Below are 57671 nucleotides of genomic sequence, written 5' to 3' on the forward strand. Positions count from 1 at the left end.
ACACCGGTGAGCTTCGTCTCGTACGCCTCCGACACCCGCGCCCGCCCGTCGGCGCCGGGGGCGAGCAGGCCCGCGTGGCCGGCGGCCGTGCTGAACGGAAAGCGCCACAGCCGGGCGACCCGGTCGCCGCCGTCGAGGGTCCACTCGCCGGCGACCAGCGTGTCCGGGGCGGTGCTGCGGTCGAGGGAGATGGTCGTGGGCCGCGGGGTGCCCGTGCCGTCGAGCCGGTAGGAGCCGACGGCCGGCAGGACGAACCGGGAGCCGTGCGCCGACCAGCCGCCGTCCGTGCGGCCGACCGCCTCGCCGATGACGTCGGCGCGCTGGACGCGGTTCATGTCGTACACGTACAGCGCGGCCGCGTCCCCGTCGTCGGCGGTGACCAGCAGCTTGTCCTGGTACCAGACCATCCCGGAGACATGGGAGACCAGCCCCCGGTAGTCCCGGCCGCCGTCCACCGGTACGGCCAGCAGCACCCAGGTGTACGAGAGGCGGCCGAGGTCGTTGGCGTCGACGAACGCGACCCGGGCCAGGCCCTGGTCGGCCGAGGTGCCGCCGGTGGCCGACCAGGCGGAGAGCACGACCCGGTTGCTGCCCCAGACGCCGTCGTCGTCGGCGTCACCCGATGTGGTGACCGCGCCCGGCTGCCAGCCCTCGGTGTCGCCGCTGTTCCAGCAGTACGCCCGGGTGGCCGCGGGGGAGACCGGAAGGTCCGCGCGTTCGGCCGTGGAGCAGTCGTCCGCGTCACGCAGCGCACCGTCGGCGTGGGCGAGCACGGTGCCCACCCCGACCGGCGTGCCCATCGCGCCCGCCAGCCGGTTCAGATCGGCCTGCGGCACCATGTCCTGCGTCAGCCCCGGCCGCCCGGTCCCGGTGGCCGCGGCCAGCGGCTTCAGGGCCCCGGGGCCCTCGTCGGTGACCGTGGCCTGGGAGGCGCTGATCATAGTGGCGGCGGCGGTGAGGGCGAGAGCGGTCCCGGCCAGGAAGGCCCGTACCGCTCTGCCCCGCCTACGTCGGCGATGTCGGCCGCGCTGTCTCATTCGTCCTCCCGAGGCGGGCCAACTGCGCCTGATGATCCGTACGTTGACCGAGGAGCAGGTGGGGTGACCCGTAGAGGGATGCTACGGCAGAGGGGGGCCGTCCCGGACGAAGACCGCGCAAATATGCGGAAGATGCCACCGGGTGCAGCATTCCGGCTACAGTGCGGAACCCGTTTGCCACAGCGTGTGTGCCGGCCGGCCGCAAACGGCGCACTCCTGGCATCCGGTGCCACCCGGCGACCGGTCACGGTGTGCCGGTCCGGTCCCGCAGGACCGCGGGCGCCGTCGAGTGCGGCAACAGCCCCGCCCGGTCGGCCGGCCGGAGCACCTGGACCTCCGCCTCCTCGCAGAAACGATACGGCCGGTGTTCCAGGAAACCCCCCAGATACCGCCGTACCCGCGACATCTCGGCCCGCACCGTCACCGTGCGCGCCGGATCGCCGAACATGTCCTCCGCCAGCCCCGACGCACTGCGCCCACCCCGGTGCACCGCCAGCAGATACAGCAACTCCGCGTGCCGCGGGCTGAGTTCGTGCGACCAGGTGCCCGCCCCGCCCGACACCGTCACCGACCAGCGCCGCGACCGGCTCACATCCAGCACGATCCGGGTGGCGTCCCCCGGCGCCCGCCCGCCCGCCTCGTCCACCGACCGCACCAACCAGCCGCCGGCCAGCGGCTCCAGCGTGCACAGCCCGAGCGCCGGCAGCCACCGCCGCCCCGCCGAGGGCGACTTCGGCAGCGCGATCCGGCTGACGTACGGCATCCCGCTCACCGCCGCCGTCCAGCCGTCCCCGTCCACCACCGCCGCCCGGCCGCCCAACCGGGCCAGCACCGGCGCCGCCACCGCCCGCAGCCGCTCCAGCGACCCCATGTGCAGCTCCCGCAGCCGCGCCTCGGCCAGCTTGGCCACCGTCTCCACCCAGGCCAGCGTCGCCGGATGCATCGTCTCCAGCGGCCCGCTGACATCGACCACCCCGAGCAGCCGCCCGTTGCGCGGATCGCAGATCGGCGCCCCCGCACACGTCCAGCTCCCGTGCGACCGAACGAAATGCTCACCGGCGAACACCTGCACCGGCCGCCGCACCACCGCCGGAGTGCCCACCCCGTTGGTGCCGACCACCCCCTCGCCCCAGTCCGCGCCCGGCTCCAGCCCCAGCCCGTCCGCCCTGCGCAGCACCGGCGGACAGCCCTCCCGCCACAGCACCCGGCCCGCCTCGTCGGCGACCACCATGATGTGCTGCGCCACGTCCGCCACCGACAACAGCCCCTCGCGCAGCACCGGAAGCACCTCCCTGAGCGGCGACTCCTCCCGCAGCCGCCGCACTTCGTCCGCGCCCAGCGTCCCCGGCGGGAAACCGTGCTCCGGATCCACCCCGCCGCGCAGCATCCGCTCCCAGGACTGCTCGATCACCGGACGCGGCGCCACCCGCGCCCGCCGGCCGGCCAGCCGCGCGTCACGCACCTCGTTGAGCACCCGCGCCGCCCGCGCGGCGTCGACGGCCGCGAGCCGGGACACGTTCATCGGCGAGTGGGCCACAGGAGCCTCCCGAAAGGGCACGGACAGGACGACCGATTGTCTGGTTTCCGCACCGACTGTTTCCAGTCGTGCCGAAGGCCCCCATCTTGCCGCCCGCCCCGGCCGGAGGGGTGCACTCCGGTCACAACCGCCCACAAGTTGCAACCCCTTGCAACCCTGGTGAACATCCACACCGTGTCCGAAACTTGAGCCACGCCGTCCCGAGCGGCGATTCTGGCCTCGCAGGGCCAAAGCCGCGGGGGTGGTGCCGTGTCGGCGCAGCACCACCCCCGCACCTGTCCTCCCAGCTCAGACCCCGGGCGCGGCCCGCTCCACCAGAGCCGCCAGCGGGAGGGTGTGCGGCAGCGTCCCGAACGCCGCGCCCCCGTCCCCGCCGAGCCGCGACGCACAGAACGCGTCCGCCACCTCCGGCGGCGCGAACCGCACGAGCAGCGCCCCCTGGAGCACCAGCGCGAACCGCTCCGCCAGCCGCCGCGCCCGCGCCTCCACCCCGCGCAGATCGGCCAACTCGGTCAGCAGCCCCCTGATCGCCCCGTCCAGCCGGTGATCCGCCCCGCGCGCCCGCCCCACCTCCCGCAGATACGCGTCCAGCGCCCCCGGCTCCCGCTGCAACGCCCGCAGCACATCGAGCGCCTGCACATTGCCCGCGCCCTCCCACACCGAGTTCAGCGGCGACTCCCGCACCAGCCGCGGCATCCCCGACTCCTCCACGTACCCGTTGCCGCCCAGGCACTCCGCCGCCTCCACCACCAGCGGCGCACAGCGCTTGGTCACCCAGTACTTCGCCGCCGGCACCGCGATCCGCAGGAACGCCCGCTCCTGCTCGCCCCCGTCGTCACAGGCCGCCGCCAGCCGCAGCCCCAGCGTCGTCGCCGCCTCCGACTCCACCGCCAGATCCGCCAGCACATTGCGCATCAGCGGCTTGTCGACGAGCCTGCCCCCGAACGCCTCACGGTAGGTGCAGTGATGGACCGCCTGCGCCACCGCCTGCCGCATCAGCCCCGCCGAGCCCAGCACACAGTCCACCCGGGTCGCCGCCACCATGTCGATGATCGTGCGCACCCCCCGCCCCTCCTCCCCGACCCGGCGCGCCCACGTCCCGTCGAACTCCACCTCCGCCGACGCGTTCGACCGGTTGCCCAGCTTGTCCTTCAGCCGCTGGAGCCGGAACACATTGCGGCTGTCGTCCTGGAGCACCCGCGGCACCAGGAAACACGTCAGACCCTCCGGAGCCTGCGCCAGCACCAGGAAGCCGTCCGACATCGGCGCCGAACAGAACCACTTGTGTCCCGTCAGCGCATACGTGCCCGCCTCCGCCAGCGGCACCGCCCGCGTCGTGTTCGCCCGGACGTCGCTGCCGCCCTGCTTCTCCGTCATCGCCATCCCGAACAGCGCCCCCGCCTTCAGCCGGGCGGGCCGCAGGCCGCGGTCGTAGACCACGGACGTGAGCCGGGGCTCCCACTCGGCGGCCAGCTCCGGATCCGTCCGCAGCGCCGGCACCGCCGCGTGCGTCATCGACAGCGGACAGCAGGTGCCCGCCTCCACCTGCGTCCACACCACGAACGCCGCCGCCCGCCGCACCTGCCCGCCCGGCCGCGTCCACGCCGCCGTCAACCCGGCGCCCACCCCCTTGCCCAGCAGCCGGTGCCACGCCGGATGGAAGTCGACCTCGTCCACCCGGTGCCCGAACCGGTCGTGGGTGCGCAGCCGCGGCGGATGCCCGTCCGCCTGCACCGCCCACTCCCGCAGCTGCTCCGACCCGGCGGCCCGCCCCAGCCCGGACAGCTCGCTGTGCGCCTCCTCCACCAGCGCGGGATCCAGATGCCGCTCGACGGCGCAGACCAGGGCCCGGTCGGCGCCGTAGACGTCGTACCCGCTCAGCTCGGGGGGCTGATTGGTCACGGTGTGGGTGCTGCCTGCCATACCGCGAACCTACCTCCGGGTACGCCCCCGGGGGCGACCCGAGGCCCGCGCGCCGCGCCCCGACCAGGCGATGTGGCCTTGCCGGAGGTGAGTGCGGACCCGAACGGCGGATACCTTTAGGGCGTGCAGCCAGCAAGTCAGTCACCCGAGCAACCCGGAGGCCCCACGGGACGCCTCCACCGGGCGCGTGCCCTCTACCGGAACGTCTCCAAGCGCCGGACCGCCTGGCTGCTGTTGAAGGACACCGTCAACTCCTGCATCGAGTACCGCATCCTCGGCCTCGCCGCCGAGGCCGCGTTCTTCACCCTGCTGTCGGTGCCGCCCCTGCTGCTCAGCCTCATCGGCCTGCTCGGCTACGTCGACGACTGGACCGGCACCGACTCCATCAGCAGCCTGGAGAGCAACCTCCTCGAGGCGTCCCGCACGGTCCTGTCCGACAAGGGCGTCGCACAGATCGCCCAGCCCATCCTCGACGACGTCATGAAGGGCGGCCGCCCCGACGTCATCTCCATCGGCTTCCTGTTCGCCCTGTGGTCCGGCTCCCGCGCCGTCAACGTCTTCATCGACACCATCACCGTCATGTACGGCCTCGACGGCGTCCGCGGCATCGTCAAGACCCGGCTGGTGGCGTTCCTGCTGTTCCTCGCCGCCCTGCTGATCGGCTCCGTCGCCCTGCCCCTCATGGTCGCCGGACCCGACGCCGTCGTCCGGATCGTGCCCTGGTCGACCACCCTCGTCCAGATCCTGTACTGGCCCGTGGTCATCGTCCTGTCCGTGGCCTTCCTGACCACCCTGTACCACGTGTCCGTACCCGTGCGCTCCCCGTGGATCGAGGACGTCCCCGGCGCGCTCGTCGCCCTCGCCATGTGGGTCCTCGGCAGCTTCCTGCTGCGCATCTACCTCACCCACACCATCGAGGGCGCCTCCATCTACGGCTCGCTCGCCGCCGCCGTCGCCGTCATGCTGTGGATCGGCGTGTCCGCCTTCGCCGTCCTGGTCGGCGCCGCCGTCAACGCCGCCATCGACCGGGTCTGGCCCGCCGCCGCCACCGCCGCCGCCCGCGCCGCCAACGAACGCGTCCGCGAGGAGGAGGCCGCCGAGTACGTCGCCCGCATGACCGCCGCCCGCACCCACGACGACGACCCCGACGACCCCGACATGCCCTCCGAGTTCCCCGAGCGCTGGTCCCGCTTCCTGCCCCCCGACGACGTCACCGCCCGGCTGCGCACCCACGCCAAGACCTCCCCCAAGCCCCACGGCACCACGGGCACGCACGGCGAGGAACCGCGCGACGGCGAGAAGTGAGCGGGCCACCGGTGACGCCCTGCGAAGGGGCGTGACCTCGGGTGACCCTCGACCGCGGCGGCGTAGCCTGGCGTACGTGTACCAGGAACGGCCGTCCCGGCTGGCCGGCGCGGTGGTCTGGACGCACGCACCCGTGCCCGCCACCGACGCGCTCCCCGTCCTGCCCGACGGCTGCATGGACCTGCTGTGGAACGACGGCCGCCTGCTGGTCGCCGGCCCCGACACCCGCGCCCACGTCCCCGGCGGGCCGCCCACCTCCTGGGCCGGCGTCCGCTTCTACCCCGGCACCGCGCCCGGCCTGCTCGGCGTACCGGCCCATGCGCTGCGCGACCGCCGCGTGGACCTCGCCGACCTCTGGCCGGCGGCCCGCGTACGGCGTCTGACCGCCCGCGTCGCCGCCGCCCCCGACCCCGCCACGGCCCTGGAGGACCTGGCCCTGGAGCGGGCCGCGCCGCCCGACCCCGAACTGCGCCGACTGGTCACCGCGCTCGCCGAGGGCCGCTCCGTCGCCGCCACGGCCGACGAACTCGGCCTCGGCGCCCGGCGGCTGCACCGACGCTCCCTCGCCGCCTTCGGCTACGGCCCGAAGACCCTCGCCCGGATCCTGCGGCTGCGGCGCGCCCTCGACCTCGCCCGCGCCGGAGTGCCGTACGCGGACACCGCGTCCCGCGCCGGCTACGCCGACCAGGCCCATCTCGCCCGTGACGTACGGGAGTTCACCGGCACCACACTGAGCGGCCTACTGCTGCGGCCCTAGCGGCGCGAACAGGTCGACGCCATTGCCGTCCGGGTCGTGCACGACGGCGTACCGCTGGCCCCAGAACGCGTCCCAGGGCTTCAGCTCGCCGTGATGGCCGGCGCCCACCAGTTCCTCGTACACCGCGTCGACCCCGGCCGGCCCGTCGCAGCGCAGCGCGAGCGAGGCCCGGCCGCCCCCGGACGGCGCACGCCAGCCCGGATGGAAGGACCGCACGGTCTCCTCGGTGTCCAGCAGCAGCCGCAGCCCGCCCGGCAGCTCCGCCTCGGTGTGCGGCTCCCGCTCGGCGCCGTCGGGGAACGCGAACCCCAGCCGGCGGTAGAAGGTGACGGAGGCGGCCATGTCGGAGACCACCAGCCCGATGGCATCGAATCGTGTACGCATACGGCCACCGTAGGCGCGGCGGGGCCGGCCGGTCTTGAAGGAAACGGACAGCCCGGACGGGCCGGTGCCCCTCGTCAGCCGAAGCACACCGGCCCGTTCGGGCTGTCCACCGTGAAGGAGAAGGCCGCCGGGCCCTCGGTGAGGCACAGGTCCGTGCCGAGGACCGCCAGCAGCGGACGGAGCTCGTCGGGGTCGGGGGCCGTGGCGGTCAGCTCCCGCAGCGGGGTCACCGGCAGCCCGGACGCCGACGGATGGGGCGCCGCGCCCCAGTCGATGAGGAACGGCACCAGACCGGACGGGTGCGGGGAACCGCCGTCGGTCAGCCGCCAGCGCAGCAGCGTGCCGTCGGACCGCCGCCGGCTCATCTCCCGTACGTCACCCGGGTCGTAGCCCCGGGCCCGGGCCGCCGCGACCGTCGCGTCCAGGTCCGCGGGGCCGATCGCCCAGGTCAGGACCCGCGCCCGGTCGAGACCGTCCACGCCGAACGGGCGCGGACCCGCCGGTGCGGGCTGCTCCGGATCGGGGCCGAGGATCTCCAGATACGCGCCACCGCCCAGCCCCACCAGATGATTGCGGGTGCCGTGCCCCGGATGCACCCCGCCCGGCGCGGGCGCCACTCCCGTGCGCCGGGTGAACTCCGCGACCGTCGCCGCCAGTTCGGGGGTCGCCAGGACGATGTGGTCGAGACGTGCAGGAATGGTGTTCATCCCGGCCGAGCCTACGCGTCCCGCCGCCGAAAACGCCCGCGCCGGTGGAACACCCGCGCGGCGGGACGACGCCGTGACCCGCCCCCCACCCGGCCGCGGACCCCGCCGAACCGACCGTCCGGGCACGGGCGTTGGGGATCGCCCCCGGATTCGTCCACCCCACCGACGCCGAGGGCTGAGCGGGCACGGGCCGCGCGCGGCGGCGGGTGACGGAAAGTTTCGCTCGACGATCTCTCTGGGACCCGGCCGCCCACGGTCATAGGCTCGGCTCCATGACCGCCCGCCTGCTCGTGTACACCCGTACCACCGCCTACCGCCACGACTCCATCCCGGACGCCGTCACCGCCGTACGGGCCCTGGACGGCTTCACGGTCGACCACAGCGAGGACCCGGCGGCCCTGGAGGCCCCCCTGGACGGGTACGCGGCCGTGGTCTTCCTCTCCACCAGCGGCGAGGTCCTCACCCCCGCCGGGCGCGAACGCCTCACCGGGTACGTCGGCGCGGGCGGCGGCTTCGTCGGCGTGCACGCGGCGGCCTGCACCGAGTACGACTGGCCGTACTACGGCGAACTCCTCGGCGCCCGCTTCGACCGCCACCCCGCCTACCAGCCCGGCAAGGCGGTGATCGAGGACCACGACCACTCCGCCACCCGGCACCTGCCCACCGTCTGGGACTTCACCGACGAGTGGTACGACTTCCGCACCAACCCCCGCGGCCGGGTCCGGGTCCTCGCCGGCGCCGACGAGTCCTCCTACGAGGGCGGCGGGATGGGCGCCGACCACCCCCTGGTCTGGTGCCGCGAGGAAGGCGCGGGCCGTGTCTTCTACACCGCCCTCGGCCATGCCTCCGAGGCCTACCGCGACCCCGGGTTCCTGGCCCATCTGCGGGGCGGGATCACCTGGGCGGCCCGGCTCGGCCGCGACGCCCAGTGACGTTTCTGCGGTGAACCGCTTCCGCCAACGGGGTGAGTGACCCCCGCGCCGGGGGCGGTCCGCCCCGACCCGCCGGAGATCCTCCTGTCCGGTGGAAGGAACGGTCAGGAGGAGCGGGACGTTGACGTACGGCACCAAGCTGCGGGAGCGGATCGCCGCTCCGGGGACCACCCCGCTGATCGGCGTGTACGACATGTACTCGGCGTCGATCGCCGCGCAGCACTACGACGGGATGTTCGTCTCCGGGTTCGGCTTCGCGGCCTCCTACTACGGACTGCCCGACATCGGCTTCATCGCCTGGCCCGACATGATGGCGTTCGTCCAGCGGCTGCGCGGCGCGTTCCCCGGCCACCATCTGCTGGTCGACATCGACGACGGCTACGTCGACCCAGAGGTCGCCTGCCATGTGGTGGAGGGCCTCGAACGGACCGGCGCCTCCGGTGTCGTGCTGGAGGACCAGAAACGGCCCCGCCGCTGCGGCCACGCCGACGGCAAACAGGTGCTGCCGCTGGAGGAGTACCTCGCCAAGCTGGAGATGGTCCTCGCCACCCGCCGGGACCTGCTCGTCGTGGCCCGCACGGACGCCACCGACGAGGACGACATCCTGCACCGTGCCGAGACCCTCGCCGCCACCGACGCGGACGTGGTCCTCGTCGACGGCGTCCGCAGCGTCGACCGGATCCGCCGCATCCGTGCCGTCGTCGGCGACAAGCCGCTGCTGTTCAACCAGATCGCCGGCGGCAAGTCCCCGCGGCTCTCCCTCGGTGAACTCGCCGACCTCGGCGTGGACGTCGCCATCTACAGCACCCCCTGCCTGTTCGCCGCCCACGAGGCCATGCACTCCGCGCTCGCCGAACTCCGCCGCACGGACGGCCGGCTGCCCGAGCCGAGGAGCGACGCCGACGGGGTGGGCGTCCGCACGGCGACCCGGCTGCTGGAACGCAACATCGCCCGGAGCCGCGGCGGGCGGGCGGACACGGCCACTCCCGGGCCGCGCGACGGAACGCGGCGGTCGGCCGAGCTGGAGGTGTGACCGGCCGCCGCGGAACAGCCCGGTGTCAGCCCAGGCCGACGGCGTGGCTGAACAGTACCGCTCGGCATCTCGTACGCGACGGCGGCCGGTGAGCCTGCCCGGCGCCGGGCACCGGTGTCAGCGCCGCGGCGGAGCCGTGCTCGCCCGTTCCACCAGGCGGGTCGACAACTCCGTCCGGGTGCCCTCCGGGCGCTCGCCGTCCATCATCCGCACCAGCAGCCGCAGCGCCGTCGCCGCCATCTCGGCCAGCGGCTGACGGACGGTGGTCAGGGCGGGGGTCGTCCAGCGGGACTCCGGCAGATCGTCGAACCCGACCACGCTGATGTCGTACGGGATCCTCAACCCCCGTTCCACCGCCGCCCGGTAGGCCCCGAGGGCCATCGCGTCCGAGCACACGAAGACCGCCGTCGGCGGCTCGGGCAGATCGAGGAGCTCCCGCATCCGGCGGTGCGCGGTGGACTCGTCGAAGCCACCGTTGCGCAGATACTCGGCGCGCTGCGGCAGCCCCGCCGCCGCGAGCGCCGAACGGTACCCCGCCACCCGCGCGCTGCTGCACATCTTCCGGCGCGGCCCGGCGATCACGGCGATCCGCTCATGACCGAGCGCCAGCAGATGCTCGGTCGCGGTCACCCCGCCCTGCCAGTTCGCCGCCCCCACCGACACCACGTCCGACGGCGGCTCCACCGCCGGATCGATCAGTACGAACGGCGTACGGTGCTGCGCCAGCCACGCGTACTGGGAGTCCGTCAACTCGGCCAGATTGAACAGCACTCCGGCCGAACCGCGCACGGTCAGCTTGTCCAGCCAGCCCCGCTGCGGCCGGCCCGCCCGGGTCCGCGACAGCGCAGCCGAGACCACCACGTCCAGCCCCGCGTCGTGCGCCGCCTCCTCCACCCCGTGCAGCACCGCCCCCGACCAGGAACTCTCCAGCGAGTGCACGACCAGATCGACCAGCCGGGGCGGCTTCGAGGCGTCGAAGCGCGGCCTGCGCACATAACCGAGCCGGTCCAGCGCCTCCGTGACCCGGCGTCTGGTCTCGGGCGCGACGTCCTCCCGCCCGTTGACCACCTTGGACGCGGTGGGTACGGACACCCCCGCCTCGCGGGCCACGACCGCCAGCGTCGGCCCGGCCGCCGCGCTCGCACTCGCCGTGCGCACCATGGGGAACCACCTCTCCGGCCCGCCCGAGGGCCAGCGAAAGCTCGACCAGCGCCCTTTCGGAGCCGATCCGAGCAGGCGGCTCGCAGAAAGCGCTTGCTATCCTAGGGGTGGTGCGGCGAGAGGTGAAGACGCCCGGGGGCGCGGGGTCCTGGGGCGCGGAACTTCCGAAACCCGGAGTCGGTCGGCCGCCGTGCACGTCCACCGGACGTTCCGGAAGTCCGCCGTGAACGCCGCGTCCACCGGATCCCGTACGCGCACACCGGCCGGTGTGCCCGTGCAGCGCAACCGGCCGCCGTGGTCGTCGGACAGCCGGGCGCGGTCCAGCGGCGGGCCGACCGGTGTGCGCCCCGCCTCCTGCCCCTTCCGCCCCTCCCGCGCATACCGGAAACGCGCCGTCGCCCCCTCGACGGTCACCCCCGGCGGGACCGGCCCGCTCGCGTCGATCTCCACGACCGCGGCCTGCCGCGACCCCGTCCCGTCCCGCTCCACCAGGCTCGGCACGGTCCGGCCCCCGCCCTCCCACTGCCGGCCGCACCGCGGCTCACCCGGGGGCTCCGCCCAGGTCGGGTCCAGCGCGAGATACACCTCGGCGTCGTCGCGCCCGGCCCGCGGCACCTGGCCCGGATGCAGATCGCCGTGGATGCGCCGGGCGGGCGGGGGCCGAGGCAAGGCAGTTCACCTTCCCCCAGGCCGCGGGTCCGAGCCTGCGCCCCGATGCCGGGCCGGTGCAGGGCGGCCACCAGGTAGTTGAGCGCGGCGGCCCTGCCGGCCGGTCCGGACACCGAGGACGGGCGTACGGCGGCCGCGATCGCGGGCCGGCCTCAGGCCACCCGGGCCAGGTCGGCGTGGCGCACCTCGTGGGCCAGCGGCAGGTCGTCGGCCAGGCGCTCCAGTTCCTCCACCACGATGAGCCCGAGCCGCTCCAGCTCATTGCCGAGGGAGCCGGCGATGTGAGGGGTCAGGAAGACGTTGGGGAGGCGGTACAGGGGCGAGTCGGCGGGCAGCGGCTCGGGGTCGGTGACGTCCAGGACCGCGTGCAGCCGACCCGAGACCAGCTCCTCGGTGAGCGCCACATGGTCGACGAGGGCGCCGCGGGAGGTGTTGATCAGCACGCCGCCGTCGCGGATCAGGGCGAGACGGGAGCGGTCCAGCATGTGCTGCGTCTCGGGGATGTCGGGGGCGTGCAGGCTGACGATGTCGCTGTGCCGCAGCAGGTCCTCCAGCGGGACGAGCCGGGCGCCGAGCGCGGCGGCCTCGGTCACGTCCACATAGGGGTCGTGCAGGAGGACCTCGAGGTCGTACGGGCGCAGCAGTTCGAGCAGCCGACGGCCCACCCGGGAGGCGCCGATGACGCCGATCCGGCGGCCGAGGTTGCCGGTGGCGGCCGTTTCGGCGGGGGTGGGCTGGGCGTGGGTGCGGCGGTAGCGCTCACGGTGGACGAAGGCGTCCTTCCCCGTGAGCAGGATCATCGCCAGCGTGTATTCGGCGACCGGTACGGCGTTCCCGGTGACCGCGCTGGAGACCGTCACCCCGCGTTCCCACAGGGCCTCGCCGACCAGCGAGCGCACGGAGCCCGCGGCGTGCAGGACCGAGCGCAGCCGGGGCAGCGCGGTGAGTGCCTCCGTGTCGAGGTGGGGGCAGCCCCAGCCGGTGATCAGCACCTCGGCGCCGGCCAGTGCCGACTCGGCGGCCGGGTCGGCGAAGTCCCGTACGACGAGGGCGGGATCGATCTCGGCCGTCCGCCGCAGCCGGGCCAGGAGCGGGGCGGGGAACAGCAGGGGGAGATGCACCGGATCCATGGCGAACACGGCCCTGGGCGGCTGGGCGCTGGGCATGACTCTCCCGAGGTGTGTAGGAAACGTTTTCTGCAAGCGCTTCTACCCAGCCGGGCCGGAGCCACACGCCGACCCGCACGTCGGCATCGACGCCGGGGTGAACCTGCCTCACGCCGCACGAGAAGGTCAAGCCGCCGGGCCTCGAACGACGCGTCGCCCGGCGTGGGCGGCACGGCAAGCATGCGGTTTCACCAACCGGGCAACCGGGCAACCGGCCAACCGGCCAACCGGCCAACCGGGCAACCGGGCAACCGGGGGGACCAGGCCACGTTCGTGGGCCAGGGAGCACGTCAAGAGGGAGAGCACTTCACCTGTGCGCCATGGCCTCGTCCCGGCCGTCGGCATCCTCGACGAGGACTCCGCCACGTACGACCGGGCCGTCACGTACTTCGAGTCGGGGGCCGGAAACGGTTCGCTCGCGCACGCCGTGCCGTACCCGTACACCGGCGAGGACGGCTGCGCCCTCGGCCGGTGACAGGAGTCGGGCCGCGACCAGGGACACACCGTCATGGGCATGGGGCAGATGGGCGCGATCTGCGAGATGGTCTGGAACCAGGGCGACGACCTGTCCTCCCAGGACGGCCGCCGCTTCCTGCATCGGCGCACCACCTCGACGACCCGTACGTCTCCCAGGATGTGCTTCTCCGTCGCCCCCGAGGGCGGCGGCGGGGACTACGGGCCCACCAGCGGCTGCGACCAGCTCGGTTTCGGCACCCTCCTGTACGCCGAACAGCCCTGTCACAGGCTCGTGCACCGGAATACCCCGCACGGGTGTGGTGCTCTGGTGATACCGGTGCACGAGCGCTGCGAAGGGCTGGTGGGCAGATGGCGGCAGACCGGACGAACCCCGCGGCGGAGGACCGGCAGGACCCCGACCCGATCGTCGCAACCCCCTACGGGGCCGTCCGTGGACGCTCCGAGCAGGGCATCGCCGTGTTCCGGGGCATCCCCTACGCGGCACCCCCCTTCGGCCCCCGCCGATTCCGGCCGCCCACGCCGCCCGAGCCCTGGGACGGGGTCCGCGACGCGGGCGCCTTCGGACCGACGCCGCCGAAACCGCCGTACTCCGAAGCCTTCGCGCAGTACCTGTCCGACCCGGTCGTGCCCGGCGACGACTGCCTCAACCTCAACGTCTGGACGCCCGACCCCGGCCCCGGCGCCCGCCTGCCCGTCCTGGTGTGGCTGCACGGCGGCGCGCTGACCAGGGGCTCCTCCGCCGTGCCCGTGTACGACGGACGGCACTTCGCCCGCGACGGCATCGTCTTCGTCTCGGTCAACTACCGGCTCGGCGTCGAGGGCTACGGGCTGTTCCCGGACGCCCCCGCCAACCCCGGACTGCGCGACCAGCTCGCCGCCCTGCGCTGGGTCCACCGGTCCATCAGGGCCTTCGGCGGCGACCCCGACAGGGTCACCCTGGCCGGACAGTCCGCCGGCGCCATCAGCGTCGGCGCGCTGATCGCCGCCCCCCAGGCCCAGGGACTGTTCCGGCGGGCCGTCCTGCAGAGCGGACCACCGGAAGCCTCCGAACGCGACAAGGTACGCCGCATGGTGCGCCGTATGGCCACCCGGCTGAAGATCCCCGCCACCGCCGAGGCCTTCGCCGCCGTCGACCGGGACCTGCTGCTGCGCACCCAGGCCGACGTCGGCCGGCTCAGCAGCCCCGTCCTCGGCGGCCCCGCCTTCGGCATCGTGATCGACGGCGACCTCGTCCCGCGCGACCCGCTCCAGGCCCTCGTCGACGGCGACGCGGCCCCCGGATGCGACCTCCTCCTCGGCTGGACCCGTGACGAGTACCGGCTCTGGCTCGTCCCCGGCGGCCTCCTGGAACGCGTCGACCGGCTCGGCGCCGTCGCCCTCGGCGGCGCCATGGCCCGCTGCCACTGCGGCCACGAGGTCCCGCGCGGCTACCGCACCCTGCATCCCGAGGCCGGCCCCGCCGAGATCGTCGGCCAGATGGTCACCGACCACCTGCTGCGCCGGCCCCTGCACCGCCTGGCCGACGCCCGCCCCGGAACCTCGTACGTCTACGAGTTCGCCTGGCCCTCCCAGCGCCCCGGCCTCGGCGCCTGTCACGCGCTCGAACTCGGCTTCGTCTTCGACACCGGCCACACACCCGAGACCGCGAAACTCGCCGGGGAGGACGCCCCGCAGGACCTGGCCGACGCGATGCACTCGGCGTGGGTGCGGTTCGTGACGACGGGCGATCCGGGGTGGGAGGCGTGGGACGAACGGCATCCCGTGCGGGTGTTCGGGGCGGTGGAGGGCACGAGTGCGGGGGAGCCGGGTACGTCGTGTACGGGCGACCGTGTACAGCGGGCGGGCGACGGCATTCCGTATGCAGAAGACGGTGGATCGCATACCGTCTACGGCCTCCGGGACCACGAGCTGGCCCTGTGGACCGCCCCCGCCCTCCCCACCCCACCTGAGCCCCCCTCCCCGACCACATCACCGACCACACCCCCGGCTCCCCTCGCCGGCGGCCGGATCATCCGCGCCACGGAACTCAGGTCGGCCGTACGCCGACTGCGCCGCCCCGGCGGAGTCCAGCGCGACTGACCCGTTCGGCCGCGCGTTGCCCCCTCACCGACCCGCGAGCGACCCCCTGCCGACGCACCCGCCACCGAGTCCCGGGCGCGGCCGAGGACCGTGCGGACGGCGAGGTGGCCGAGTTCCTCGTGGGGGACGTGGACCGTGGTCAGCGCGGGGTGCAGGTCGCGGGCGAAGGGGATGTCGTCGTAGTCGGCCAGGCAGACGTCGCCCGGGACGTCGAGCCGGGGCCTCGTGGAGGGCGGTCAGGGCGCCGGCCGCGACCATGTCGGTCGCCGCGACGACCGCCGTGAAGCCCAGCCGCCGCTCGAGGGCCTGGCGCAGCGGCCGGTCGCCGGTGTCCCGGGTGAAGTCGCCGTGCGGGATCAGCGCCGGGTCCGCCTCGACGCCGCGGGCCCGGTGCGCCTGGAGGGAGAGGTAGCCGTGCTCGCGGCCGAGCGCCGTCGTGCGGTCGGGTCTGCCGCCGAGGAACAGCACCGGCGGTGGCCCTGGGTCAGGACGTGCGCGACCAGGGCGAAGGCGCCGCCCTCGTTGTCGTACTCGACGACCGTCACCGGTGCGCCCGGCCCCAGCGGCGGGCGGCCGCACAGCGCGAGCCGGGATCCCGCCGACGCCGGCGAGTCGGCCGTCCGGCGGGTGTGTTCGCGGTACTCCGGGGTGTCGGCGGCGCCGACGAGGATCACGGCGGTGGCCCGCTGGGCCCGCATCGTCTCGACGAAGTCCAGCTCCTCGCGTACGTCGCCCTCCGTGCTGCACACCAGGCACAGGTGACCGAGCCGGTGCGCCTCGCGTTCCACACCGTGTGCCATGTGCGCGAACGACGGTCCCGTGATGTCCTCCAGCACGAACGCCAGGGTGGGCGCCCCGGCCCCGCGACCGCCTTGGCGCGCGCGTCGGCGACGTGGTCCAGTTCACCGACGCGCGCCGCGTCCGCACTTCTTCTCGTCATCGCGCCCCGCCCCTTCGGAAACACCGGCAGCAACCGGTTTCCACCAGCGGAGGCCAGCACTGTCGGCGGGCGCGGGCGCGGGCGGAAAAACTACGCCGTTCCCAGGGTCCGCGCGATCGACGCCACCGCCTCGGGGCCGACCCGGCAGCAGCCGCCGATCAGCCGTGCGCCCGAGTCCCGCCAGCCGAGGACCTGCTCGGGGGCGAAGGAGGAGCGGCCGTTCCAGGCGCGGGCCTGCGCGTCCCAGGACTCTCCGCTGTTGGGATAGACGACGACCGGCTTGCCCGTGACCCGGGCGGCCGTCGCCACGGCGGCGTCGACGTCCTCGGGGGCGCAGCAGTTGACGCCGACCGCGATCACCTCGTCGGCCTCGGCGGCCAGGGCGAACGCCTCGTCCAGCGGCTGGCCGGCCCGCGTCCGTACACCGTCGACCGTGTACGAAAGCCAGGCCGGTACCCCCAGCCCGCGCACCGCCCGCAGCAGCGCCTCGGCCTCCTCGGCGTCGGGAACGGTCTCCAGCGCCAGCACATCGGGCGCGGCGGCGGCCAGGACCTCCAGCCGGGGCCGGTGGAAACGTTCCAGCTCCGCCACGCTCAGCCCGTAGCGGCCCCGGTACTCGGAGCCGTCCGCGAGCATCGCGCCGTACGGCCCCACCGACGCGGCCACCCACAGCGGCTGCGTGATCCCCTTGTCCCGGGCCTGACGGGCGGCCTCGCGGGCCAGTTCCACGCTCAGCGCCAGCAGCCGGGCGGCCTCCTCGGGGGAGATGCCGCGCTTGGCGAAACCCTCGAAGGTGGCCTGGTAGCTGGAGGTGATCGCCACGTTCGCGCCCGCCTCGAAGTAGGCGAGGTGCGCCTCGGTGATCGCCCCGGGCCGTTCGGCCAGCAGCCGCGCGGACCACAGCTCGTCGCTCAGGTCGTGTCCGGCGGACTCCAGCTGGTTGGACATGCCGCCGTCGAGGACGACGGTTCCTGTGGCGAGCGCCTCGGCGAGCGGGGCGCCGTACGGGGAAGAGGTGTCGCTGGTCATGACCTGACGCTAGTCGAAGGAATCGCGGAAGGCTCCTCCCGTCCATTTTGTGAACACAATGTCCAGCATGCGGGAAGGGGCCCCGCCGGCCTCGGCGGATGCCGTCCGACACCGACCTCGTCCGGGCCGAAGCCGGTGAGCTGCTGGACGTCAGCGGCGGCCGGACGCCCCGGGGTGCCGCGTGCGCCGGGCACTCAGGAGCCGCTCGGCCTCGGCCCGTGCGCCCTCGGGATTCGGTCGCCTCGGCCCGCTCGCCCGCGGACCACGCCGGCCCGCAGCGCGCCCCCTACGCCGCGTGCCGTCCGCCCCCGCGGTGGGGCCGGGCCCGTCTCCGCAGGGTCATCGGCATCCCGAGCCCCGTGAGCAGCCCCGCGGCGAGCACATACGGCCACCACCCCATCCCGCTGCTCATCCCGCTGTTCGCGCTGCGGGTCCGCACCGACACCGCGTGGGAGGAGGCCGACTCACCGGCCGCCGAGGGGGAGGAGCCCGTGGCGGCGGTGGTGAGGACCACGTCGTTGCCGTCGCCGCCCCGGTAGCTGATCCGGTAGTCGGCGTCGCCGAGTCGCACCTCGGCGCCTTCCCGCAGTCCGTCGAAGGCGCCGGAGACCGCACCGCGCCCGGTGTGGTCGAGGACGGTGATCTCCTTCGCGCCTTCCTCTTCCCCCGCCTGGCCCGCCTTGCCCGCCTGGCCGGCCTTGCCCGCCTGCCCGGGCCTACCCGCTCGCCCGCCGCCGGCGCTCGCCCCCGCCTCCGACAGATCGAGCCCCCCGCCCAGCCGCACCCGGCCGCCCACCTTCAACGGTGCCGACCCCAGCACGAGTTGGCCCTCGGCGCCCTGGACGTAGTCACCGCTCACCGTCAACCCGCCCGTGACCACACCCCGGTTGGTGACAGCCCCCTGCACCGTCCCCTTGCCGTCGAGCGTGCTCAGCACCCGCAGCACCGAGCCGCCCGTGTCCAGCCGCGCGGACGCCGAACCGAGGTGTATCGCACGGCTGTTGGCGAGGCTGGCCCCGTTCCGCAGGGCGAGGGTTCCGTGGCGGACCGTCGTGGTGCCGGTGTAGGTCACGGAGGATCCGGTGAGCGTCGTGGTCGCCGCGCCGGACTGCACGAGCGCGCCGCTGCCGCCGATCCCCGACAGGGAGACGGGTGTGGTGGTGTTCCGTACGACGAGGGTCCCGTCGTTCACGATCCGCCGCCGTGCCGTGCCGGTGAGCAGCGAACCGTCGCCGCCCGCCGCCCCCGAGCCCAGCCGCAGCACCGCGCCCTGCTGGACGGTCGTGGAGCCGTCGTAGTGCTGGGCGGCCGCGAAGGTGACGTCGTTGCCCCTGGTGCCGGCGATGACGACGTCCCCGGCGCCGGGTGCGGCGAGCGTGTCGTGGTACTGGCCGCCGCCGATCGGGGCGCCGAGCGTCACGGGCCCGTTGTAGTCGAACGTCAGCAGGGAACGGCGTCCGCTGCGTTCGTGCAGGTTGATGTAGACGGTGTCCTTGGTGCCGGGCATGAAGATCCGGTGCGTGGTGCCGTCGCCCCACCGGACGTCCGCGCCCTCGATGTTGGTGCCCCGCTTGTTCAACTGATGTGGTATCGCTCGCCAGTTGAGGCCCGGGTCGCTCAACGACGGGTGGGTGTCGCCGCCCCGGTCGCTGTAGCTGTACTGCCCGGTGAGGACCACCTTGCTGCCGGGCCGGCTGTGGACGTTGACGTCGCTGCCGTACTCCCGCTGGTAGAAGTCCTGGCGCAGGGTGATCGTCTGGTTCAGCGGGGTGTCGATGATCCAGGAGCCCTGGTTGAGGATGGCGCGGGCGGCGGGCAGCGCCACGGGGTACTCGGGGCGGCCGACGGCCATGCCGGTGCCGTTGTCGATGACCCCGGAGAAGGGGTGCGTGCCCGCCAGGTCGAGGGTGCCCCACATGCCGCGGGGCTGGGTGACCAGTCCGGAGCCGCTGATGGTGCCGATGTTGAAGGTGCGGGTGAGCGACAGACGGAGGGTGCCGTCGACGCGGATGTTGAGCTGGTTGAGCCGGTATCCGGGGGTGTCGTAGGGGAAGTGGCCGATCAGCCCGGTGCCGCCGCCGGTGCCGTACTGCACGGTGGTGCCTCGGTCGACCGTGATCGCGGGCGGGTCGGGGCGGCTGACCGTCGTGTACGGGTGGTTGCCGCCCTGGGTGCGGACGATCTGCCGCTGCCGGGCCTTCGGCAGGGTGAAGTCGCTGTCCTTGGTGAGGATCAGCGTCCCGCCGCCGCGGACGGTGAGCGTTCCCTCGCCGCGCAGGACGCCGTCGTACGTCGTCGTCCCGGCGGGCACGGTGATCACCGTGTCGCCGGTGAGGGTGACGTCCCGGTTCGCGAGCACGTCGGCGGTGACGTCCCGCGCGGAGGCGGCCACGGCCGGGGGAGCGGTGGCCAGGAGGGCGGCGACGGCCAGGAGGGCGCCGGCGGCCGCGCTTGAGGTGTGGAGGGGGCTGCGCACGGGTCGGAGACGGTACGGGGTCCTCGCCGATAACAGAAATTCGCGGGCCCGCTGGAATCATCCGGGTCTCGCCGCACTCCTCCGGAAAAGGCTTTCTATCAAGTCCCGTCAGACCCGTTGACCTGCTGGTAACACACCCTTACCTTTTCGGCGTTCGTCATTCCACATGTTGTTCGCAGTCCCGAACGGTGGTCGTTCCCGGAGAGGTATCCCATGAGACGTGTGTACGCCACCCTGCTCGCCCTCTGTCTGGCGCTGATCGGCGCCCTCGCCACCGCAGGTCCCGCCCAGGCGGCGGCCGTGACCGTCCCCAACGGAGTCCAGTTCACCGACACTTCCGGCGCCGTCGTGCACGCGCACGGCGGCGGAGTCATCAAGGTTGGCAGCTACTACTACTGGTTCGGTGAGGACCGCAACGCGGACAACACCTTCCGGTACGTGGACGCCTACCGCTCCACCGACCTGAAGAACTGGGAGTTCAGGAACCACGTCCTGACCCAGTCCAGCGCCTCCGAGCTCGGCACCGCCTACATCGAGCGGCCGAAGGTCGTCTACAACGCCTCCACCGGCAAGTTCGTGATGTGGATGCACAAGGAGAACGGCACCGACTACAGCGAGGCCCGCGCGGCCGTCGCCGTCTCCGACACCGTCGACGGGACCTACACCTACCAGGGCAGCTTCCGCCCCCTCGGCTCCTCCATGTCCCGGGACATCACCACCTTCGTCGACACCGACGGAACCGGTTACATGGTCTCCGCCGCGAACGAGAACTACGACCTGCACATCTACAAGCTCACCGCCGACTACACGGCGATCGACAGCCTGGTCGCCAACCCCTGGGCGGGCGGCCACCGCGAGGCGCCGGCCCTGTTCAAGCGGGGCGGCGTCTACTTCATGCTGACTTCGGGCGCGACCGGCTGGAGCGCCAACCAGCAGCAGTACGCCACCGCGACCAGCCTGGCCGGCCCCTGGACGTCGATGGCGAACGTCGGCGACTCCACCGCCTACGGCTCGCAGACCGCGTACGTCCTTCCCGTCCAGGGCACTTCGGGGACGTCGTACCTGTACATGGGCGACCGCTGGGGCAACTCCTTCGGCGGCACCGTCAACGACTCCCGCTATGTGTGGCTGCCGCTGACCTTCCCGACCACGACGACCCTGTCGATGTCCTGGTACCCGGAGGTCACCGTGGACACGGCCGCCGGGACGGTGACCGGCACCGGCGCCACCTACAACACGCTGGTCGCCCGGCACTCCGCCAAGTGCGCCGACGTGACCAGCCAGTCGCTCTGGCAGGGCGCCCAGATCAAGCAGTACACCTGCAACGGCGGCAACAACCAGAAGTACTGGTTCAAGTCCGTCGGCAGCGGCTACTACCAGCTGGTGACCCGCCAGAGCTCGCTGTGCGTGCAGGAGAACGCCAGCACCGTCACCCAGGAGAACTGCGACTCCTCGGCCACCACCCAGCAGTGGTCCGTGACCACCAGCGGCAGCTATGTGAACATCAAGTCCCGGGCGAGCGGCGAATGCCTCGACGTGAACGGCGCGTCCACCGCCGACTCGGCCGCGATCATCACGTACACCTGCAACGGCGGTACGAACCAGCAGTGGACGCAGGGCGCATGACGTGAGGTCAGGCGAGCAGGTCGATCGCGTCGATCGATGTGCCCGCGCTGAGGAAGGACGTCGTGCCCGAGCCGCTCGCCACGTAGATCTTCAGCTGGTTGTAGGCGCTGGTGTCCGTCAGCCAGGCGGACGCCGGCACGCTGTAGGTGAACGTGTAGTTGTTGCCCCGGTAGGAGCCCACGGTCAGCGACCGGGTGCTCGGCTGGGTGGGCGGGGAGGGGACGGCCGACGTCCAGGTGTCGTTGACGACGATCTGCGGACGGCCGTTGGCGTAGGCCGTCGTCACGCCGATGCGCAGGGTGTGCGCGGCGGCGGCCTGGGCGGCGGTCAGCCGGAAGTGGACGATGATGCCGCTGTTGACGTCCTTCCACAGATAGCAGGGGAAGGCGGAGGTCTCGGTGCCGCTGCCGATGACCACATTGCCCGTCCAGGAGGCGGCCCGTACGTCGGAGGGGTGTGCGTACGTCATCAGGTCGGCGTTCTTGAAGCCGCCGGGCGTGCCGTTCCAGTCCCCGATCCGCCAGATCGCGCTCGCGTTGCCCGGGTCGTTGGAGGACGGGATGGCGATCGTGTTCAGCGTGGTCGTCCCGCCGGCGGATACGGTCACCTGTGTACTGTATACAGCCAACTCGCCTTTGTAGACGGTCAGCGTGTACGTCCCCGGCAGCGCTCCGCCGATGGAGAAGTAGCCGTCCGAGGCCCGCGCCGACCCCCAGTACTGGGCGGCCGAGTTGGCGAGCCCGACCGTGTACGGGTACGCCGTGTTCCGCCCGCTGATGCCCACGCCGGCCACCCGGCCCCGGCCGCTCGCGGAGACGTATCCGGAGATCCCGAGGGAGTCCGCCCAGGACGTGGTCAGGGTGCCCGGGTAGAGCGACGAGGAGGGGGCGCCGCCGTCCGTGAAGGCGATGACGTAGGGGCCCTGGAGGCCGAAGCGCTGGGCCTCGGTCTGGTTCTCGCCGTAGTAGAGGATCTCGTACAGACCGCCGCCGTCGGCGCTCTGGTGGCGCAGCAGGGAGCGGTAGAAGGGGCCGCCGGATGCCTTCTCGTGGTTGCTGCGGACGATCCACAGTCCGACGGATCCGGTGGACCATCCGATGTGGTCGTAGTCCAGCACCCGCACCTTCGCGTAGTGCTTCGAGCGGGTCTGGCCGTCGGGCTTCGCGAACACGTCCGAGGCCTCGATGGTGGAGGACGTGTAGGTGTAGGAGTCGGGCTCGTCGTTGAGGAACAGGCCCTTCTTCACCCGGACGATGTAGCGGGTGGCCGAGACCGAGGTGTCGGCCTTGTTGGTCCAGAGGTAGACGTTGTTCTCGCCGCTGCGGGCCGCGTAGTAGTGCTTGAGCGTGCCGTAGGTGACCGAGATCAGGATCGTCGAGCCGGACTGGGCGATCGTCACCGTCGAGGTGCCGAGGCCGGATTCGATGTGCGAGTTCTTGCCGTCGTAGCCCTGGTACTCGGTGCCCCTGTAGACCAGCGAGGTCAGATCCCCGTTGGTCTTGCTGACCTTGAAGACGAGGCTCGCGCCGGTGTCGACCACGTAGTTGGAGCCGTCGTCGCTCCAGCCGAAGCCCGCCGCGGAGGCGGGGGAGGCGAGGGGGCCGGCGAGGGCGGCCGTACCGGCGGCGGCCGCGGCGGAGAGGACGAAGGCGCGGCGTCGGACCGGGTGGCTGTCGGATCCGGACATGGGGGAGCCTCCTTCGGGAGGTGTGGGGTGTGCGGGTGTGGGAGAGAGTGACAGTTGAATCGATTTCGCGAAAGGGCTTTCGCTGTCGGGAGGTTGGCAATCTTGTGAAATCGGTCCAAGGTCTAGAAAGCGCTTGCCAATGGCGGTACGGTCCAGCCGCCAGGACTGCCGCCGTGACGGAGGAGCCCCAGTGAGACGTTTCAACATCGCCGTGCCGACGGCACTGGCCCTGACCGCCGTCCTCACGGCCCTCCCCGCCACCGCGCAGGCGCACGCACACCGCCCCGCGCCCCTCGGCATCGACCACTGCGCGGCCGGCACGTGCCACTTCGACGTCCCGCCCGGCAGCTACGACGTCCGGGTCGTCCTCGGTGGCGACGCCGACTCCAGCACCTCCGTCAGCGGGGAGACCCGGCGGGCGCTGCTCGCCGAGACCGCGGTCCCGGCCGGCGGGCGCGTCGTCCGCAGCTTCACGGTGAACATCCGTACGCCGGAGGGCGAACCGACCGGCGCCGAGGGAACTCCCGGACTGGATCTGGCAGTCGGCGGCACCGCACCCGCCCTCGCGGACATCCGGGTCACGCCCGCCCGGCACCCCCGGCAGATCTTCCTGGTCGGCGACTCCACCGTCTGCGACCAGCCCGGCGACCCCTACACCGGCTGGGGCCAGGAGCTGCCGCAGTATCTGCGCCGGGGCGTCTCGGTCGCCAACTACGCAGACTCCGGCGAGAGTACGGTCACCTACCTGCAGAACCCCCAGCTGTGGGCCACCGTCCAGCCGCTGATCCGCCCCGGCGACCCGGTCCTGATCCAGCTCGCGCACAACGACAAGACGACCGACGAGGTGACGTACCGCGCGAACCTGGAGACACTGGTGGCGGGGGTGCGGGAGAAGGGCGGCAGGCCGGTCCTCGTCACCCCCATCGTGCGCCGCTGGTTCAACGCCGACGGCACACTGAACAACGGAACGGCCCTGCTGGTCAACGGACTCGGCGTCGACCACCCGGCGGTGATCCGCTCGGTCGCCGCCGCACAGGACGTACCGCTGATCGACCTCACCGCCAAGACCAAGGCGCTGGTGGAGTCCCTGGGCGTGGAGGGCTCCAAGGCGCTCTACCTGTACAACGAGAAACGCGACAACACGCACACCTCCGTGCACGGAGCCACGGTCTACGCGGGCCTGGTCCGCGACGAGCTCGTCGCCCAGCACCTGGTGCCCCGGGGCACCGTACGGGTGGAATGAACTCCTGGGGGCGCCCCGACCGGAACCGGGACGCCCCCAGGGCCTGACCCGCCCCGCCCCACCGCGCGCCGAGAGAGAAACCGCCGATGCAGCTGCCGCCGCCCGACCCCGCCCTCAGTCCCCGCACCGGCTACACCCGCGCCCACTGGGAGGCCGCCGCCGACGCGCTGCTGGCCGCGGTGGAGCCGTACGCCACCGAGGACCGGGCCCTCTACCACTTCCCCGGTGACCGGCAGAGCTGGGCGGGCCGTCTCTCCGACGGACTGGAGGGGTACGCCCGCACCCTGCTCCTCGCCGCGTTCCGCCGTGACGAGACGGCACTGGAGCGGTACGCCGACGGACTCGCGGCCGGCGTCTCGGGCGTCTGGCCCCGTATCGAGGACCGCGGCCAGCCGCTCGTCGAGGCCGCGTCCGTCGCCCTCGCGCTGCGGCTGACCCGCCCCCTCCTGTGGGACCGCCTGGACGACGCCGTGCGGCAGCGCGCCGCGGACTGGCTCGGCGACGCGCTGACCGCCGAACCCTGGCCCTGCAACTGGGAGTTGTTCCCCGTCACGGTCGGCGGCTTCCTCCAGGAGATCGGCCACGAGAGCGAGGCGGCCGGCAAGGCGGTCGACCGCGGCCTGGAGCGGATCGAGCACTGGTACGTCGGCGGCGGCTGGTACACGGACGGCGACGGCCGGAAGTACGACTACTACAACGGCTGGGCGATGCACCTGTATCCGGTGCTGCACGCCTGGCTCGCGGACGACAGCCGACTGCTGACGGTATACGGAAGCCGGCTCGAGACCCACCTCGCCGACTACGCCCGGCTGTTCGGCGGCGACGGCGCCCCGATGCACCAGGGCCGCTCCCTCACCTACCGCTTCGCGACCACCGCCCCGCTCTGGCTGGGCGCCCTCACCGGCCACACCCCGCTGCCGCCCGGCGAGACCCGCCGGCTGGCCTCGGGCGCGCTGAAGTACTTCCTGGAGCGGGACGCCGTGGACGAGCGCGGGCTGCTCACCCTCGGCTGGCACGGCCCCGACCCCGCCGTCCTCCAGGGCTACTCGGGCCCCGCCTCCCCCTACTGGGCCAGCAAGGGGTTCCTCGGCCTGCTGCTCCCGCCGGACCACGAGGTGTGGACGGCCACCGAGGAGCCGGGCCCCGCGGAGCGCGAGGACGCGGTGACCCCGGTCGCCGCGCCCAACTGGCTGCTCCAGTCGACGCGTGCGGACGGCGTGGTCCGGCTGCACAACCACGGCAGCGAGGACGTCCGCTACGACCCGTACTACACCCGGCTGGCGTACTCGACGGTGACGGCGCCCTCCCCCTCGTACGACAACAGTGTGATCGTCGGGGAGGACCCGGGGCGTACGGGTATCGAGCCGCTGGGCGCCGGGGACGGCTGGGTGGCCTCGCGGCACACCGCGGGCGGCGGGGCACGGGTGACGAGTGTGCTGCTGGCGCGCGGGGCGACGGAGGTGCGGGCCCATCTGGTGACGGGGGCGGCGCCGGGGACGCCGGTCCGGGTCACGGGATGGCACGCCGGGGACGGGCTGCGGGCGGAACTCGTCCCGGTCCACGGCCTGGAAGCCTCCGCCGAGGGCACCTCCGCCTCCTCCCTCGCAGGTACGACGGGGGACGCCGGCACCCTCTTCGTCGCGCTCGCCCGGCTCACCGCCGAGCCGGAGACCGTCCCCCTGGAGGAGACGGTCTCCGTACGGGCCGAGGGGCCGGACGGGATCCGGGTGCGCTGGAGCGACGGCCCCGAGGTCCGGGTGACCCTGTCGGGGGACGCCGTACGGGTCAGGGCTTGAGGCGGGCGATCCGCAGGGTCGTCGTGGTCGGCGAGGCCCCGGTCAGCGGCTTGGCGTAGGTCGGGGTCACGGCGGCGTACGCCCAGATCAGCGTGGAGTCCTTGAGGACCGCGATGTCACCGCTGATACGGGTGCTCACCACGTTGTCCGCGCTCTGGAACTTTCCGGTCCAGTCGATGAGACGCAGATGGGTACCGGTGAACGTGCCCGTGCAGGTGCCCGAGGCGCACTTGGCGTTCTTCAGCGACTCCCAGGACACCAGGAGGCGGTCCTTGCCGTACGGGGCGACGTGGACGTTGACGTTCTCCGTGCCGGCCGCGCTGGTGAGGTAGACCGCCTTGCCGGGACCGGAGTTGCGGTTCTTCATGAAGGCCACGGCGACCTGGTGGGTGCCGGTCTTCGGCTTGACCGTCCAGCCGCGCCCGCTGGAGTCGTCCGGGTTCTTCTTCGCGGAGGCGGCCCCGCGCGAGGCGAACGCGGTGACGTACCGGCCGGTGGAGGACTTCACCAGATCACCGGTACGGCCCGGGAACGTGCCGCCGCAGTAGCCCGCCCAGCACTGCTCGCGCTGCACGACCGGGGCGACGTCCGGAGCGCCGATCCCCGTGGAGACGAACAGCCCCGAACGCCAGTCGTCGAAGCACAGGGAGGTGAACGCGCCGGTGGTCTCGGCGTGCAGCGCGATGCCCTCGTTGTGGCTGCATCCCCAGCCCCAGCCGCCACCGAGCTTGGCGCCCTTGGCGCTGATGTACTGCAGCTTGTCGCCGTAGTGCCCGTCGGCGAAGCCACCCGCGCCGTGCACGACGAAGTAGGCGCCGTACTTGGTGCCGTTCCAGGTGAGCTGGCCGTCCAGCACCGGAGAGGTGTCGTTCGACGCGGTGCCGGTGAGCTTGGTACGGAAGGTCTGCCTGCCGCCCGTGTACCGGATGATCGCGGCCGCCGTGTCCTTCCACTTGTTGCTGTCGGCGACCCTGGTGAGCAGCGCGAAGCCGTCGTTGTGCGCGACCAGGCCGCCGACCTCCTCGGCTCCCTTGACGACCGTGTCCGCGCCCGAGCGCTTCCCGGCGGCGGTCAGCGGGGTGACATGGATGCCGTCCGCGGCGGGCCAGGCCACCCGCAGCGTGCCGTTCGGGGCCACCGCGGTCGTCGTCCGCGTCCACTCACGCGTGTTGTTGTAACCGGCCGACAGGTAGGGGAACTTGGCGGTGAGGGCCACGGCGGTGGTGGTGGGGGCGAGGTTCGCGGCGGTGGTGGTCGCGGCCCCGGCGGTGGCGTACCACGCGCCGGCGAGCACCCCGGCGGCCGCCAGGGCGCCGATCGCGGGCTTGCGGGCCGCACGGATGCGGCGGTGGCGCGTCGTGCGTCGTGCAGATGTCATGGCCGGTTGTCGCCACCGGGGCGGGAAAGGGTTGCCGGGGCGGAAGAGAATTCCTGCGCCTTCCGCACCGGCGTCCCGGGCGGGCCGGGAGAGGCGTTCGGAGGGGCGTATTCGCGTTGTCGCGGGGCACGCCGTGCACCACAATCCCCGCATGACTTCTGCCATCCGCCATGTGACGATCGACTGCTCCGACGCCTACGCCGTGGCCGTTTTCTGGTCCGAGGTGCTCGGCCTGCCCGTTCACGAGGACTGCAAGCCCGGCGACGAGGAGGCGTTGATCGAGGGAGCGGGCCTGCTCTTCGTCACCGTGCCGGAGACCAAGACGATCAAGAACCGTGTCCACTTCGACCTCGAGCCGCAGGACCGCACCCGGGAGGAGGAGGTCGAGCGGCTGCTCGCCCTCGGCGCCACGCTGGTCTCCGACATGCGCAGGCCCGACGGCACCGGGTGGGCCCTCCTCGCAGACCCGGAGGGCAACGAGTTCTGTGTGGAGCGCAGCGCGGCGGAGCGGGCGGCCACCGCAGCGGGCTGACCGGCGGCCACGGTTCGGCCCGGGCCGTGGCCGCCGGTCAGCCCGACGGGGCGTCGGCGACCCGTGAGGCCAGGCTCGTCGTACCGATCGCCGGGAAGCCCGGTCCGGCCAGGCCAGCGCGGAGGCGTGGTCCCAGGCGTTGGGCAGCGGCAGCGGCAGCGGCAGCGGCAGCGGCAGCGGGAGCGGGGTGTCGGCGGGGTGGAGTGCGGCGACGCCGACCGCTCCCACGGCGGCGCGCCGACGCGCGAACTCCCTGACCCCGTCCGGGCCTTCGCCGATGCCGCCCTCCGCGTCCACGGAGTGGAGGAACGGCTGCGGGCCGAGGACGAGGGCGAGGCGGAGGGTCTCGTCCGGGCGCGGCCCGCTTGACGGCGGCGATCTTCGCGGCGTGCCGGTCGACGGGCCCGAACCCGTCCTCCGGACTCTCTTCGTCAACGCCCGTACGGACACCCACGGTTCGGGTCGGCAGAAGGACGAAGGCGAGCAGGGGCGCGACACCCCCTCCCGCCTCGACACCTACCAACAGGCGGGCGCCGACGGCGTGTTCGTCCCCGGTCTGACCCGATCCGGCACGGATCGCCGCTCTCGTCGCCCGCCTGGACAGCTTTTCGCAACCTCCCCTTCGCACCCGCCGGCCCGACCGTCCCGCACCCCGCCGGACTCGGGGTGCGCCGGCTCGGCCTGGGCTCGCCGCTGTTGCACCCCGGACCCGCCGGCCTGAGTCCACGAGGGGTCAGGCCTCCCCGGAGGCCTCCCTGGGCCAGTGCGTCAGGGCCGTGTGCAGCGCGTCGATCGCCTTCTCCCACGACCGCTGTACGTCCCGGGGCGCGCCGAACGATCCACCGGCCTCCAGGGCGCAGTAGCCGTGGAAGGTGCTGCGCAGCAGGCGGATGGCGTCGGTGAGGTCGGGTTCGGCGAGGCCGTAGGCGCGGAGCATGCCGTGGGTGATCTCGGCGGTGCGGCGCATCGCGGCGGAGTCGACGGCGATGTCCTGGTCGATACGGATCTGCGCGGCCGCGTACCGCCCGGGGTGCTGGAGTGCGTACTCCCGGTAGGCCCCGGCGAACGCGGCGAGCGCGTCCTTGCCGGCGAGCCCCGCGACGGCCGGCGCGATCCGGTCGATCATCTCGCCGCCGACGAACAGCGCGAGCCGGGTCCGCAGGTCCTTGAGGTTCTTGACGTGGGAGTACAGGCTCGCGTCCTTGACGCCGAAGCGCCGGGCCAGTGCCGAGATGGTGACACCGTCGGAGCCGGCCTCGTCGGCCAGTTCGGCGGCGGCCGCGACCAGTCGGTCGGCGGTGAGGCCGGCTCGGGGCATGGGGACCGCCTTGGGTGCTCGGGCCTGGACAGAGTTCGGGAGAGATCCTAGAGGGGGCGGGCCGCTCCCTCCCGGAGGCCGCCGACACCCTGCCCAACCACCTTTTTCCATGGGCGAGTTGACTCTCGGGCAGCGTGAGACGACACTCTCACGTCATGGATTCGGGTAACCGTCTGGGCGATGCCGAACTCACCGATCCCAAGGCCATGCGGGCGCTCGCGCACCCGGTGCGGCTGGCCGTCCTGGAACGGCTCCAGCGGCACGGGCCCGCCACGGCCACCCAGCTCTCCCCGCACGTCGGCGCGACCCCCTCCGTGACCAGCTGGCATCTGCGCCACCTCGCCGGCTTCGGACTGGTCCGCGACGCCGAGGCCGGGACGGACCGGCGCGAGCGGCGCTGGGAGTCGGTGGGCCGGGGCTTCCGGTTCCGGGCGCCGCAGGACGAGGAGGGGCGCTCGGCCGCGCGGGTCCTGGCCGCGGAGATGTTCGCGCGGACCGCCGGACTGCCGGTGCGCTGGCTCGCCGAGACCGAACCGGACCTGGAGCCGGAGTGGGCGGCCCGGGCCGGCGGGCTGAACAGCCGGATCGTCGTCACCGCCGAGGAACTGGCCGGGCTCCAGGAGGCCGTCGAGGAACTCCTCGCTCCGTACGTCGCCCGCAAGGGCGAGCGGTGGCCGCCCGGCAGCCGCGGCGTCCGCGTCATCACGTACACACTTCCCGAGGGCGCCGCGGAGTGAAGGCGGGCCCGGGCTCGTTGTGGCGCGACCGCCGGTTCCTGCGCTTCTGGGCCGGGCAGACCGTCTCCCAGTGCGGCGACCGGGTCTCCGATCTCGCGCTGCCGCTGGTCGCGGTGGGCACGCTGCACGCCTCCGCCGCCGAGGTGGCGTGGCTGACGGCGCTCGTCTGGGTGCCGAATCTCCTCGGGTTGTTCCTGGGCGCCTGGGTCGACCGGCGACCCGGCAAACGCCGGCTCATGATCGGCACCGATCTGGTGCGCGCCGCCCTGCTGCTCACCCTGCCGGTCGCGGCGCTCCTGGACGCGCTCACCCTGGGCCAGCTCTACGCGGTGGCGGCGCTGAGCGGGGCTGCGGCGGTGGTGTTCGGGTCGGCGTACCAGAGCTTCTTCGCCCACCTCGTGCCGCAGACGTCGTACCTCGACGCCAACAGCAAGCTCGCCGCGAGCCGTTCGGTGTCCTTCGTGGCCGGTCCGGCCCTGGGCGGCGGTCTCGTCCAGCTGCTGACCGCGCCTCTCGCCGTCGCGGCCGACAGCCTGTCCTTCCTGGCGTCGGCGCTGCTGCTGCGGCCGGTCCGCGTCGACGAACCGGCGCCCGCCGACCCCGACGGGCCGTCCCTGCCACGGCTCGCCCGGGAGGGGCTTGACTTCGTCCTGCGTCAGCCCGTGCTGCGGGCGAGCCTCGGCTGCTCGGCGACCGTCAACTTCTTCACCTTCCTGACCGGCACCGGTCTGCTGGTGCTGTTCGCCGACCGCGAGCTCGGGCTGTCCCCGGCGGCGACCGGGCTGGCGTTCGGGGCGGGGGCGCTCGGGGCGCTCCTCGGCGCGGTGACCGCGCCCGCGCTGTCCCGGCGGATCGGCCTCGGCCGCAGCATCGCGGTGGGCGCCGTCCTGTTCCCGGCGCCCCTCGCACTGCTCTGGGCCGCCCAGGGGCCGCTCCTCGCCCGGGCCGCGGTGCTGGCGGCCGCCTGGTTCCTCTCCTGCTTCGGCGTCATGATCTTCGACGTCAACCTCAACTCGCTGGACACGGCGGTGACTCCGGACGGGCTCAGGGGCCGGGTGATCGGCGCGTACAGCACGGTCAACTACGGGGTACGGCCCCTGGGCGCCCTGGCCGGCGGCGGACTCGCCACCGCCGTGGGCCTGCGGGCGGCCTTCACCGTGGCCGCCGTGGGCGGCGCGCTGTCGGTGCTGTGGCTGCTGCGCTCACCGATCCCGGCCATCCGCGACCTGGACGACATCCCGCCGCCCGAGCGGCCGGCCGGCGCCACGGTGCCCGAGCCCGCGCCCGTCACGCGTTCGGGCCCTGATGGTGCGCGGCGGCACGCGCCACCGGCCGGTCCGCGGTCACCGAGGTGAACTCCCGGTCCAGGACGGTGGGGTACGACGCGTCGGAGCCCAGCCCGTCGGCGTATCCGCGCAGGGTGGTGGCGGCCGGGGCCTCGCTCCTCCGGGCGGGGGAGTGGCGATGGGGGTGCTTCCCCTCCGGGGCGCCGCCGACGGCCGTAAGGTTGCCGGGGAACGCGGCAGGGGGAGAGGGACGGGTGGCGTACCGGGCGCGCAGCGGCCGCAAGCGGTGGACCGCCCCCGACGGTCGCGAGCAACCCCTGTGGCGGCAGCGGGACTTCGGGGTCTTCTGGGCCGCGCAGACCCTGTCCTTCCTCGGTGACTCCTTCGCACTGGTCGCCCTGCCCCTGCTCGTCCTCCAGGCCACCGGCTCGCTCGCCCGGATGGGCCTGCTCACGGCGGTCGGCGGCGCCGCCTCGGTCGTCGCGGCCGTGTTCGCGGGGGCGGTGGTGGACCGGGTCGACCGGCGGCGTCTCCTCATCGGCTGCGACCTGGTGCGGATGGTGCTCTACGGGCTGATCCCGCTGGTGTGGCTCGCGGGACCGCGCGTCTGGCTGCTGTACACCGTGCTGCCCCTGTGCGAGGCCGTGGGCATGCTGTTCGCGGTCGGCTATGTCACCGTGGTCCGCGGCCTGGTCGGCACCGCGCAGCTCACCGAGGCCAACGGCCGCCTCAACGCGACCGCCGCCACGGCCGGCGTCCTCGGCCCGCTGTGCGCCGGCGTCCTCGCGGGCTGGGCGGGACCGGCCGCCGCGATCGGTGTCGACGCGGCCAGCTTCGGTGTCTCGGCCGCCTGCCTGGCCCTCGTACGCATCCGGCGGCGGCCGGCGGACGAGGAGCCGGCCGAACGGGCCGGGCTGTGGCGGGACCTGCGGACCGGGGTGGCGTTCCTGTACGGCCATCGGGTGCTGCGTGCGCTGACCGCCCTCCTCTTCGTCTTCAGCTTCCTCACCCTCGGTCTCAACGACCTTCTCGTCTACCACCTCAAGCACGACCTCGGCCACGACGACGGCACCGTCGGCACCGTCATGGCGGTCGGCGCGCTCGGTACCGTCGCCGGGTCCCTGCTGGTGGCCCGGGTCCGCCGCGGACTGGGCTTCGGCCCGACCTGGACGGCGGCGGTCGCCGTGGGCGGGGCCGCCGTCGCGGGCCTGGGGCGGGCCCAGGACGTGCCCGTCGTCGGCGCCCTCGCCGCCGTCTTCCTGGCCTGCGTCGCCGTCGCCGGCACCTGCTCGATGTCACTGCGCCAGGAGGTCACCCCCGAACCCCTGCTGGGCCGGGTCACCTCCGCGTTCTGGACCCTCCAGTACGCGGCGGCCCCCGGCGGCGCGGCCGTCCTGACCTGGACCGCGGAACATTACGGCACGGCCCCCGTGGCCCTGGCGGCGGGCGCGGCCTGCGTCCTGCTCGCCGGGATCGCCCTGCTGACGCCGGTGCGGGGGGCCGGGCGGCGGTGACCGCGGTGATCGGTCACCACCGCCGGGGCCGTTCACCCCGTCCGCGCCGAGGCGTTCGCGGGCCTGGCCGAGGCCGGCCCGCTCGACCTGCGCGGCGACGCCCCCGCCGCCACGCACTTCGTGCCGTGAGGCCTCGCGTCAGCCGTTCACCCCGGTGTACTTCCCCAGGCTCCACCGCCACAGCAGCCGTGAGCCCAGATACGCCAGGACGCCCAGCAGGGGGGATGCCGCGGCCAGCCAGTAGGGGATGCCCGTGTCGTGGCCGTGGCCGGTGAGGACGGCGGCCGGGAAGTAGGCGACGAACGCGAGCGGAAGGCCGTAGGTCAGCAGGCCGCCGACCGCCCGGGGCAGTACGTTCAGCGGGTAGCTGCCGAAGGTGCCGAGGAGTTCCTCCAGCCAGCCGCTCCAGTAGTCGGCGGCCGGGAAACGCAGCGCGGCGCAGGCCACCGCCGTGAACAGCGCCGCCTCCAGCAGCATGCCGCCCACGACCGCGGCGACCAGGTACGAGATCCGGCCCGCCGTCCAGTCCAGCTGACTGCGGCCGAGCGCGCCCGCCATCAGCCCCGTGGCCACGGTCAGGTCGCCGATGGCGTTGGTCGGGAAGTAGGCGAGCTGGACCTGCCGGTGCACCGGCATGGGGCGCAGCAGATAGACGTCGATCTTCCCTTCCTGGATCTGCCGGCCGATGAAGTGCACCCGCCCCAGCAGCAGCACCATCAGACCGTGCGCGAGCATCCGGATCGCCGGGATCAGCAGCACCTCCGAACTGTCCCAGCCGCCCATCCCGGTGAACCGGGACAGCAGCACGGTCGCGAACACGATCACCGACACCTGCCAGATCGCGCCGATCGCGATGTTCAGCAGGAACTCGGTGCGGTACTCCATCGAGGAACGGATGTTGAGCAGCGTGATGCGCCACACGATGCGCAGGGCCTTCAGCGACATCTCAGCCTCCCTGCGAGATCACACGTCGCGCGGCCTGCCGCCACACCCACCGGGTGAACAGCGCCAGCACGACCACCCAGCCGGCCTGCACGGCCAACTGGGCCGCGGCATCGGCCAGTCCGATCCGGCCGATGTAGATCGACAGCGGCACGCTCAGCGTCGCCTGGAACGGCAGGAAGCCGCTCAGCCGGATGAACCAGTCCGGGAAGAACCACAGCGGCGCGTACACCCCGGACAGCAGGTTCTGCGCGAAGATCAGGATCAGCATGGCGGAGTTGTTGCGGATGGTGAAGAAGCACAGCTGGTCCAGGATCAGCATCACGTAGTACAGCACCAGCTGGCCCAGCAGCAGACTGACCGCGAACACCCCCGCCACGGCAGCCGATTCGGGCGGGTCGACCACCCCGGCCGCCAGACACACCGTGTATCCGGCCAGCGCCCACGCGAAGCCGTACAGCTGCTCGCCGAAGGCGCGCAGGGCGTAGTAGCGCTGCGGCGGCAGCGGGCGCAGATACCAGTAGACGATGGTGCCGTAGTGCATGTGCTGGATCACGCTGTCCCGGCCGGTGTACTGGTCCAACTGGCGGATACGGGAAGCGAGTACGGCCAGGACGGCGTAGGTGACCGCCTGCCCCTCGTCGAGTCCGGCGGTGCTGCCGGTGCGGGAGTACAGGCCGTGCCACAGGGAGGCCACCAGCACCACCTGCACGGTCAGCCGGAGCAGGACGGCCGTCATCCGGGGCGGGGCGTGCAGCTCCCCCAGCGGGGTGACACGGGCGGCCCGCCAGGCGGGCACGGTCGCCATCACACCGCCTCCGCTTGGATGTAGGCGGCCCGCATCACGTCCTCCAGATCGGCCTCGTCCAGAGCGATGTCCGTCACCTCGTACCGCTCGATGACCGACTTCAGCGCCTGGTGCACGGTCGGTGCGGCGGACCCGTCCGGACCGAACACCACCCGCGCCCCCTCACGCCGGACCACCGCGATCCCCGGCAGCGCCACGACCTCGGTGTGCGGGTCGGTGAGGGTGGCCCGCACCTGCCAGGTGGAGCCGAACTTGCGGCGGATCTCGTCGAGGGTGCCGTCCAGCACGAGCCGGCCGTGGTTGACCAGCACCACCCGCTCGGCGAGCCGCTCGACCTCCGTCATGTCGTGCGTGGTCAACAGGACGGTGCGGCCCCGCTGTTCGACCTGGTACCGCAGGAACTCGCGGACCTGCTCCTTGACCACCACGTCCATACCGATGGTCGGTTCGTCGAGGAACACGACGGGCGGGTCGTGCAGCAGTGCCGCCGCCAGGTCGCAGCGCACCCGCTGACCGAGGGAGAGGTGCCGGACCCGGGTGTCCCAGAAGGAGGACAGCGCGAGGAGGTCGTCGAACTCCGCGAGCCGGGCGCTGTGCTCGGCCTTCGGCACCTCGTAGATGTCCCGGAGGATGGTGAAGGACTCGCGCACCGGCAGGTCCCACCACAGCTGGGTGCGCTGTCCGAACACCGCCCCGATGTTGCGGGCGTTGCGCTCCCGGTCCTGGTACGGCACCACCCCCGCGACCCGGGCCTCGCCGGAGCTGGGGGTGAGGATGCCGGTGAGCATCTTGATGGTGGTCGACTTGCCGGCGCCGTTCGGGCCGAGCAGGGCGAGGAGTTCGCCCGAGTCCACGTCGAAGGTGATGTCGCTGACCGCGTGTTTGGCCACCCGTTCCGGGGCGACCAGGGACCGCAGGGCTCCGGCGAAGCCGGGGCGGCGGACGGTGGTGTGGAAGGTGCGGGACAGACCGCGCACCTGGATGGCGCCGCTCACTCAGTCAACCTCCAGTGGAGCGCGGCCGGCCGACGGAGGCCGGCACGGCCGCGGGAGAGGTCCTTACATTCTCGGAATGTCGATCAAATGGTCAATCGGTTAATCGACCACAGAGCGGTCATCCGGTGGCCGTGAACACGAACGAGAACTCGGCCGGCGCCGCGTTCAGGAAGTACTGCGGCAGCGGCCCGGGTCCGCACGACTGGGAGCCGAGGCCGTGCTGGCCGTGGTCGAGGTTGACCCAGACCGTGTCGCCCGGCGCGAGATCGGTGCGGTGCCGGGCGGCGTCGAGCTGTTCGCTCGTCCAGCGGCGGGCGGTGAACCAGAACTCCGGGTCGCCCTCGATGCGCAGTCCGCCGAGCTCCGCCCAGCGGACGTCGGCGCGGGCGCCGTTCTCCTGCGGACGGACGTACGGAGTCTGCAGACGATCCACCGTCGACTGCCAACGGCCCACCGCCGACGCCGTCCTGCTGTCCGGATACGCCTCGCCGGCACCGCCGCCGAACCAGGTCACCGCGTCGGCCTCGGCCAGCCCGAAGCGGACGCCGAGCCGGGGCAGGGGCACGGTCCAGTCGCCCTCGGGGGTGACGGAGACGGTCAGCTGTATGCGATCGCCGTCCGACCGCCAGGTGTATACCGTCGACAGTCCCACCTCGCGAGCCGCCGGCGCCACCCGCGTCCGTACCGTCAGCGCGTCGTCGCCGAGTTCCACCGCGTCCAGGCGGTGCCGCATCCGGTGCAGACCCAGCTCGCGCCAGAGCGTGCTGTGACGGACGTGGGACTTCCAGTCCGTGCCGTCGTCGTTGTCGGTGGTCGCCCGCCAGACGTCCAGGCGCAGACCGGTCACCGCCACCGGGCCGATGGAGCGCAGGGCGCCCGTGCGGGCGTCGAAGGCGGCCGGACCCAGGGAGATCAGTCCTCCCTCCGCCACCGGACCCACGGCCGCGGCCACGGACGGCGCGACCCGGGCCGTGACGGGCAGCCGGCCCCAGGCCACCACATGGCCGGCGGACGCCCAGGGGCCGTCCTCGGCGAGTACGGCCCGGACCGTCCAGCCGGTCTCCGCGCCGGCCGGGAGGTCCGGCGGGGGCTGCGGCAGCTTCACCTCCGCCGACTCGCCCGCCGCGAGCGCGGGCACCGGCAGGCCCCCCGACGCCACGGTCTCGCCGTCGGCCTCGAACGACCAGGTGAAGGCCAGCGCCGACAGGTCGGCGAAGTCCTGCTTGTTGGTGACGCGGACCGTACCGTCGCCGCAGCCCTCGACGCCGACCGGCTCGATCACCTTCTTGAACTCGGTGAGGCCGGGGGAGGGGGTGCGGTCGGGCAGGAGGAGGCCGTCGCAGACGAAGTTCCCGTCGTGCAGTTCCTCGCCGAAGTCGCCGCCGTAGGCGTAGCCGAGCGTGGGGTGCTCGATGCCGTGGTCGATCCACTCCCAGACGAAGCCGCCCTGGACGCGGTCGTGCGCCTCGAAGATCCGCTGGTAGTCGGCGAGCCCGCCCGGACCGTTGCCCATGGCGTGGGCGTACTCGCACAGGAGGAAGGGCAGTCCGCGCCGCTTGCCGGTACCGCCGTCGAGGTCCCGGCCGATCCGGTCGACCTCCTCGTGGGAGGCGTACATCCGGGAGTACATGTCGGTGTCGCGGCAGCTCCAGTCGCCCTCGTAGTGGACGAGGCGGGAGGTGTCGCGGGCGTGGATCCACTCGGCCATCGCGGTCAGACCGCGCCCGGTGCCGGCCTCGTTGCCCAGGGACCAGATCACCACCGACGGGTGGTTCTTGTCGCGTTCGACCATGCGGGCGGCGCGGTCCAGGAGGGCCGGGGTCCAGCGGTCGTCGTCGACGGGGTTGTCCCGCCAGTCCTGCTCGACGAAACCGTGGGTCTCCAGGTCGCACTCGTCGATCACCCACAGCCCGTACTCGTCGCACAGGCCCAGGAAGGCGGGGTGGGGCGGGTAGTGGGAGGTGCGCACGGCGTTGACGTTGTGCCGCTTCATCAGCAGCACGTCCTCGCGCATGGTCTCCAGGTCCAGGGCGCGGCCCCGCCGCGGGTGCCACTCGTGCCGGTTGACGCCCTTGAAGAGGACCGGCTCGCCGTTGACCTTGATCAGTCCGTCGGCCAGCTCCACCGTCCGGAAACCGATCCGCAGCGGCACCCGCTCGCCCTCGGTCGCAAGGACGCCGTCGTACAGCCGGGGGGTCTCCGCCGTCCACGGCTCGACGGGGACGGCGACCGGCTCCCCGGTCGCGACATCGATGTCGAGAGCGGGCACGGTCACCCGCCCGTCGACGTCGGAGTCGACGCGCAGGGTGCCCTCGCCCGTGACATGGTCGTACGAGGCGTGCACGAAGAAGTCGCGCACGGCGCCCGCCGGCCGGTGCAGCAGGGTCACGTCGCGGAAGATGCCCGGGAGCCACCACTGGTCCTGGTCCTCGAGGTAGGAGCCCGCCGACCACTGGTGGACCCGCACCGCCAGCACATTGCCCACCGTCTTCAGCAGATGGCCGACCGTGAACTCGTGCGCCAGCCGGGACCCCTTGAACTCGCCGAGTTCGGTCCCGTTCAGCCACACCCGGGCGCAGGACTCGACCCCGTCGAACCGCAGGACCGCGCCGCCGTCCGACAGCTGGGGCCAGTCCGCCGGCAGGTCGAAGACCCGCAGATGGTCGCCGGTCGGGTTCTCGGTCGGCACCCGGGGCGGGTCGACCGGGAACGGATAGAGATGGTTGGTGTAGATCGGCGAACCGAAGGCGCCCTCGCCCTGAAGGACCCAGTGGCCGGGGACCGTGACCTCGGCCCAGTCCCCGGCGTCGTATCCGTCCGCGGCGAACGAGTCGTCCTCGGCGTCCGCCGTCTGCGACAGACGGAAGCGCCAACTCCCGTTCAGAGAGAGGCACTTGGCGTCCGAGGAGGCGTACCAGGCGCGGGGCGCGAGCGCCCCTTCGCCTGGTGAGACGTCCTCGACGTAGTCGACGGCCGCCGTCCTGTCGGTGCTGCTGGTGGTGCTGGTGGTGCCGGTGGTGCGGAAGGACATCGGTCTCCTAGGTCAGCCCTTGATGCCGGTCTGGGCGATCCCCTGCACCAGCCAGCGCTGGAGGAAGAGGAACACGAGCAACAGGGGCAGGATGGAAATGGCGGTGGCCATGAAGATCAGGTGGTAGTTGACCGTCTGGTTCGTCATGTACGACGACAGCGCGACCTGCACCGTCCAGGCACTCGGGTCCTGGCCGATGACCAGCGGCCACAGGAAGGCGTTCCATCCGTTGATGAAGGTGATCGTGGCGATCGCGGCGAAGAAGTTCAGCGAGTTCGGTACGACGACGCGCCAGTACGCGCCCCAGTAGCCGAGCCCGTCCACCCGCGCCGCCTCCTCCAGCTCCTTGGGGAACCCCAGGAAGTACTGCCGGAAGAGGAAGCAGGTGAAACCACTGAAGAGGCCCGGGATGATGAGACCTCGGTAACTGTCCACCCAGCCGAGGGACGACACCAGCACGAAACTCGGCACGAAGGTCACGGCCGTCGGCACCATCAGGGTGACCAGCACGGCGTAGAAGACCTTGTTGGCGTGCTTGTACGGGATGCGGGCGAGGCCGTAGCCGGCGAGCGAGCACACCAGCAGGATGCCCGAGGTGTGCAGGACGGCCACGACCACGGAGTTCCACATGGCGTGCGCGAAGTCCACCGTGACGTCGTCGAACGGCTCGGTGATGTTGCCCCACTGGATGTCGGTGGGGAACCACTTCCAGTTCTCGCCCGTGATCTCCTGGTCCGTCATCAGCGCGTTGCGGACGATCAGGTAGAAGGGGATCAGGAAGAGCAGCCCGGCGATGCCGGTCGCGACGTACAGGCCGGTGTTGCCGATGACCCCGCCGCGCCTGGACCTGGCCGGCGTGGTGGCCTTCTTGATGTCGGGTGCTGTGGTGGTCACTTGGACTCCTCACCCCTTCCGAAGCCCATGATCTTTCCTTGCAGCAGCGTGACGACGCAGATGAGCAGGGTCAGGACGAGCGCGCCCGCGCTGCCCGCGCCGTAGTTCTGGTTCTCGCCCAGCGCCATCTTGTACAGCTCGACCAGCGGCGGCTGGCCCCAGGTGGTCTTGGAGAGCAGGTTGAAGAACTCGTCGAAGGCCTGGTAGGCGGCGATGAGCAGCAGCAGGATCACCGCGGTCGAGGTGGCCCGCAGCTGGGGCAGCGTGATGTACCGGAAGGTCTGCCAGCCCGGCTTGGCGCCGTCGATGGCGGCGGCCTCGTACAGCTCCTGCGGGATGTTCTGCAGCGCCGCGAGGAACAGGATCATGTAGAAGCCGGACTGGAGCCACAGCCGGACGGTCACGATGACCAGCCAGTACCAGGGCGGATCGGGGTTGGCGAGCCAGGCGATGTTCTCGACGCCGAACCAGTCGAGGACGGTGTTGGCCAGGCCGAAGCGGACGCCGTTGAAGATGGACATCTTCCAGATCAGCGCGGCGGCGACATAACTGCACGCGGTCGGCAGGAAGAACACCGACCGGAAGAACGCCCGCATGAACCGCAGCCGGTTGACCAGCAGCGCCAGACCCAGCGAGAGGGCCCAGGTGGCGGGCACGATGAACGCGGCGAACACGGTGAAGGTGACCAGGGAGTTACGGAAGTCCGTGTCGGTCAGGATCTGCCTGTAGTTGGCGAAACCGACGAACTCGCTCGGTGTGACCGTGAAGCGTGCCTCGAAGAAGCTGAGGTACATGCTCCAGACGATCGGCACGAAGACGAAGATCACCAGGCCGATCAGGAACGGCCCGGTGAAGAGCCAGAAGTTGAAGGTGCTGCTCGCCCGCAGGCTCCGCCGCGGCCGGGTCCTGGGGACCTCGGCCGGGGCGGGCTGGGCGACCTTGCGCGTGGCGGCGGTCGACATGTCGTGATCCGTTCGGCGGCTTAACCGAACAGCTTCTTGAGCTCGGCGTCGACCTTCTTCTCGGCGGCGGCGAGCTGGGCCTTCGGGTCGCCGTCCTTACGGACGGAGTTGGCCATCACGTCGTTGATCGAGGAGATCATGGCCTGGGTCCAGCCGATGTTGTCGAAGTGGCCGAACTCGTTGAAGAGCTTCACGCCCTCGGCCGGGAGGCCGGACTTCAGCTTGGTCGCGGACTGGGCGATCGAGGTGCGCGGCGGGATGTGGAAGCCGTAGGAGGTGGCGAAGTCCTCCTGGTACTGCTTCTGCTCGATCCACAGCCACTTGACGTACTCCTTGGCGGCCTCGACGTTGTCGCCCTTGGCGTTGACGAACATCGACCAACCGCCGTTGGTGACCGACTGCTTGCCGGCGGAACCGACCTTCGGGAAGGGGAAGATGCCGATGTCGTCGCCGAGCGCCTGCTGCATGGCCGGCATGGCCCACATGCCGCACCACTGGATCGCGGTCAGGCCCTGGGTGAAGGCCGACGGGTCCCACCAGTCGGCGGGGGCGTCGAGGAGCAGGTTGCCGCTGGTGAACAGGGAACGCAGCTGCTTGAGCCCCTCCGCGACCGCGTCGGTGTTGAAGGCGACCTTGTTGTCCTCGGTGAGGGTGTCGGCGCCGGCCGACCAGATCAGCGGGCTCTGCACCGGGGTGATGTCGTTGCCGAGGAAGGCGCCCTTGACCTTGCTGGTCTTGAGCTTGGCGGCGGCCTCGATCAGCTCCTCCAGGGTCTGCGGCACCTCGATCTTCGCCTTCTCGAACAGCGAGGGCCGGTAGAAGAAGAACTGCGGGTCGTCGATCATCCGGACGCCGTAGATCTTCCCGTCGACCGTGTGCGACTTGATGTCGGCCGGGTTGAAGTCGTCCTTGACCGGCTCGATGATGTCGGTCAGATCCGCCACCTGACCGCTCTTGACGAGCTGGATCTGCGGGTGGAACTCGAACACGTCCGGCGCGTTCTTGGTGAGCAGGGCGGCGAACAGCTTCTGCTCGAACTGGGAGCCGGTGATCCACTGGGTGGTGACGTCGGCGCCCTTGTAGGCCTTCGCGTACCGCTTGACGGCCTGCTCGACGCCCGCCTCGCCGTACGCGTGGAAGTACTGCACGAGGTTCTTGCCCGAGCCGCTGCTCCCGCCGCGGCCGTTGTTGCCGCCGCACGCGGCCAGGGTGCCGGCCGCGGCCATACCCGCTGCGGCCCGGAACAGGGAACGGCGGGACCAGTTGCTGTTGCTCATTGCCGACATGCTGACGTCCTTGTCTCGAAGTACGGCTACGGCTCGGTGGATCTGCGTCAGGTGGCTCAATTCCTGTCGCGGAGCGGGACGTTAACCTTCGGCTAAGGCTTCGGCAAGGGGTTGGACGAAGTCTGTTCGAAGCGTTGTGATCGGTTCGGGATGACGAACGGGCCCTCTCCCGGGCACGCCGGAGGAAGGGGTGTAGGGCGCCCGTGAACGGGTAACGCGGGCGCGGGGAAGGGGGGTGAGGGCCGCCGGTGTCAGGGTCCGGCGGCCCTCGGCTCACGAGGCGGGCGCGGTGCGGCTCCTGGCCGGGGTGGCGCGCTTGGTGCTCCGCTGCCCGACGCGCTGGAGCGCCCCTTCGAGCGCGAACGTCGCGGCTCCCAGGCAGACGGGGTCGGTGGGGATCGCGGAGAGGACGATCCGGCTGGCGGCCAGCGGCCGTTTCAGCGCGTGCCGGGCGACGGCCTCGCGCACCTCCTCCAGCAGGGGTTCGCCGAGCCGGGCCGCGACCCAGCTGCTCAGCACCACCACCTCGGGATTGAGTACGTTGACCAGGACGGCGACGGCGGCGCCCAGATAACGGGCCGTGTCCCGTACGACCTTGACGGCCACCTGCTCCCCCGCGGCGACCCCGGCCGCCAGCGCGTCGATGGTGGCGGTCTGGTCCCCCGGGTGCAACAACGGGCTCTGCGGGCTGAGTTCGCGCAGATTCTGCATGATCCCGAGTGCGCCGACATACGTCTCCACACAGCCGTGATTGCCGCAGCGGCACAGCCGGCCGTCGAGCACGAGCGTGGTGTGCCCCCACTCGCCCGCGCTGTTGCTGACGCCCCGGTGCAGCCCGCCGCCCAGGACGAGACCGGCGCCCACACCCGTGCCGAGGTTCACCACGACCGCGTCGCCGTGGCCGCGCGCCGCCCCGAACCACAGCTCGGCGACCGCGCTGGCCCGCAGCGGATTGTCCAGGTACAGGGGATACGCGATGTGTTCGGAGAGCAGATCGAGCAACGGCACGTCGTGCCAGTCCCAGTTGGGCGCGTACTCGGCGATACCGGTGTCCCGGTCCACCTGCCCCGGCACGCTCACCCCGACCCCGAGCACCCGTGCCGCCTCCACCCCGGCCTGCGCGACCACCGAGCCGACGGCCGCCGTGACATGCCCGACCACCTGCTCCGGGCGGCTCTCGCCGGGGCGCATGTTCTCCTCGGCGCGGGCCAGCACGTTCAGCGCCAGGTCGAACAGCTCGACATGGACGTACGTCTCCGCGATGTCGACGCCGATCAACGCGCCCCCCGACGCGTTGACGGCCACGAGACCCCGGGGGCGGCCACCCGCCGAGTCCTCGAACCCGACCTCCGTGATCATGCGGAGGTCGAGCAGCTCGCCGACGAGCGTGGCGACCGTGGCCAGGGACAGTCCGGTCGCGGCCGCCAGCTCCTGCCGGGAGGTGGGCGAGGAGGCGATGATCTGGCGCAGCACCTCGTAGCGGTTCGCGGTGCGGATGTCCCGTGATGTGCCGCGCTTCATCGAGCTCCCTTCGCCGCCCCGGCACCGAGGCCGGTAGCGGCGACGGCACCGGCGCGGCGACAGGCTATGGCGTGCCACGACGTTCGACAAGGGGTTAGGAAAGGGGCTTTATAAAGTCCGCCGCGCCCCGGTGCGCGGGTGGCGCGTTCAGGTCCCCAGGACGTCCCGCACGAAGGCGTTGGTGAACTTCCCGGCGGGGTCCAGCTCGCGTACCAGCGCCGCGAACTCCTCGATCCGGGGATAGCGCGCGCGCAGGGCGGGGGCCGGGATCTCGAACACCTTTCCCCAGTGCGGCCGCGGGGAGAACGGTTCCAGCGCGGCCTCCACCTCCCGTACGGCCGGCAGGACGGCCGGCGTGTCGGCGATCCAGGTGAAGTGCACGGCGACCGTGTCCCGGCCGTACGCCGGGCTGAGCCACTGGTCGTCGGCGGCCACCGTCCGCACCTCGCAGATCTGCAGGACACGGGCGACCGTCTTCCGGATCCCGTCGATCGCATACAGTATCCCGTCGGCCGCCGACCGCGGCAGCAGATACTCGCTCTGCAACTCCTCCCCGCTGCTCGGCGTGAACTCCGCCCGGAAGTGCGGCAGCCGCTCGTGCCACGGCCCCGGCACCCCGAGCTGCTCGGTGCAGTTGACCGCCGGCATCCCCGGCACCGGGTGCAGTGCCTCGGTCGCGGGCGCGGCCCACGGGAACGCGGCGAGGGGCTCGTCGGTGCGCCGCTTCAGCCAGACCTGCCGGAAGCCGGGGGCGCCCCAGTCGGTGAACAGGCTCACGCTGTACGCGGCCCCCGCCACCGTCTCGAAGTCCAGCCCGTCCAGAGGGAGTTCGGTGAACAGGTGCTGCTCGACCCCGTAGTCCGGCTCCAGGTCCAGGGTGAGCGCGGTGACCACGCCGAGCGCGCCCAGGGAGGTCACGGCCCCGCCGAAGCGTGCGTCCTCGCGTCCGATCACGACGGTCGAGCCGTCCGCCGTGACGATCTCCACCTCGCGTACCGCCGAGGCGAGGGAGCCGTTGCGCACGCCCGACCCATGGGTGCCGGTGGCCACCGAGCCGGCCACGGAGATGTGCGGGAGGGAGGCCATGTTCGGCAGGGCGAGCCCGTGCTCGTGCACCCGCCGGGCCAGGGCCGCGTACCGCACCCCGCCGCCGACCCGTACCGTGCGGGCCGCCGTGTCCACGTCGATCTCGGCCGGCAGCGCCTCCAGCGACAGCAGCACCCCGTCGGCGCCCGGGTCGGCGATCCGGTTGAAGGAGTGCCCGCTGCCGAGCACCCGCACCCGCCCGCCGCCCGCCACGAGCGCGCGCAGCGCGTCCACGGACTCCGGCCGGTGCGGCTCACCGGCGGCGAAGACGATGTTGCCCGCCCAGTTCCGCCACGACCGGCTCCCCGGCGGCCCGCCGCGGGCGGCCCCGCCGTGGCCCGGCCCGTCCTGTCCCGCCCCGTCCGTCACGGTCCCGCCCATGCGACTGCCCGCCCTTTCGAGGTGATCGAGAACCCGGAATACCCAGGTCGAACCTACCTTGCCCGCAACACGAGGCACCCCGCCCCCGCCCCCGTGCCGCCGGGGGCATACCGTGAGGAGTCGTACGCCTGAGCCGGGAGGAGAGACGGATGGGCAGCCGTACCGCGCTGGTCGAGGATCTGATGGAGCGGTTTCCGCATGTGCCGCGGGAGGCCGTCTTCAAGGAGGACCTGCTGCGCGGGGGAGTGGCCTTCGACCCCTCGGCCCTCAGCGACAACGAGTCGGGCGAGGTCAAGCCGAAGTCGTACTTCATCTTCTCCTTCGACCATGGCACCCTGCCCGAGCTGGGCGAGGCCGCGCTGCGCCGGCCGCCCGAGGAGATCATCCTGACCGGCGGTCCGTACGACCTCCGGCGCACGGTCGTGTCCGTGCGGGTGAACCCGGCCTCGCCCTACCGGGTGGCGGCCGACGCCGAGGGACTGCTCGGGCTGTACCTCGACGGGAAGCGGATCGCGGACGTCGGCGTGCCGCCGATGCCCGAGTACTACCGGCACACGCTGTCCAACGGGAAGTCCGTGATGGAGGTCGCCCCGACCATCCAGTGGGGCTACCTCATCTATCTGACGGTCTTCCGGGTCTGCCAGTACTTCGGCGCCAAGGAGGAGTGCCAGTACTGCGACATCAACCACAACTGGCGACAGCACAAGGCCGCCGGTCGACCGTATACAGGAGTCAAGGACGTCGAGGAGGTGCTGGAGGCCCTCGAGATCATCGACAAGTACGACACCGCGAAGGCGTCCACCGCCTACACCCTCACCGGCGGCGCCATCACCAAGACGGTCGCCGGGCGTGACGAGGCCGACTTCTACGGCCACTACGCCAAGGCGATCGAGGAGCGTTTCCCGGGCCGCTGGATCGGCAAGGTGGTCGCCCAGGCGCTGCCGCGCGACGACGTGCAGCGGTTCAAGGACTACGGCGTACAGATCTACCACCCCAACTACGAGGTGTGGGACCGCCGGCTGTTCGAGCTGTACTGCCCCGGCAAGGAGCGCTACGTCGGCCGCGACGAGTGGCACCGGCGGATCCTCGACTCCGCCGAGGTGTTCGGCGCGCGCAACGTCATCCCCAACTTCGTGGCGGGCGTGGAGATGGCCGAGCCGTTCGGCTTCACCACCGTCGACGAGGCGATCGCGTCGACCACCGAGGGGCTGCGCTTCTTCATGTCGCAGGGCATCACGCCGCGCTTCACCACCTGGTGCCCGGAGCCGACCACCCCGCTCGGCAAGGCCAACCCGCAGGGCGCGCCGCTGGAGTACCACATCCGGCTCCTGGAGGCCTACCGGGCCACGATGGACGAGTTCGGGCTCTCCTCGCCCCCCGGCTACGGTCCGCCCGGGCCGGGTCGCGCGGTGTTCTCCGTGAGTTCCTTCATGGACAGTCTTCCGGCGCAGGAGGAGACGGCCGTATAGTCCCGGCACCGCCGTTGAGCACAGAGGTGAGCCGCAGAGGTGAACCAAAGCGGTGAACCAAAGCGGTGAACAACAGAGGTGAACACAGAGCGGCCCGCGTCCGTACTACTCGGCGGAGCATGGGACGCGGCCGCCTGCCGAACCCCTGTACGGACGTCCTTACATGACATCTGAACAGGGCGCTTGTCAGTTGTGTGAGAAACGTGAAATCCTCGGTGCCTGCCGCGAGGTTCCCCCCAACTCCATTGCCGTCATGGTGAGTTGACCTCGCATTTGGATGCAGGAGTCACATGCCCGACCTGCCGACCCCGAAGGACGCCGCGGAGGCCGCGCTGTTCTCCGAGTGCTGGGACGCCGTCCTGTCGTACGCGGACCTGTGCACGTCCGGTTCGACCGCGGCCAACCAGCTGGCCCGTGAGGCGTTCGCGCTCGGCATACACGAGGCCCGCGCCGCCGACGACGGTACCGCACGAGGTGCCGGCCGCCGCTCGTCCCGGCTGCCCCGGATCCCCCTGCTGCTGACCGCCGTACGCAACACGGCGGCCGCCTGGGAGACCGAGGGACAGGGCCACAAGCTCGACCCCGACCTGCGACTGTGGCTCAACTCGGACAAGGCCTGGCGCTACACCGGCCCGCCGCTGAGCCGCCCCATCGCCCTGCGCGGACTGCGCGACATGGGCGAGTCGGACGCCACCCTGCTGTGGCTGGCGGAGGTGGAGGCGCTTCCGCTGCGTTCCGTCGTCCGCCGCCAGGGCCTCGACCCGGACGCCTCCGTCGAGGAACTCAACGCGGTCCGCGGCCTGTTCCGCGACCGCTGCCACCGCAACCACCTCGACACGCCGATGAGCGCGGAGTGCCGCTCCTACGTCCGGCTGCTCGACGCCGTCACCCGCTCGCCCGGCGCCGACACCCCCGACGACCTCTCCCGGCACCTCGCCACCTGCGTGGAATGCGCCGAGGCCGCCGCCTGTCTGCGACTGCACGGCGGCGGACTGCCCGCCGCGCTCGCCGGCGGTGTCATCGGCTGGGGCGGTCTCGCCTATCTGGAGCGCCGTCGCCGCGCCGCCGAGGTCCGCCTCGGCGCCGGACGCCCCGACGCGCCGGACCCGGAGGGCCAGGCGGAGCGGGCCGCGGCCCACCGGGCCCGCCTCAGGCGCCACGGGCTGTTCGCCGCCGCCGTCCTGGTCTCGGGGCTGGCGCTCGCCGCGTCGCTGATGCCGTTCGGCGGCGGCAGCGGCACCGACGCGCAGAAACTCCCCACGGACACCAGCCCGGTGGCCGGTCCCGGCTCCACCGTGCCGTCCTCCGGTGCGCCCGCGACCTCCGCCCGCCCGTCGTCGGCGTCCCCGGCGCCGTCCGCCGACGACACGCCGGGCACCGGCACGAAGGGCGACGAGAAGCCCGACCCCGAACCGCAGGGCACCTCCTCGGCCACCACCGGCACCGGTGGCGGCGAGACCGGGGGCGCGGCCGTCTGCGAGGTCCGCTACGACCTCGTCAACCAGTGGCCCGACGGCTTCCAGGCCAGCGTCACGTTCACCTCGCCCACCGCCCTCGACTCCTGGCGGGTCGCCTGGTCCTTCACGGACGGGCAGCACGTCGACCAGATGTGGGACGCGAGCGTCGCCCAGCAGGGCACCCGGGTCACCGCGACCGCGGCCGACTACAACCGCTCCGTCACCGCGGGCTCCACCGTCACCTTCGGGTTCCTCGCCTCCTGGCAGGACACCAACACGGCGCCGTCCGGCTTCACGCTCAACGGTCAGGAGTGCACGGGCTCCTGAGCGCCCGTCCACGGGAAAAAGAAGTGGCGTCCTCCGTCAGGTCCCCCTAGCCTGACGGAGTCATCCAGGGACACAGGAACAGGAGGTGGGACCGATGACTGTCACCGGCACCGGGGCCGCTCGACGCGGCCAGACGATCGTCCACCTCACCCCCGCGGTCTCCGGCTGACCAACCGACCTCTTCGCGCGCCCGCGCGCGCCGCCGGGGCCGCCCTGTGAAGGGTTTCCCTTGCATTCCTCCGTTTCTCCGGATGCGTCTTCTCCCGCTTCTTCGCCCGCTTCTTCTCCTGCCGCGTCCCGCGCCTATTCCCGCGCCTCCGCGCACCCTCTCGCCGCCCTCGGCTGGGACGAGGACTGGGCGGCCGAGTTCGCGCCCCACGCCGAGCACGGGCTGCTGCCCGGCCGGGTCGTCCGGGTCGACCGCGGCCTGTGCGACGTCGTCACGGCGGCCGGTACGGTCCGTGCCGACACCGAGTTCGTCGTCCCCCACGACCCGATGAAGGTCGTCTGCACCGGCGACTGGGTCGCCCTCGACCCCGAGGGCGCCGATCCGCGATACGTCCGCACACTGCTGCCCCGCCGTACCGCGTTCATCCGCTCCACCTCCTCCAAGCGGTCCGAGGGGCAGATCCTCGCCGCCAACGTCGACCACGCCGTCGTCGCGATCTCGCTGGCCGTCGACCTCGACCTCGGCCGGATCGAACGGTTCCTGGCGCTGGCCTGGGAGTCCGGCGCCCAGCCCGTCGTCGTGCTCACCAAGGCCGACCTGGTGCCCGACCCGGTCGTGCTGGCGCATCTCGTCCAGGACGTGGAGACCAGCGCCCCCGGGGTGCCGGTGCTGCCCGTCCGCGCCCGCGACGGCGAGGGCGTCGAGGAGCTCGCCGCGCTCCTCGGACGGGGCACGTCCGTGCTGCTCGGCGCGTCCGGCGCCGGCAAGTCCACCCTCGCGAACGCGCTCGCCGGCGCCGATCTGATGGCCGTCCAGGCCACCCGTGACCTCGACGGCAAGGGCCGGCACACCACGACCACCCGCAATCTGCTGCCGCTGCCCGGCGGCGGTGTGCTCATCGACACCCCCGGACTGCGCGGGGTCGGCCTGTGGGACGCCGGCGGCGGGGTCGGGCAGGTCTTCGCGGAGATCGAGGAGCTGGCCCGCGGCTGCCGGTTCCACGACTGCGCGCACGACGCGGAACCGGGGTGCGCCGTGCGCGCCGCCGTCGACGACGGGGAGCTCGCGCCGCGCCGGCTGGACAGCTACCGCAAGCTCGTCCGGGAGAACCAGTGGATCGTCGCCAAGTCCGACGCCCGGGTCCGCGCCGACATCCGCCAGGACTGGAAGCGCAAGAAGGCGGAGGGCCGCGCCGCCGGGGACGCCAAGCGCGGCCGCGGACCCTGGCAGCCCGCGCCGCCCCGGTGACCCGTACCCCCGCGTCACCGTCACGTCCGATTTCCGCTAGCCCCTTCCCCGTCCCGGGCGAAGACTGGAGGGCATGACGGGTCAGGACACCAGGGACGGAACCGGGTACGACCGTACGTGCGACACCCCGTACGACACCCCGTACGACACCACGTACGACACCCGGTACGAGGCGGTGCGCAGCCGGGACGCGCGGTTCGACGGGGAGTTCTTCTTCGCCGTCGAGACCACCGGCATCTACTGCCGGCCCAGCTGCCCCGCCGTCACCCCGAAGCGGCACAACGTGCGCTTCTTCACCACGGCCGCCGCCGCGCAGGGCTCGGGCTTCCGGGCCTGCCGGCGGTGCCGCCCGGACGCCGTGCCGGGCTCCGCCGACTGGAACGTGCGCGCCGACGTCGTGGGCCGGGCCATGCGGCTGATCGGCGACGGGGTCGTGGACCGGGAGGGCGTCGCCGGGCTCGCCGTACGGCTCGGCTACAGCGCCCGCCAGGTGCAGCGGCAGCTCACCGCCGAGGTCGGCGCGGGCCCCGTCGCCCTCGCCCGCGCCCAGCGCGCCCACACCGCGCGCGTGCTGCTCCAGACCACCGGGCTGCCGGTCACGGAGATCGCCTTCGCGTCCGGGTTCGCCAGTGTGCGCCAGTTCAACGACACGATCCGCGCCGTGTACGCGGCGACCCCGACCGAGCTGCGGGCCGCCGCCCGCGCCTCCCGCCGTACCGGCACCCCGGCCGCCGGGATCCCGCTGCGGCTCGCCCACCGGGGCCCCTACCGTGCGGGCCCGGTCTTCGACCTGCTGGAGCGGGAGGCCGTGGCCGGGGTGGAGGAGGTCGGCGGACCGGCCGGCGGGCGGACGTACCGCCGTACGCTCCGCCTCCCGCACGGCACCGGGATCGTCGCCGTCGACGAACGGCCGGGCGACCCGGGCCGCGCGAGCGCCCTGCACCCCGGCGGCTGGCTCGACGCCCGGCTGCACCTCACCGACCCGCGTGACCTCACCACCGCCGTCCAGCGGCTGCGCCGGCTGTTCGACCTCGACGCCGACCCGTACGCCGTCGACGAGCGCCTCGGCGCCGACCCCCGGCTCGCCCCGCTGGTCGCCGCCCGGCCGGGGCTGCGCGCCCCCGGGGCCGCCGACCCCGAGGAGTACGCCGTACGGGCCCTGGTCGGCCGTACGGAGTCCGAACGACTGGTCCGCGACCACGGCAAGGCCCTCGACGCGCCCTGCGGCACCCTCACCCACCTCTTCCCGGAACCGGCAGCCGTGACGGAGGCCGTCGGCCCCCTCGCCGTCGCCCTCGCCGACGGCCGGGTCCGCCTCGACCCCGGCGCCGACCGGGACGACGCCGAGGCCGCCCTGCTCGCCGTACCCGGGCTGGACGCCCGTACCGTGGCGGCGATCAGGGCCCGCGCCCTCGGCGACCCCGACGTCGCGCCGCCCGGCGCCGACGTACCCGACACCTGGCGTCCCTGGCGGACATACGCCCTTCACCACCTGCGCGCAGCGGAGGAGACCCCATGACGACCGGCATCGCGCCCGTGTACTGGACCAGCGTCGGCGGCCCGCTCGGCCCCCTGCTGCTGACCGCCGCCCCCGACGGCGCCCTGACCTCGCTCTCCGTCGAGGGGCAGCGGGGCGGGCGCACCGTCCAGGACGGCTGGCGGCACGACCCGGGCCCGTTCCGCGCCGCCGAGGAGCAGCTCGCCGCCTACTTCGCGGGAGAGCTGAAGGAGTTCCGGCTGGAGCTGCGCGCCGAGGGCACGGAGTTCCGCGAGCGGGTGTGGGCGGCACTCGACACCGTCCCCCACGGGGCGACCACGACGTACGGCGAGATCGCCGCCCGGATCGGGGCCTCCCGTATGGCCGTGCGGGCCGTCGGGGGGGCGGTCGGCGCGAATCCGCTGCTGATCCTGCGCCCCTGCCACCGGGTGATCGGCGCGGACGGCTCCCTCACGGGGTACGCGGGCGGCCTGGAGCGCAAGATCCGGCTGCTGGAACTGGAGGGCGTGCGGTCCTGAAAAAGCCGTGAGGTCCTGAAGGACCGTGAGGTCCTGAAAAACAGGGGGCGGGCCCGTCCGGAAGGGCCCTCCGGCGGCCTTCCGAGGGGCATCCGGGCGCGTACCGGGGGACCTCGCGGGAGCCGTCCGCCCACCGCCTCCGGGGCCCGGCACACGTCGGCCCGTGACCTCGCCCCATACCGTCTGAGCTGGCCTTTTGTTCCCGTCGCGGCTAGGTTTCCCTGGTCGGGAACAAGCCCGGGGGGAAGGAAGCCGATGGACCGTCACATACGTACGGTGGACGACGTGCTGGAACTTCTGGACGGCCTGTTCGCGCCGGAGGCCGACCGCTGGACGGCCGACGGGGCCGCCTGGTGGGACGGCTTCTACACTGACCGCTCCAGGCCGGTGCCGTTCTTCGCCGCGAAGCCGGACGAGAACCTCGTCTCGTACCTCGACCGCGGGCTGATCACCCCGGGCCGCGCCCTCGACCTGGGCTGCGGGCCGGGCCGCAACGCCCTGCACCTCGCCGCCCGGGGCTTCGAGGTGGACGCGGTCGACCTCTCCCCGACGGCCGTCGCCTGGGCCGAGGAGCGGGCCCGTGCGGCCGGGGCCGAGATCCGGTTCCACTGCGGCGACGCCTTCGCCCCCGGTGCCGCGGTCCTCGACGGCCCGTACGACCTCGTCCACGACTCCGGCTGCTTCCACCACCTGCCGCCGCACCGCCGCGTCAGCTATCTCGCCCTCCTCGACCGTGTCCTGGCCCCCGGCGGCCATCTCTCCCTCACCTGCTTCGCCGCCGGGCGGATGGGCTCGGAACTCCCCGACGAGGCCTTCTACCACCGCTCCCGTCTGGAGGGCGGCCTCGCCTACACCCCCGAGTCCCTGCGCGGGATCTTCCGCGACCTGACCGAGGTCGAGCTGCGGGGCATGCGGGAGCAGGGGGCCGCGTCGCCCCTCTTCGGCGAGTCCTTCCTCTGGACGGCGCTGTTCCGGCGCGACGGGCAGGCGTCCCGGGTCACCCCCACAGCACCGCCCCCAGCCACGCGCCCGTGATCAGCAGGCAGGTGAACAGCTCCGCGAGCACGCTGGAGCCGCCCGAGCGCATGGCCGTGCGCAGGGCCGCGCGGGCCTCGCCGTGCCGGCCCAGACGGAGCCGTTCACAGAGATAGACGCCGCCCATGAAACCGGGGATCGCGCCCAGCACGGGCACCAGGAAGAAGCCGAGCAACGCGCCGACCCCGGCGTACACCGCCATCCGGGGGGTCGCGCCGCTCTCCCGCAGCCGGCGCGGCGGCAGCGCCCAGCGCACCACCTGGCTCAGGAACAGCGCGACGGTGGCGCCCACGAGCACCCACCAGGCGACCGGCTGCGGATCCTTCAGCGCCCACCACAGGACCGCGGACCACACGAACCACGAGCCCGGCACCCCCGGCACCAGCACTCCGCACAGGCCGAGCAGGATCACCAGACCGACCAGCAGGAGTTCCCACGCTCCCATCTGCCCAGAGTGCCGGAATCGCGGGGAAACGGCAGGTCAAGAGGTGGGCGTGCGAGGGGGGGGGCCGGCGTTCCCGGGCCACCCCTCCATCAGCTCCGTCAGCGGCTCCTTCACCCATCGCTGTACGGTCCGCTGGCCCAGGTCGAGCTGTCTGGCCGAGGGCGGCGGTCAGCTCGGTCATGCCGCGTTGGGACACCGCCGCGGCGCCCGTCACCACCTCGCCCAGGTCGTGCACGGACGGCTCGGCGACCGCCGCACGCTACTCCTCGGCGAGCAGCGCGGCCGCCGGTTCCGCGCGCTCCAGCTCGTTGATCATCCACGGCGCAGGTCCAGGTACACGGTGCACACTTCGGCACCGAGAACGCCGAGAACGCCCAGAACGCCCAGAACGCCCAGAACGCCGAGAACGCAGTCCGGGCTCATGAGGCGCAGGGCGCACAGGGGATCTGAGCCGGGGTCACTCCCGAGGTCGCCGGGCGGTTCTCCCGTGGGGGTGGGACCGCCCGGCGACCGTCGCCTGCGGGCGCCCGTACTGACATTCGACGGTGGCGCATTTTCCGGATGCCCCGTTTTCAACCGGGCCGTGCGGTGGACAATTGGGGGCATGAGCCAGCAGGGGGGAAGGCCCACCGGTCCCGAGGACGACTGGTGGGGGCAGCTGTACGACGACTTCACCGCGGACACGGGCCCCGCGCCCACCGCCGACTCCCTGGACGACCGCTTCGCCTCGGCGGCGGGAACGGTGCGCTCCACGGGTCCGGCGGACCAGGTCCCACCACAACGCACGCCGACGGAACGGGCCGTGGCGGACGCCCGGACCGACTGGTGGCTGGCCCCCGACGCGGCGACGGCGCCCACGTCGTCCAGCCCCCCACCCGGCCCCGGAACCACCCCGGCCGCACGCCCGGCCGGATCCGCGCCGATCCCGGCCGCCACGCCGGATTCGCGTCCCACGCCGCCTCCGCCGGACACTCCCCCCGTCCCCACGACCCTCCCGCCCGGCCCGTTGCCTACCGGCTTCGCCCACCCCGCACCTGCCGCGCGCCCCACCCCCACCACCTCCACCAGCGGTCTCGCCGCCCCCCTCGGCTCCGTCCCGCCGGACGGTGTCCGGACCCCTACCGCCCTCGACCTGCCCCTGCCGTCCGACGAGCGGACGGCGTACGTCGGGTCGCGGCCGCCCACCTACGATGCCGAGCCCACCGCGTTGCCGACCGCCGATCCGGACGCGCTGGACGATCTGGTGGCCGACACCGTGCTGGACGGGGCCTTCTACGGAACCTGTGCGCTCAGGGCCGTGTCGGTGCGTGGGGACTCCGCGCGGTACCGGGGCGAGCCACGCCGGGACGCGCTGCTCGTCGCCCGGTTCGGCACCGGCGAGCACGCGCTGGTGCTGGTGGCGATGGCGACCGGCGCGCGGGCCACGCCGGGCGCGCACCGGGCGGCCGCCGAGGCCTGCCGGTGGATCGGCCGGGCCGTGGGCCGCAGCCATGTCCGGCTGGCGCAGGACATAAGGGCCGCCCGGCGCGGCGACCTGAAGTCCGGACTGCACCGCCTCACCGACCGCAGCCTCGGCCGGCTCCGGGCCGGCGCCGCCGAACAGGGCCTGGAGCCCGACGCGTACACGGCCACCCTGCGCTGTCTGCTGCTGCCCGCCGACCCCGAGTGCCGTACCAGGGTCTTCTTCGGCGTCGGCGACGGAGGCCTGTTCCGGCTGCGCGGCGGGGAGTGGCAGGACCTGGAGCCGAGGGTCGGCGAGGTCGCCGGGGAGCCCGTCGTCGGGTTCGGCGCGCTGCCCGCGGAGACGCCCGAGGGTGACCGGCTCACCATGGACCTCGGCATCCCGACCCCGCCGAGCCCCTACGACCCGCCCCCCGAGCCACCCCGCGACCCCTTCCGCTTCCGCGCCTCCGTAGCCCGACCGGGTGACACCCTGCTGATGTGCACGAGCGGCCTCGCCGACCCCCTGCGCGGCGAGCCCGCACTCCCCGCCCACCTCGCGCAACGCTGGTCGGAGCAGCCCCCGCCCGGCCTCGCCGCGTTCCTCGCCGACACCCAGGTCCGGGTCAAGGGTTACGCGGACGACCGTACGGCGGCGGCCGTCTGGGAGGCGTGAGCGGCCCGGCACGGCCACTGTGGAGGGAGGTACCCGAGGTCCGAGAAGGGGTGCGTCCGGCCATGGCCAAGCAGAACGTCGCCGAGCAGTTCGTGGACATCCTCGCCCGCGCCGGGGTCAGACGCCTGTACGGCGTGGTCGGGGACAGCCTCAACCCGGTGGTGGACGCGGTGCGCCGCAACTCCGCCGTCGAGTGGGTCCAGGTGCGCCACGAGGAGACCGCCGCGTTCGCCGCGGGCGCCGAGGCGCAGATCACCGGCCGGCTGGCGGCCTGCGCGGGCTCCTGCGGCCCCGGCAACCTGCATCTCATCAACGGTCTCTACGACGCCCACCGCTCGATGGCCCCGGTGCTCGCCCTCGCCTCGCACATCCCCTCCGCCGAGATCGGTCTCGGCTACTTCCAGGAGACCCACCCCGACCAGCTGTTCCGCGAGTGCAGCCACTACTGCGAACTGATCTCCAGCCCGAAGCAGATGCCCCGGCTGCTGCACACCGCCATCCAGAACGCGGTCGGCCGCGGCGGCGTGAGCGTGGTCACCCTGCCCGGGGACGTCGCCTCCGCGCCCGCCCCCGAGAAGGCCGCCGCGACCGCCCTGGTCACCAGCCGGCCCACGGTCCGCCCCGGTGACGCCGAGATCGACGCCCTGGTCCGGATGATCGACGAGGCCGGCCGGGTCACCCTGTTCTGCGGCAGCGGCACGGCCGGCGCGCACGCCGAGGTCATGGAACTCGCCGGAAAGATCAAGTCCCCGGTGGGACACGCCCTGCGCGGCAAGGAGTTCATCCAGTACGACAACGAGTTCGACGTCGGGATGAGCGGTCTCCTCGGCTACGGCGCCGCCTACGAGGCGACCCACGAGTGCGAGCTGCTGATCCTGCTCGGCACCGACTTCCCGTACAACGCCTTCCTCCCCGACGACGTCCTGATCGCCCAGGTCGACGTCCGCCCCGAACACCTCGGCCGCCGCTCCCGGCTGGACCTCGCCGTGTGGGGCGACGTACGCGAGACGCTGCGCTGTCTGATCCCGCGGGTGCGGCCCAAGGACGACCGGCGGTTCCTCGACCGCATGCTCAGGAAGCACGCGGACGCGCTGGAGGGGGTCGTCAAGGCGTACACCCGGAAGGTGGAGAAGCACGTCCCGCTGCACCCCGAGTACGTTGCCTCCGTCCTCGACGAACTCGCCGACGACGACGCCGTGTTCACCGTCGACACCGGTATGTGCAATGTCTGGGCCGCCCGCTATCTCACCCCCAACGGCCGCCGCCGGGTGATCGGTTCCTTCTCCCACGGCTCGATGGCGAACGCGCTGCCCATGGCGATCGGCGCCCAGTTCACCGACCGCCGCCGCCAGGTCGTCTCGATGTCCGGCGACGGCGGATTCACCATGCTGATGGGCGACTTCCTGACGCTGGTGCAGTACGACCTGCCGGTGAAGGTCGTCCTGTTCAACAACTCCTCCCTCGGCATGGTCGAGTTGGAGATGCTGGTCGCCGGACTCCCCTCGTACGGCACCGCCAACAAGAACCCCGACTTCGCCCTGGTCGCCCGCGCCTGCGGTGCCTACGGCGTCCGCGTGGAGAAGCCCAGACAGCTCGCCGGCGCCCTCCGGGACGCCTTCCGGCACAAGGGGCCGGCCCTCGTCGACGTCGTCACCGACCCGAACGCGCTGTCCATCCCGCCGAAGATCAGCGCCGAGATGGTGACGGGTTTCGCCCTGTCCGCCTCGAAGATCGTCCTGGACGGCGGGGTCGGCCGGATGCTCCAGATGGCCCGCTCCAACCTCCGTAACATGCGCCGCCCCTGAGACGCCGTCCGCCGTCTGCCGTCCGCCGTCTGCCGTCCGCCGTCCGCCGTCACGGCCGGTACGGCTGCCACCGGCGCGCCGAGGTGTCGTACACGTACCGCGCCAGGCCGTCCACGGCGCTGGTGCGGAACGGACGGCCGTGGTCGTCGATCCGGACCGTGCCGGTGCGTCCCTGCGAGGACCAGTCGAGTTCGAGGTACCAGTCACAGCCGCAGGCCGTGGTGCGGGCCGTGACCAGCAGCACCTCGGGGTCCTCGGCGGACACCCGGTAGGGGAGCCGGACCGCGGGGATCGGGGTGCCCGCGTCGTTTCCGGCCACGGACCGCGCGAGGGGCCGGTCCCGGTCCAGGTCGACGGCGAAGTAGCGCTTGCTGAGCGCTCCGCCGCAGCCCTGGTCCATCGCGTACACGGTCCCCGGCACGGGCGCGGCGCGGCCGACGACCCGCACCCGCAGCGCCGTCAGCACGACGGCCGTGGAGCTGTGGCCCTGCACCGCGATCTCCACGTTGGTCTCCCGCCCGTGCACCGCGCCCTGGGCCGACGCCCAGGTCCCCGCGTCCTGCTCCGACGGAGGCGGCGGCACCCGGGCCGGCGGTGCGTCGATGACGTAGTCGTGTCCGCAGCCCTGTGCCCAGAGCTGGGAGTCGACGGTCCAGGCGAACGGCGTCCCGGAGACCGGAGCACCGGACGGTTCGCTGCCCGGGGGCGTCGCGCTCGGGGTGGGGGAGGGCGCGGCACCGGTGGCGGTGGGGGAGGGCGTGGGCGGGGGAGGGGGTGCCGTCGTGGGCGCCGTGGAAGACGACGGGGAGGGGCCGGCGGGCCGGGCCGGGGCGTCGGACGACGGCCGGTCGCCGCCCGGCAGCGCGGACAGCGTGCCCAGCGCGGCGAGCACCGCACAGGCGGCCCCCACCAGGACCGTCGTACGACGCCGCCGATCCCAGGAACGGGA

47 protein-coding genes and 2 pseudogenes (2 of these 49 cut by a window edge) are annotated in these 57671 nt (G+C 72.8%); 23 read left to right on the plus strand and 26 right to left on the minus strand.

Annotation, left to right across the window (positions count from 1 at the left end):
- The 3 genes from AQJ64_RS01735 to AQJ64_RS01745 form a co-directional block, all read right to left on the minus strand.
- Positions 1-1037: the 5' portion of a hypothetical protein gene (locus AQJ64_RS01735; RefSeq protein ID WP_059202342.1), read on the minus strand. It extends 292 nt beyond the left edge of the window; the window shows 1037 of its 1329 coding nt (coding positions 1-1037); its start codon is at positions 1035-1037; its stop codon lies off the left edge, out of view.
- A gap of 244 nt (positions 1038-1281) precedes the next feature.
- Complete coding sequence (locus AQJ64_RS01740; protein WP_059202343.1) at positions 1282-2574, minus strand: GAF domain-containing protein; 1293 nt, start codon at positions 2572-2574, stop codon at positions 1282-1284.
- A 288-nt stretch (positions 2575-2862) separates the two neighbouring features.
- Positions 2863-4497 carry an acyl-CoA dehydrogenase family protein gene (locus tag AQJ64_RS01745; protein ID WP_059202344.1) on the minus strand — a complete coding sequence of 545 codons (1635 nt, stop codon included), beginning with the start codon at positions 4495-4497 and terminating at the stop codon, positions 2863-2865.
- A gap of 123 nt (positions 4498-4620) precedes the next feature.
- Between AQJ64_RS01745 and AQJ64_RS01750 the strand changes: the two genes are divergently transcribed.
- Both AQJ64_RS01750 and AQJ64_RS01755 read left to right on the plus strand, forming a co-directional pair.
- Positions 4621-5802: a YihY/virulence factor BrkB family protein gene (locus tag AQJ64_RS01750; RefSeq protein WP_079061412.1), complete on the plus strand. Its 1182-nt coding sequence runs from the start codon at positions 4621-4623 to the stop codon at positions 5800-5802.
- 76 nt (positions 5803-5878) lie between these two features.
- Positions 5879-6559 (plus strand): helix-turn-helix domain-containing protein, encoded by a 681-nt coding sequence (locus AQJ64_RS01755; protein WP_055635119.1) that lies wholly within the window; start codon positions 5879-5881, stop codon positions 6557-6559.
- Here AQJ64_RS01755 and AQJ64_RS01760 read toward each other — a convergent pair.
- Both AQJ64_RS01760 and AQJ64_RS01765 read right to left on the minus strand, forming a co-directional pair.
- A complete protein-coding gene (locus AQJ64_RS01760; protein WP_079061451.1) occupies positions 6542-6943 on the minus strand; it encodes a VOC family protein in 402 nt (133 codons plus the stop codon). The two genes, AQJ64_RS01755 and AQJ64_RS01760, sit on opposite strands and share 18 nt — an antisense overlap.
- Before the next feature lie 74 nt (positions 6944-7017).
- Complete coding sequence (locus AQJ64_RS01765; RefSeq protein WP_055635118.1) at positions 7018-7650, minus strand: VOC family protein; 633 nt, start codon at positions 7648-7650, stop codon at positions 7018-7020.
- A gap of 272 nt (positions 7651-7922) precedes the next feature.
- Here AQJ64_RS01765 and AQJ64_RS01770 point away from each other — a divergent pair, with 272 nt between their 5' ends.
- Together AQJ64_RS01770 and AQJ64_RS01775 are read left to right on the plus strand one after the other, a co-directional pair.
- Positions 7923-8582: a ThuA domain-containing protein gene (locus AQJ64_RS01770; protein WP_055635117.1), complete on the plus strand. Its 660-nt coding sequence runs from the start codon at positions 7923-7925 to the stop codon at positions 8580-8582.
- Positions 8583-8703: 121 nt separating this feature from the next.
- Positions 8704-9615, plus strand: a complete 912-nt coding sequence (locus AQJ64_RS01775) for an isocitrate lyase/PEP mutase family protein (RefSeq protein ID WP_055635116.1) — start codon at positions 8704-8706, stop codon at positions 9613-9615.
- 117 nt (positions 9616-9732) lie between these two features.
- Here AQJ64_RS01775 and AQJ64_RS01780 read toward each other — a convergent pair whose 3' ends face one another.
- The 3 genes from AQJ64_RS01780 to AQJ64_RS01790 all read right to left on the minus strand — a co-directional run bounded on the left by AQJ64_RS01780 (position 9733) and on the right by AQJ64_RS01790 (position 12611).
- Positions 9733-10776: a LacI family DNA-binding transcriptional regulator gene (locus AQJ64_RS01780; RefSeq protein ID WP_055635115.1), complete on the minus strand. Its 1044-nt coding sequence runs from the start codon at positions 10774-10776 to the stop codon at positions 9733-9735.
- 96 nt (positions 10777-10872) lie between these two features.
- Positions 10873-11445, minus strand: a complete 573-nt coding sequence (locus AQJ64_RS01785) for a hypothetical protein (RefSeq protein ID WP_059202345.1) — start codon at positions 11443-11445, stop codon at positions 10873-10875.
- Between the two features lie 152 nt (positions 11446-11597).
- The gene (locus AQJ64_RS01790) at positions 11598-12611 is read right to left on the minus strand and encodes a hydroxyacid dehydrogenase (protein WP_059202346.1); all 1014 of its coding nucleotides are present in this window, start codon (positions 12609-12611) and stop codon (positions 11598-11600) included.
- Positions 12612-12945: 334 nt separating this feature from the next.
- Here AQJ64_RS01790 and AQJ64_RS50445 point away from each other — a divergent pair.
- Together AQJ64_RS50445 and AQJ64_RS01795 are read left to right on the plus strand one after the other, a co-directional pair.
- Positions 12946-13341 (plus strand): annotated as a pseudogene (locus AQJ64_RS50445) (alginate lyase family protein); the annotation flags it as partial.
- A gap of 95 nt (positions 13342-13436) precedes the next feature.
- Positions 13437-15167 (plus strand): carboxylesterase/lipase family protein, encoded by a 1731-nt coding sequence (locus tag AQJ64_RS01795; RefSeq protein ID WP_059202347.1) that lies wholly within the window; start codon positions 13437-13439, stop codon positions 15165-15167.
- 128 nt (positions 15168-15295) lie between these two features.
- Here AQJ64_RS01795 and AQJ64_RS50450 read toward each other — a convergent pair.
- From AQJ64_RS50450 to AQJ64_RS01810, 4 genes and pseudogenes are all read right to left on the minus strand, one after another.
- Positions 15296-15358: pseudogene (locus AQJ64_RS50450) on the minus strand (hypothetical protein); the annotation flags it as partial.
- Positions 15359-15523: 165 nt separating this feature from the next.
- Positions 15524-16003 carry a substrate-binding domain-containing protein gene (locus AQJ64_RS50455; RefSeq protein ID WP_240513033.1) on the minus strand — a complete coding sequence of 160 codons (480 nt, stop codon included), beginning with the start codon at positions 16001-16003 and terminating at the stop codon, positions 15524-15526.
- Positions 16004-16197: 194 nt separating this feature from the next.
- The gene (gene mmuM / locus AQJ64_RS01805) at positions 16198-17136 is read right to left on the minus strand and encodes a homocysteine S-methyltransferase (RefSeq protein WP_059202348.1); all 939 of its coding nucleotides are present in this window, start codon (positions 17134-17136) and stop codon (positions 16198-16200) included.
- Between the two features lie 286 nt (positions 17137-17422).
- On the minus strand, positions 17423-19612 hold the full coding sequence (locus AQJ64_RS01810) for an autotransporter-associated beta strand repeat-containing protein (protein ID WP_059202349.1): 2190 nt from the start codon (positions 19610-19612) through the stop codon (positions 17423-17425).
- A gap of 213 nt (positions 19613-19825) precedes the next feature.
- Here AQJ64_RS01810 and AQJ64_RS01815 point away from each other — a divergent pair, with 213 nt between their 5' ends.
- Positions 19826-21238, plus strand: coding sequence for an RICIN domain-containing protein (locus AQJ64_RS01815; RefSeq protein WP_055638161.1), 1413 nt, complete (start codon positions 19826-19828; stop codon positions 21236-21238).
- 7 nt (positions 21239-21245) lie between these two features.
- Here the strand turns inward: AQJ64_RS01815 and AQJ64_RS01820 are convergent, their stop codons facing one another.
- Positions 21246-22925: a rhamnogalacturonan lyase B N-terminal domain-containing protein gene (locus AQJ64_RS01820; RefSeq protein ID WP_055638160.1), complete on the minus strand. Its 1680-nt coding sequence runs from the start codon at positions 22923-22925 to the stop codon at positions 21246-21248.
- Between the two features lie 190 nt (positions 22926-23115).
- Between AQJ64_RS01820 and AQJ64_RS01825 the strand changes: the two genes are divergently transcribed.
- Together AQJ64_RS01825 and AQJ64_RS01830 are read left to right on the plus strand one after the other, a co-directional pair.
- A complete protein-coding gene (locus tag AQJ64_RS01825; protein WP_059202350.1) occupies positions 23116-24168 on the plus strand; it encodes a rhamnogalacturonan acetylesterase in 1053 nt (350 codons plus the stop codon).
- Positions 24169-24254: 86 nt separating this feature from the next.
- A complete protein-coding gene (locus tag AQJ64_RS01830) occupies positions 24255-25964 on the plus strand; it encodes a DUF2264 domain-containing protein (RefSeq protein ID WP_059202351.1) in 1710 nt (569 codons plus the stop codon).
- Here the strand turns inward: AQJ64_RS01830 and AQJ64_RS01835 are convergent.
- Entirely contained in the window at positions 25954-27342 is a 1389-nt protein-coding gene (locus tag AQJ64_RS01835) for a hypothetical protein (RefSeq protein WP_055636239.1), read from the minus strand. The two genes, AQJ64_RS01830 and AQJ64_RS01835, sit on opposite strands and share 11 nt — an antisense overlap.
- A gap of 151 nt (positions 27343-27493) precedes the next feature.
- On the opposite strand from AQJ64_RS01835, the gene AQJ64_RS48870 reads away from it, so the two are divergent.
- From AQJ64_RS48870 to AQJ64_RS50465, 3 genes are all read left to right on the plus strand, one after another.
- Complete coding sequence (locus AQJ64_RS48870; protein ID WP_055636244.1) at positions 27494-27874, plus strand: VOC family protein; 381 nt, start codon at positions 27494-27496, stop codon at positions 27872-27874.
- Between the two features lie 126 nt (positions 27875-28000).
- Positions 28001-28243, plus strand: a complete 243-nt coding sequence (locus tag AQJ64_RS52190; RefSeq protein ID WP_157881036.1) for a hypothetical protein — start codon at positions 28001-28003, stop codon at positions 28241-28243.
- Positions 28152-28595, plus strand: coding sequence for an isocitrate lyase/phosphoenolpyruvate mutase family protein (locus AQJ64_RS50465; protein WP_420876550.1), 444 nt, complete (start codon positions 28152-28154; stop codon positions 28593-28595). The genes AQJ64_RS52190 and AQJ64_RS50465 overlap by 92 nt, the downstream gene beginning before the upstream one ends.
- 12 nt (positions 28596-28607) lie before the next feature.
- Here the strand turns inward: AQJ64_RS50465 and AQJ64_RS01845 are convergent, their stop codons facing one another.
- Positions 28608-29192 (minus strand): TetR/AcrR family transcriptional regulator, encoded by a 585-nt coding sequence (locus AQJ64_RS01845; protein ID WP_055636240.1) that lies wholly within the window; start codon positions 29190-29192, stop codon positions 28608-28610.
- 155 nt (positions 29193-29347) lie between these two features.
- Here AQJ64_RS01845 and AQJ64_RS01850 point away from each other — a divergent pair, with 155 nt between their 5' ends.
- The 3 genes from AQJ64_RS01850 to AQJ64_RS01865 all read left to right on the plus strand — a co-directional run bounded on the left by AQJ64_RS01850 (position 29348) and on the right by AQJ64_RS01865 (position 32729).
- Positions 29348-29929 carry an ArsR/SmtB family transcription factor gene (locus AQJ64_RS01850; protein ID WP_055636241.1) on the plus strand — a complete coding sequence of 194 codons (582 nt, stop codon included), beginning with the start codon at positions 29348-29350 and terminating at the stop codon, positions 29927-29929.
- Positions 29926-31284 carry an MFS transporter gene (locus AQJ64_RS01855; protein WP_079061414.1) on the plus strand — a complete coding sequence of 453 codons (1359 nt, stop codon included), beginning with the start codon at positions 29926-29928 and terminating at the stop codon, positions 31282-31284. The genes AQJ64_RS01850 and AQJ64_RS01855 overlap by 4 nt, the downstream gene beginning before the upstream one ends.
- 185 nt (positions 31285-31469) lie before the next feature.
- Positions 31470-32729, plus strand: a complete 1260-nt coding sequence (locus tag AQJ64_RS01865; protein ID WP_055636243.1) for an MFS transporter — start codon at positions 31470-31472, stop codon at positions 32727-32729.
- Between the two features lie 138 nt (positions 32730-32867).
- Here the strand turns inward: AQJ64_RS01865 and AQJ64_RS01870 are convergent, their stop codons facing one another.
- From AQJ64_RS01870 to AQJ64_RS01910, 9 genes are all read right to left on the minus strand, one after another.
- The gene (locus AQJ64_RS01870) at positions 32868-33674 is read right to left on the minus strand and encodes an ABC transporter permease (protein ID WP_059202352.1); all 807 of its coding nucleotides are present in this window, start codon (positions 33672-33674) and stop codon (positions 32868-32870) included.
- 1 nt (position 33675) lies between these two features.
- Positions 33676-34479 carry an ABC transporter permease gene (locus AQJ64_RS01875; protein ID WP_055631343.1) on the minus strand — a complete coding sequence of 268 codons (804 nt, stop codon included), beginning with the start codon at positions 34477-34479 and terminating at the stop codon, positions 33676-33678.
- Positions 34479-35474, minus strand: coding sequence for an ABC transporter ATP-binding protein (locus AQJ64_RS01880; protein WP_055631342.1), 996 nt, complete (start codon positions 35472-35474; stop codon positions 34479-34481). The genes AQJ64_RS01875 and AQJ64_RS01880 overlap by 1 nt, the downstream gene beginning before the upstream one ends.
- Before the next feature lie 118 nt (positions 35475-35592).
- Positions 35593-38505, minus strand: a complete 2913-nt coding sequence (locus AQJ64_RS01885; protein WP_055631341.1) for a glycoside hydrolase family 2 TIM barrel-domain containing protein — start codon at positions 38503-38505, stop codon at positions 35593-35595.
- Positions 38506-38517: 12 nt separating this feature from the next.
- Positions 38518-39399 carry a carbohydrate ABC transporter permease gene (locus AQJ64_RS01890; protein WP_055631340.1) on the minus strand — a complete coding sequence of 294 codons (882 nt, stop codon included), beginning with the start codon at positions 39397-39399 and terminating at the stop codon, positions 38518-38520.
- On the minus strand, positions 39396-40361 hold the full coding sequence (locus tag AQJ64_RS01895; protein ID WP_055631339.1) for a carbohydrate ABC transporter permease: 966 nt from the start codon (positions 40359-40361) through the stop codon (positions 39396-39398). The genes AQJ64_RS01890 and AQJ64_RS01895 overlap by 4 nt, the downstream gene beginning before the upstream one ends.
- Before the next feature lie 20 nt (positions 40362-40381).
- Positions 40382-41647 (minus strand): ABC transporter substrate-binding protein, encoded by a 1266-nt coding sequence (locus AQJ64_RS01900; protein ID WP_055631338.1) that lies wholly within the window; start codon positions 41645-41647, stop codon positions 40382-40384.
- A 273-nt stretch (positions 41648-41920) separates the two neighbouring features.
- On the minus strand, positions 41921-43168 hold the full coding sequence (locus AQJ64_RS01905) for an ROK family protein (protein ID WP_055631337.1): 1248 nt from the start codon (positions 43166-43168) through the stop codon (positions 41921-41923).
- Between the two features lie 147 nt (positions 43169-43315).
- Positions 43316-44635, minus strand: coding sequence for an FAD-binding protein (locus AQJ64_RS01910; protein ID WP_079061415.1), 1320 nt, complete (start codon positions 44633-44635; stop codon positions 43316-43318).
- A 149-nt stretch (positions 44636-44784) separates the two neighbouring features.
- On the opposite strand from AQJ64_RS01910, the gene AQJ64_RS01915 reads away from it, so the two are divergent.
- The 6 genes from AQJ64_RS01915 to AQJ64_RS01940 all read left to right on the plus strand — a co-directional run bounded on the left by AQJ64_RS01915 (position 44785) and on the right by AQJ64_RS01940 (position 52356).
- Positions 44785-46104, plus strand: coding sequence for a radical SAM protein (locus tag AQJ64_RS01915; RefSeq protein WP_055635535.1), 1320 nt, complete (start codon positions 44785-44787; stop codon positions 46102-46104).
- A 290-nt stretch (positions 46105-46394) separates the two neighbouring features.
- Positions 46395-47888 (plus strand): cellulose-binding domain-containing protein, encoded by a 1494-nt coding sequence (locus AQJ64_RS01920; protein ID WP_055635534.1) that lies wholly within the window; start codon positions 46395-46397, stop codon positions 47886-47888.
- 229 nt (positions 47889-48117) lie between these two features.
- Positions 48118-49305, plus strand: coding sequence for a ribosome small subunit-dependent GTPase A (rsgA, locus tag AQJ64_RS01925; RefSeq protein ID WP_055635533.1), 1188 nt, complete (start codon positions 48118-48120; stop codon positions 49303-49305).
- Between the two features lie 73 nt (positions 49306-49378).
- Positions 49379-50824: a DNA-3-methyladenine glycosylase 2 family protein gene (locus AQJ64_RS01930; protein ID WP_079061416.1), complete on the plus strand. Its 1446-nt coding sequence runs from the start codon at positions 49379-49381 to the stop codon at positions 50822-50824.
- Entirely contained in the window at positions 50821-51321 is a 501-nt protein-coding gene (locus AQJ64_RS01935; RefSeq protein WP_055635532.1) for a methylated-DNA--[protein]-cysteine S-methyltransferase, read from the plus strand. Before AQJ64_RS01930 ends, AQJ64_RS01935 begins: the two co-directional genes overlap by 4 nt.
- Positions 51322-51576: 255 nt before the next feature.
- Positions 51577-52356, plus strand: coding sequence for a class I SAM-dependent methyltransferase (locus AQJ64_RS01940; RefSeq protein WP_055635531.1), 780 nt, complete (start codon positions 51577-51579; stop codon positions 52354-52356).
- Here the strand turns inward: AQJ64_RS01940 and AQJ64_RS01945 are convergent.
- Positions 52319-52801 (minus strand): DUF456 domain-containing protein, encoded by a 483-nt coding sequence (locus AQJ64_RS01945; RefSeq protein WP_055635530.1) that lies wholly within the window; start codon positions 52799-52801, stop codon positions 52319-52321. The two genes, AQJ64_RS01940 and AQJ64_RS01945, sit on opposite strands and share 38 nt — an antisense overlap.
- Before the next feature lie 604 nt (positions 52802-53405).
- Here AQJ64_RS01945 and AQJ64_RS01950 point away from each other — a divergent pair.
- Positions 53406-54917: a PP2C family serine/threonine-protein phosphatase gene (locus AQJ64_RS01950; protein ID WP_059202353.1), complete on the plus strand. Its 1512-nt coding sequence runs from the start codon at positions 53406-53408 to the stop codon at positions 54915-54917.
- 62 nt (positions 54918-54979) lie between these two features.
- A complete protein-coding gene (locus AQJ64_RS01955; protein WP_055638828.1) occupies positions 54980-56722 on the plus strand; it encodes a pyruvate dehydrogenase in 1743 nt (580 codons plus the stop codon).
- Between the two features lie 49 nt (positions 56723-56771).
- Here the strand turns inward: AQJ64_RS01955 and AQJ64_RS01960 are convergent, their stop codons facing one another.
- On the minus strand, positions 56772-57671 hold the 3' portion of the coding sequence (locus tag AQJ64_RS01960; protein WP_059202354.1) for a hypothetical protein. 255 nt of this gene lie beyond the right edge of the window; only the last 900 of its 1155 coding nucleotides appear in the window; its start codon lies beyond the right edge, outside the window — the gene reads right to left on this strand; it ends in the stop codon at positions 56772-56774.

It is taken from the genome of Streptomyces griseoruber (assembly GCF_001514205.1).
GTDB classification, from domain to species: Bacteria; Actinomycetota; Actinomycetes; order Streptomycetales; family Streptomycetaceae; genus Streptomyces; species Streptomyces griseoruber.

What these genes read in the sequence shown, in the direction of transcription:
- AQJ64_RS01745 (WP_059202344.1), bottom strand. Translation starts at nt 4,497, where the DNA reads ATGGCAGGCAGCACCCACACCGTGACCAATCAGCCCCCCGAGCTGAGC.
- AQJ64_RS01760 (WP_079061451.1), bottom strand. Translation starts at nt 6,943, where the DNA reads ATGCGTACACGATTCGATGCCATCGGGCTGGTGGTCTCCGACATGGCC.
- AQJ64_RS01765 (WP_055635118.1), bottom strand. Translation starts at nt 7,650, where the DNA reads ATGAACACCATTCCTGCACGTCTCGACCACATCGTCCTGGCGACCCCC.
- AQJ64_RS01770 (WP_055635117.1), top strand. Translation starts at nt 7,923, where the DNA reads ATGACCGCCCGCCTGCTCGTGTACACCCGTACCACCGCCTACCGCCAC.
- AQJ64_RS01780 (WP_055635115.1), bottom strand. Translation starts at nt 10,776, where the DNA reads ATGGTGCGCACGGCGAGTGCGAGCGCGGCGGCCGGGCCGACGCTGGCG.
- AQJ64_RS01790 (WP_059202346.1), bottom strand. Translation starts at nt 12,611, where the DNA reads ATGCCCAGCGCCCAGCCGCCCAGGGCCGTGTTCGCCATGGATCCGGTG.
- AQJ64_RS01795 (WP_059202347.1), top strand. Translation starts at nt 13,437, where the DNA reads ATGGCGGCAGACCGGACGAACCCCGCGGCGGAGGACCGGCAGGACCCC.
- mmuM (WP_059202348.1), bottom strand. Translation starts at nt 17,136, where the DNA reads ATGACCAGCGACACCTCTTCCCCGTACGGCGCCCCGCTCGCCGAGGCG.
- AQJ64_RS01815 (WP_055638161.1), top strand. Translation starts at nt 19,826, where the DNA reads ATGAGACGTGTGTACGCCACCCTGCTCGCCCTCTGTCTGGCGCTGATC.
- AQJ64_RS01820 (WP_055638160.1), bottom strand. Translation starts at nt 22,925, where the DNA reads ATGTCCGGATCCGACAGCCACCCGGTCCGACGCCGCGCCTTCGTCCTC.
- AQJ64_RS01830 (WP_059202351.1), top strand. Translation starts at nt 24,255, where the DNA reads ATGCAGCTGCCGCCGCCCGACCCCGCCCTCAGTCCCCGCACCGGCTAC.
- AQJ64_RS01835 (WP_055636239.1), bottom strand. Translation starts at nt 27,342, where the DNA reads ATGACATCTGCACGACGCACGACGCGCCACCGCCGCATCCGTGCGGCC.
- AQJ64_RS48870 (WP_055636244.1), top strand. Translation starts at nt 27,494, where the DNA reads ATGACTTCTGCCATCCGCCATGTGACGATCGACTGCTCCGACGCCTAC.
- AQJ64_RS50465 (WP_420876550.1), top strand. Translation starts at nt 28,152, where the DNA reads ATGCCGCCCTCCGCGTCCACGGAGTGGAGGAACGGCTGCGGGCCGAGG.
- AQJ64_RS01845 (WP_055636240.1), bottom strand. Translation starts at nt 29,192, where the DNA reads ATGCCCCGAGCCGGCCTCACCGCCGACCGACTGGTCGCGGCCGCCGCC.
- AQJ64_RS01850 (WP_055636241.1), top strand. Translation starts at nt 29,348, where the DNA reads ATGGATTCGGGTAACCGTCTGGGCGATGCCGAACTCACCGATCCCAAG.
- AQJ64_RS01870 (WP_059202352.1), bottom strand. Translation starts at nt 33,674, where the DNA reads ATGTCGCTGAAGGCCCTGCGCATCGTGTGGCGCATCACGCTGCTCAAC.
- AQJ64_RS01875 (WP_055631343.1), bottom strand. Translation starts at nt 34,479, where the DNA reads ATGGCGACCGTGCCCGCCTGGCGGGCCGCCCGTGTCACCCCGCTGGGG.
- AQJ64_RS01885 (WP_055631341.1), bottom strand. Translation starts at nt 38,505, where the DNA reads ATGTCCTTCCGCACCACCGGCACCACCAGCACCACCAGCAGCACCGAC.
- AQJ64_RS01895 (WP_055631339.1), bottom strand. Translation starts at nt 40,361, where the DNA reads ATGTCGACCGCCGCCACGCGCAAGGTCGCCCAGCCCGCCCCGGCCGAG.
- AQJ64_RS01900 (WP_055631338.1), bottom strand. Translation starts at nt 41,647, where the DNA reads ATGTCGGCAATGAGCAACAGCAACTGGTCCCGCCGTTCCCTGTTCCGG.
- AQJ64_RS01905 (WP_055631337.1), bottom strand. Translation starts at nt 43,168, where the DNA reads ATGAAGCGCGGCACATCACGGGACATCCGCACCGCGAACCGCTACGAG.
- AQJ64_RS01910 (WP_079061415.1), bottom strand. Translation starts at nt 44,635, where the DNA reads ATGGGCGGGACCGTGACGGACGGGGCGGGACAGGACGGGCCGGGCCAC.
- AQJ64_RS01915 (WP_055635535.1), top strand. Translation starts at nt 44,785, where the DNA reads ATGGGCAGCCGTACCGCGCTGGTCGAGGATCTGATGGAGCGGTTTCCG.
- AQJ64_RS01920 (WP_055635534.1), top strand. Translation starts at nt 46,395, where the DNA reads ATGCCCGACCTGCCGACCCCGAAGGACGCCGCGGAGGCCGCGCTGTTC.
- AQJ64_RS01930 (WP_079061416.1), top strand. Translation starts at nt 49,379, where the DNA reads ATGACGGGTCAGGACACCAGGGACGGAACCGGGTACGACCGTACGTGC.
- AQJ64_RS01935 (WP_055635532.1), top strand. Translation starts at nt 50,821, where the DNA reads ATGACGACCGGCATCGCGCCCGTGTACTGGACCAGCGTCGGCGGCCCG.
- AQJ64_RS01940 (WP_055635531.1), top strand. Translation starts at nt 51,577, where the DNA reads ATGGACCGTCACATACGTACGGTGGACGACGTGCTGGAACTTCTGGAC.
- AQJ64_RS01945 (WP_055635530.1), bottom strand. Translation starts at nt 52,801, where the DNA reads ATGGGAGCGTGGGAACTCCTGCTGGTCGGTCTGGTGATCCTGCTCGGC.
- AQJ64_RS01950 (WP_059202353.1), top strand. Translation starts at nt 53,406, where the DNA reads ATGAGCCAGCAGGGGGGAAGGCCCACCGGTCCCGAGGACGACTGGTGG.
- AQJ64_RS01955 (WP_055638828.1), top strand. Translation starts at nt 54,980, where the DNA reads ATGGCCAAGCAGAACGTCGCCGAGCAGTTCGTGGACATCCTCGCCCGC.